The sequence below is a fragment of the Buchnera aphidicola (Artemisaphis artemisicola) genome (assembly GCF_005082365.1).
In the GTDB taxonomy this organism is placed as follows: Bacteria; Pseudomonadota; Gammaproteobacteria; order Enterobacterales; family Enterobacteriaceae; genus Buchnera; species Buchnera aphidicola_AR.
Window position 1 is genome coordinate 403,700 of record NZ_CP034900.1, and the last position, 57,671, is coordinate 461,370.

At 25.1% G+C, this 57,671-nt stretch carries 55 protein-coding genes, 6 tRNA genes and 2 pseudogenes (2 of these 63 running past the window's edge); 27 read left to right on the top strand and 36 right to left on the bottom strand.

Annotation, left to right across the window (positions count from 1 at the left end; all coding sequences use genetic code 11):
• The 3 genes in view from pyrB to D9V59_RS01875 are tightly spaced (at most 54 nt apart) and all read left to right on the top strand, a layout consistent with a single transcriptional unit that may run on beyond the window.
• On the top strand, nucleotides 1-32 hold the 3' end of the coding sequence (gene pyrB, locus D9V59_RS01865; protein ID WP_158364557.1) for an aspartate carbamoyltransferase. Its footprint begins 901 nt before the window's first position; the window shows 32 of its 933 coding nt (coding positions 902-933); its start codon lies off the left edge, out of view; its stop codon occupies nucleotides 30-32.
• A 7-nt stretch (nucleotides 33-39) separates the two neighbouring features.
• On the top strand, nucleotides 40-504 hold the full coding sequence (gene pyrI / locus D9V59_RS01870; protein WP_158364559.1) for an aspartate carbamoyltransferase regulatory subunit: 465 nt from the start codon (nucleotides 40-42) through the stop codon (nucleotides 502-504).
• Nucleotides 505-558: 54 nt separating this feature from the next.
• Nucleotides 559-948, top strand: a complete 390-nt coding sequence (locus tag D9V59_RS01875) for a Rid family detoxifying hydrolase (RefSeq protein WP_158364561.1) — start codon at nucleotides 559-561, stop codon at nucleotides 946-948.
• A gap of 71 nt (nucleotides 949-1,019) precedes the next feature.
• On the opposite strand, the gene D9V59_RS01880 is transcribed toward D9V59_RS01875, so the two are convergent.
• The 13 genes from D9V59_RS01880 to greA form a co-directional block, all read right to left on the bottom strand.
• A complete protein-coding gene (locus D9V59_RS01880) occupies nucleotides 1,020-2,825 on the bottom strand; it encodes a DEAD/DEAH family ATP-dependent RNA helicase (RefSeq protein ID WP_158364563.1) in 1,806 nt (601 codons plus the stop codon).
• Between the two features lie 408 nt (nucleotides 2,826-3,233).
• Nucleotides 3,234-5,357 carry a polyribonucleotide nucleotidyltransferase gene (gene pnp / locus D9V59_RS01885; protein WP_158364565.1) on the bottom strand — a complete coding sequence of 708 codons (2,124 nt, stop codon included), beginning with the start codon at nucleotides 5,355-5,357 and terminating at the stop codon, nucleotides 3,234-3,236.
• A 174-nt stretch (nucleotides 5,358-5,531) separates the two neighbouring features.
• Entirely contained in the window at nucleotides 5,532-5,801 is a 270-nt protein-coding gene (gene rpsO, locus D9V59_RS01890) for a 30S ribosomal protein S15 (RefSeq protein WP_158364567.1), read from the bottom strand.
• Between the two features lie 108 nt (nucleotides 5,802-5,909).
• On the bottom strand, nucleotides 5,910-6,848 hold the full coding sequence (truB, locus tag D9V59_RS01895) for a tRNA pseudouridine(55) synthase TruB (protein ID WP_158364569.1): 939 nt from the start codon (nucleotides 6,846-6,848) through the stop codon (nucleotides 5,910-5,912).
• Nucleotides 6,849-7,247, bottom strand: coding sequence for a 30S ribosome-binding factor RbfA (gene rbfA / locus D9V59_RS01900; RefSeq protein WP_158364571.1), 399 nt, complete (start codon nucleotides 7,245-7,247; stop codon nucleotides 6,849-6,851).
• Nucleotides 7,248-7,289: 42 nt separating this feature from the next.
• A complete protein-coding gene (gene infB / locus D9V59_RS01905; RefSeq protein WP_158364573.1) occupies nucleotides 7,290-9,857 on the bottom strand; it encodes a translation initiation factor IF-2 in 2,568 nt (855 codons plus the stop codon).
• An 18-nt stretch (nucleotides 9,858-9,875) separates the two neighbouring features.
• Nucleotides 9,876-11,363 carry a transcription termination factor NusA gene (gene nusA, locus D9V59_RS01910; RefSeq protein WP_158364575.1) on the bottom strand — a complete coding sequence of 496 codons (1,488 nt, stop codon included), beginning with the start codon at nucleotides 11,361-11,363 and terminating at the stop codon, nucleotides 9,876-9,878.
• 338 nt (nucleotides 11,364-11,701) lie between these two features.
• Nucleotides 11,702-11,784 (bottom strand) — tRNA-Leu (locus D9V59_RS01915).
• 45 nt (nucleotides 11,785-11,829) lie between these two features.
• Nucleotides 11,830-12,144, bottom strand: coding sequence for a preprotein translocase subunit SecG (gene secG, locus D9V59_RS01920; RefSeq protein ID WP_158364577.1), 315 nt, complete (start codon nucleotides 12,142-12,144; stop codon nucleotides 11,830-11,832).
• Nucleotides 12,145-12,366: 222 nt separating this feature from the next.
• Nucleotides 12,367-13,701: a phosphoglucosamine mutase gene (gene glmM / locus D9V59_RS01925; RefSeq protein WP_158364579.1), complete on the bottom strand. Its 1,335-nt coding sequence runs from the start codon at nucleotides 13,699-13,701 to the stop codon at nucleotides 12,367-12,369.
• Between the two features lie 205 nt (nucleotides 13,702-13,906).
• Nucleotides 13,907-15,742 (bottom strand): ATP-dependent zinc metalloprotease FtsH, encoded by a 1,836-nt coding sequence (gene ftsH / locus D9V59_RS01930; RefSeq protein WP_158364581.1) that lies wholly within the window; start codon nucleotides 15,740-15,742, stop codon nucleotides 13,907-13,909.
• Between the two features lie 67 nt (nucleotides 15,743-15,809).
• Nucleotides 15,810-16,427, bottom strand: coding sequence for an RlmE family RNA methyltransferase (locus tag D9V59_RS01935; RefSeq protein WP_158364583.1), 618 nt, complete (start codon nucleotides 16,425-16,427; stop codon nucleotides 15,810-15,812).
• A 57-nt stretch (nucleotides 16,428-16,484) separates the two neighbouring features.
• Nucleotides 16,485-16,964, bottom strand: coding sequence for a transcription elongation factor GreA (gene greA / locus D9V59_RS01940; protein WP_158364585.1), 480 nt, complete (start codon nucleotides 16,962-16,964; stop codon nucleotides 16,485-16,487).
• 499 nt (nucleotides 16,965-17,463) lie between these two features.
• Here greA and D9V59_RS01945 point away from each other — a divergent pair, with 499 nt between their 5' ends.
• The 5 genes from D9V59_RS01945 (at nucleotide 17,464) to cgtA (ending at nucleotide 20,855) form a co-directional block, all read left to right on the top strand.
• Nucleotides 17,464-17,721: a BolA family protein gene (locus tag D9V59_RS01945; protein ID WP_158364587.1), complete on the top strand. Its 258-nt coding sequence runs from the start codon at nucleotides 17,464-17,466 to the stop codon at nucleotides 17,719-17,721.
• Between the two features lie 36 nt (nucleotides 17,722-17,757).
• Nucleotides 17,758-19,011: a UDP-N-acetylglucosamine 1-carboxyvinyltransferase gene (murA, locus tag D9V59_RS01950; protein WP_158364589.1), complete on the top strand. Its 1,254-nt coding sequence runs from the start codon at nucleotides 17,758-17,760 to the stop codon at nucleotides 19,009-19,011.
• Nucleotides 19,012-19,108: 97 nt separating this feature from the next.
• A complete protein-coding gene (gene rplU / locus D9V59_RS01955) occupies nucleotides 19,109-19,435 on the top strand; it encodes a 50S ribosomal protein L21 (RefSeq protein WP_158364591.1) in 327 nt (108 codons plus the stop codon).
• Between the two features lie 4 nt (nucleotides 19,436-19,439).
• On the top strand, nucleotides 19,440-19,694 hold the full coding sequence (gene rpmA, locus D9V59_RS01960; RefSeq protein WP_158364593.1) for a 50S ribosomal protein L27: 255 nt from the start codon (nucleotides 19,440-19,442) through the stop codon (nucleotides 19,692-19,694).
• Between the two features lie 135 nt (nucleotides 19,695-19,829).
• Nucleotides 19,830-20,855 (top strand): Obg family GTPase CgtA, encoded by a 1,026-nt coding sequence (cgtA, locus tag D9V59_RS01965; protein ID WP_158364596.1) that lies wholly within the window; start codon nucleotides 19,830-19,832, stop codon nucleotides 20,853-20,855.
• A gap of 49 nt (nucleotides 20,856-20,904) precedes the next feature.
• On the opposite strand, the gene rpsI is transcribed toward cgtA, so the two are convergent.
• Both rpsI and rplM read right to left on the bottom strand, forming a co-directional pair.
• On the bottom strand, nucleotides 20,905-21,297 hold the full coding sequence (rpsI, locus tag D9V59_RS01970) for a 30S ribosomal protein S9 (RefSeq protein ID WP_158364598.1): 393 nt from the start codon (nucleotides 21,295-21,297) through the stop codon (nucleotides 20,905-20,907).
• An 18-nt stretch (nucleotides 21,298-21,315) separates the two neighbouring features.
• Nucleotides 21,316-21,744 carry a 50S ribosomal protein L13 gene (gene rplM, locus D9V59_RS01975; protein ID WP_158364600.1) on the bottom strand — a complete coding sequence of 143 codons (429 nt, stop codon included), beginning with the start codon at nucleotides 21,742-21,744 and terminating at the stop codon, nucleotides 21,316-21,318.
• A gap of 198 nt (nucleotides 21,745-21,942) precedes the next feature.
• Between rplM and D9V59_RS01980 the strand changes: the two genes are divergently transcribed.
• The 6 genes and pseudogenes from D9V59_RS01980 to rplS all read left to right on the top strand — a co-directional run bounded on the left by D9V59_RS01980 (nucleotide 21,943) and on the right by rplS (nucleotide 26,679).
• Nucleotides 21,943-23,100, top strand: coding sequence for a chorismate mutase (locus D9V59_RS01980; protein ID WP_158364602.1), 1,158 nt, complete (start codon nucleotides 21,943-21,945; stop codon nucleotides 23,098-23,100).
• A 165-nt stretch (nucleotides 23,101-23,265) separates the two neighbouring features.
• Entirely contained in the window at nucleotides 23,266-24,621 is a 1,356-nt protein-coding gene (gene ffh / locus D9V59_RS01985; protein WP_158364604.1) for a signal recognition particle protein, read from the top strand.
• Nucleotides 24,622-24,732: 111 nt separating this feature from the next.
• Nucleotides 24,733-24,990 (top strand): 30S ribosomal protein S16, encoded by a 258-nt coding sequence (rpsP, locus tag D9V59_RS01990; RefSeq protein ID WP_158364606.1) that lies wholly within the window; start codon nucleotides 24,733-24,735, stop codon nucleotides 24,988-24,990.
• Nucleotides 24,984-25,514: a ribosome maturation factor RimM gene (gene rimM, locus D9V59_RS01995; protein WP_158364608.1), complete on the top strand. Its 531-nt coding sequence runs from the start codon at nucleotides 24,984-24,986 to the stop codon at nucleotides 25,512-25,514. The genes rpsP and rimM overlap by 7 nt, the downstream gene beginning before the upstream one ends.
• A 42-nt stretch (nucleotides 25,515-25,556) precedes the next feature.
• A pseudogene (gene trmD / locus D9V59_RS02000) lies at nucleotides 25,557-26,289 on the top strand (tRNA (guanosine(37)-N1)-methyltransferase TrmD).
• Between the two features lie 42 nt (nucleotides 26,290-26,331).
• Nucleotides 26,332-26,679: a 50S ribosomal protein L19 gene (rplS, locus tag D9V59_RS02005; RefSeq protein ID WP_158364610.1), complete on the top strand. Its 348-nt coding sequence runs from the start codon at nucleotides 26,332-26,334 to the stop codon at nucleotides 26,677-26,679.
• Between the two features lie 99 nt (nucleotides 26,680-26,778).
• On the opposite strand, the gene tldD is transcribed toward rplS, so the two are convergent.
• Nucleotides 26,779-28,230, bottom strand: coding sequence for a metalloprotease TldD (gene tldD / locus D9V59_RS02010; RefSeq protein WP_158364612.1), 1,452 nt, complete (start codon nucleotides 28,228-28,230; stop codon nucleotides 26,779-26,781).
• Between the two features lie 150 nt (nucleotides 28,231-28,380).
• Between tldD and aroQ the strand changes: the two genes are divergently transcribed.
• A complete protein-coding gene (gene aroQ / locus D9V59_RS02015) occupies nucleotides 28,381-28,848 on the top strand; it encodes a type II 3-dehydroquinate dehydratase (RefSeq protein ID WP_158364614.1) in 468 nt (155 codons plus the stop codon).
• A 100-nt stretch (nucleotides 28,849-28,948) separates the two neighbouring features.
• On the opposite strand, the gene fis is transcribed toward aroQ, so the two are convergent.
• Together fis and rluD are read right to left on the bottom strand one after the other, a co-directional pair.
• Nucleotides 28,949-29,245 (bottom strand): DNA-binding transcriptional regulator Fis, encoded by a 297-nt coding sequence (fis, locus tag D9V59_RS02020; RefSeq protein ID WP_158364994.1) that lies wholly within the window; start codon nucleotides 29,243-29,245, stop codon nucleotides 28,949-28,951.
• A gap of 176 nt (nucleotides 29,246-29,421) precedes the next feature.
• Nucleotides 29,422-30,357 (bottom strand): 23S rRNA pseudouridine(1911/1915/1917) synthase RluD, encoded by a 936-nt coding sequence (gene rluD / locus D9V59_RS02025; protein ID WP_158364616.1) that lies wholly within the window; start codon nucleotides 30,355-30,357, stop codon nucleotides 29,422-29,424.
• 139 nt (nucleotides 30,358-30,496) lie between these two features.
• Here rluD and D9V59_RS02030 point away from each other — a divergent pair, with 139 nt between their 5' ends.
• The 6 genes from D9V59_RS02030 to gshA all read left to right on the top strand — a co-directional run bounded on the left by D9V59_RS02030 (nucleotide 30,497) and on the right by gshA (nucleotide 36,448).
• Nucleotides 30,497-31,231, top strand: a complete 735-nt coding sequence (locus D9V59_RS02030) for an outer membrane protein assembly factor BamD (RefSeq protein ID WP_158364618.1) — start codon at nucleotides 30,497-30,499, stop codon at nucleotides 31,229-31,231.
• 175 nt (nucleotides 31,232-31,406) lie between these two features.
• Nucleotides 31,407-34,061 carry an alanine--tRNA ligase gene (gene alaS, locus D9V59_RS02035; RefSeq protein WP_158364620.1) on the top strand — a complete coding sequence of 885 codons (2,655 nt, stop codon included), beginning with the start codon at nucleotides 31,407-31,409 and terminating at the stop codon, nucleotides 34,059-34,061.
• Between the two features lie 164 nt (nucleotides 34,062-34,225).
• Nucleotides 34,226-34,411: a carbon storage regulator CsrA gene (gene csrA, locus D9V59_RS02040; RefSeq protein ID WP_158364622.1), complete on the top strand. Its 186-nt coding sequence runs from the start codon at nucleotides 34,226-34,228 to the stop codon at nucleotides 34,409-34,411.
• A gap of 146 nt (nucleotides 34,412-34,557) precedes the next feature.
• A tRNA-Ser gene (locus D9V59_RS02045) sits at nucleotides 34,558-34,649 on the top strand.
• A gap of 19 nt (nucleotides 34,650-34,668) precedes the next feature.
• Nucleotides 34,669-34,742, top strand: a tRNA-Arg gene (locus D9V59_RS02050).
• 110 nt (nucleotides 34,743-34,852) lie between these two features.
• Nucleotides 34,853-36,448, top strand: coding sequence for a glutamate--cysteine ligase (gene gshA, locus D9V59_RS02055; protein ID WP_158364624.1), 1,596 nt, complete (start codon nucleotides 34,853-34,855; stop codon nucleotides 36,446-36,448).
• A gap of 96 nt (nucleotides 36,449-36,544) precedes the next feature.
• Here the strand turns inward: gshA and metK are convergent, their stop codons facing one another.
• Nucleotides 36,545-37,684, bottom strand: a complete 1,140-nt coding sequence (gene metK / locus D9V59_RS02060) for a methionine adenosyltransferase (RefSeq protein WP_158364627.1) — start codon at nucleotides 37,682-37,684, stop codon at nucleotides 36,545-36,547.
• Nucleotides 37,685-38,030: 346 nt separating this feature from the next.
• On the opposite strand from metK, the gene D9V59_RS02065 reads away from it, so the two are divergent.
• Both D9V59_RS02065 and D9V59_RS02070 read left to right on the top strand, forming a co-directional pair.
• A complete protein-coding gene (locus D9V59_RS02065; RefSeq protein ID WP_158364629.1) occupies nucleotides 38,031-38,660 on the top strand; it encodes an endonuclease in 630 nt (209 codons plus the stop codon).
• On the top strand, nucleotides 38,632-39,408 hold the full coding sequence (locus D9V59_RS02070) for a 16S rRNA (uracil(1498)-N(3))-methyltransferase (protein WP_410051780.1): 777 nt from the start codon (nucleotides 38,632-38,634) through the stop codon (nucleotides 39,406-39,408). Before D9V59_RS02065 ends, D9V59_RS02070 begins: the two co-directional genes overlap by 29 nt.
• A 28-nt stretch (nucleotides 39,409-39,436) precedes the next feature.
• Here the strand turns inward: D9V59_RS02070 and D9V59_RS02075 are convergent, their stop codons facing one another.
• From D9V59_RS02075 to D9V59_RS02095, 5 genes are all read right to left on the bottom strand, one after another.
• On the bottom strand, nucleotides 39,437-40,027 hold the full coding sequence (locus D9V59_RS02075) for a 5-formyltetrahydrofolate cyclo-ligase (protein ID WP_158364633.1): 591 nt from the start codon (nucleotides 40,025-40,027) through the stop codon (nucleotides 39,437-39,439).
• Nucleotides 40,028-40,047: 20 nt separating this feature from the next.
• Nucleotides 40,048-40,713, bottom strand: coding sequence for a ribose-5-phosphate isomerase RpiA (rpiA, locus tag D9V59_RS02080; protein ID WP_158364635.1), 666 nt, complete (start codon nucleotides 40,711-40,713; stop codon nucleotides 40,048-40,050).
• 182 nt (nucleotides 40,714-40,895) lie between these two features.
• Nucleotides 40,896-40,970, bottom strand: a tRNA-Gln gene (locus tag D9V59_RS02085).
• 35 nt (nucleotides 40,971-41,005) lie between these two features.
• Nucleotides 41,006-41,087: transfer RNA gene (locus D9V59_RS02090), tRNA-Leu, on the bottom strand.
• 5 nt (nucleotides 41,088-41,092) lie between these two features.
• Nucleotides 41,093-41,169, bottom strand: a tRNA-Met gene (locus tag D9V59_RS02095).
• 121 nt (nucleotides 41,170-41,290) lie between these two features.
• On the opposite strand from D9V59_RS02095, the gene glnS reads away from it, so the two are divergent.
• The 4 genes and pseudogenes from glnS (at nucleotide 41,291) to queE (ending at nucleotide 46,926) form a co-directional block, all read left to right on the top strand.
• Nucleotides 41,291-42,970 carry a glutamine--tRNA ligase gene (gene glnS, locus D9V59_RS02100; RefSeq protein WP_158364636.1) on the top strand — a complete coding sequence of 560 codons (1,680 nt, stop codon included), beginning with the start codon at nucleotides 41,291-41,293 and terminating at the stop codon, nucleotides 42,968-42,970.
• 193 nt (nucleotides 42,971-43,163) lie between these two features.
• Nucleotides 43,164-44,798 carry a CTP synthase gene (locus D9V59_RS02105; RefSeq protein WP_158364637.1) on the top strand — a complete coding sequence of 545 codons (1,635 nt, stop codon included), beginning with the start codon at nucleotides 43,164-43,166 and terminating at the stop codon, nucleotides 44,796-44,798.
• A 46-nt stretch (nucleotides 44,799-44,844) separates the two neighbouring features.
• Nucleotides 44,845-46,149, top strand: a complete 1,305-nt coding sequence (gene eno / locus D9V59_RS02110; protein ID WP_158364638.1) for a phosphopyruvate hydratase — start codon at nucleotides 44,845-44,847, stop codon at nucleotides 46,147-46,149.
• Nucleotides 46,150-46,267: 118 nt separating this feature from the next.
• Nucleotides 46,268-46,926, top strand: a pseudogene (gene queE / locus D9V59_RS02115) (7-carboxy-7-deazaguanine synthase QueE).
• A gap of 23 nt (nucleotides 46,927-46,949) precedes the next feature.
• Here the strand turns inward: queE and queD are convergent.
• The 12 genes from queD to D9V59_RS02175 all read right to left on the bottom strand — a co-directional run.
• Nucleotides 46,950-47,312, bottom strand: coding sequence for a 6-carboxytetrahydropterin synthase QueD (gene queD / locus D9V59_RS02120; protein ID WP_158364639.1), 363 nt, complete (start codon nucleotides 47,310-47,312; stop codon nucleotides 46,950-46,952).
• A gap of 48 nt (nucleotides 47,313-47,360) precedes the next feature.
• Nucleotides 47,361-48,338, bottom strand: coding sequence for a peptidoglycan DD-metalloendopeptidase family protein (locus tag D9V59_RS02125; RefSeq protein WP_158364640.1), 978 nt, complete (start codon nucleotides 48,336-48,338; stop codon nucleotides 47,361-47,363).
• 50 nt (nucleotides 48,339-48,388) lie between these two features.
• Nucleotides 48,389-48,874: a 2-C-methyl-D-erythritol 2,4-cyclodiphosphate synthase gene (gene ispF / locus D9V59_RS02130; RefSeq protein WP_158364641.1), complete on the bottom strand. Its 486-nt coding sequence runs from the start codon at nucleotides 48,872-48,874 to the stop codon at nucleotides 48,389-48,391.
• A gap of 13 nt (nucleotides 48,875-48,887) precedes the next feature.
• A complete protein-coding gene (gene ispD / locus D9V59_RS02135) occupies nucleotides 48,888-49,601 on the bottom strand; it encodes a 2-C-methyl-D-erythritol 4-phosphate cytidylyltransferase (protein WP_158364643.1) in 714 nt (237 codons plus the stop codon).
• Between the two features lie 35 nt (nucleotides 49,602-49,636).
• Nucleotides 49,637-49,870: a septum formation initiator family protein gene (locus tag D9V59_RS02140; RefSeq protein ID WP_158364645.1), complete on the bottom strand. Its 234-nt coding sequence runs from the start codon at nucleotides 49,868-49,870 to the stop codon at nucleotides 49,637-49,639.
• A gap of 47 nt (nucleotides 49,871-49,917) precedes the next feature.
• Nucleotides 49,918-50,535 carry an adenylyl-sulfate kinase gene (gene cysC, locus D9V59_RS02145; RefSeq protein ID WP_158364647.1) on the bottom strand — a complete coding sequence of 206 codons (618 nt, stop codon included), beginning with the start codon at nucleotides 50,533-50,535 and terminating at the stop codon, nucleotides 49,918-49,920.
• A 13-nt stretch (nucleotides 50,536-50,548) separates the two neighbouring features.
• On the bottom strand, nucleotides 50,549-51,955 hold the full coding sequence (gene cysN, locus D9V59_RS02150; RefSeq protein ID WP_158364649.1) for a sulfate adenylyltransferase subunit CysN: 1,407 nt from the start codon (nucleotides 51,953-51,955) through the stop codon (nucleotides 50,549-50,551).
• Nucleotides 51,956-51,976: 21 nt separating this feature from the next.
• Nucleotides 51,977-52,885 carry a sulfate adenylyltransferase subunit CysD gene (gene cysD, locus D9V59_RS02155; RefSeq protein WP_158364651.1) on the bottom strand — a complete coding sequence of 303 codons (909 nt, stop codon included), beginning with the start codon at nucleotides 52,883-52,885 and terminating at the stop codon, nucleotides 51,977-51,979.
• Nucleotides 52,886-52,927: 42 nt separating this feature from the next.
• Complete coding sequence (gene cysG / locus D9V59_RS02160) at nucleotides 52,928-54,313, bottom strand: siroheme synthase CysG (RefSeq protein ID WP_158364653.1); 1,386 nt, start codon at nucleotides 54,311-54,313, stop codon at nucleotides 52,928-52,930.
• Nucleotides 54,314-54,669: 356 nt separating this feature from the next.
• Nucleotides 54,670-55,404: a phosphoadenylyl-sulfate reductase gene (locus tag D9V59_RS02165; RefSeq protein ID WP_158364655.1), complete on the bottom strand. Its 735-nt coding sequence runs from the start codon at nucleotides 55,402-55,404 to the stop codon at nucleotides 54,670-54,672.
• Between the two features lie 15 nt (nucleotides 55,405-55,419).
• Entirely contained in the window at nucleotides 55,420-57,129 is a 1,710-nt protein-coding gene (gene cysI, locus D9V59_RS02170) for an assimilatory sulfite reductase (NADPH) hemoprotein subunit (RefSeq protein ID WP_158364657.1), read from the bottom strand.
• A protein-coding gene (locus D9V59_RS02175) for an assimilatory sulfite reductase (NADPH) flavoprotein subunit (protein WP_158364659.1) crosses the window boundary here: on the bottom strand, nucleotides 57,129-57,671 show its 3' portion. 1,257 nt of this gene lie beyond the right edge of the window; the window shows 543 of its 1,800 coding nt (coding positions 1,258-1,800); its start codon lies off the right edge, out of view; it ends in the stop codon at nucleotides 57,129-57,131. The genes cysI and D9V59_RS02175 overlap by 1 nt, the downstream gene beginning before the upstream one ends.

The following is a 57,671-nucleotide window of genomic DNA, read 5'->3' on the forward strand; positions in this document are numbered from 1 at the left end:
TATCTTTAGTATTAATAGAACAACACTCATGACAAAAAAATGCAAATAAATAAACTTCAAGTAGAAGCAATTAGATCTGGCAGTGTAATTGATCATATTCCTGCAAATATCGGTTTTAAACTACTATCTTTATTTAGATTTACTGAAACAGAAAAACGCATTACTATAGGTTTAAATTTACCTTCTAAAAAATTAGGGAAAAAAGATATCATAAAAATTGAAAATACTTTTTTAAGCGATGATCAAATTAATCAATTAGCAATTTATTCTCCATATGCTACTGTAAATTATATTAATGAATACAATCTAGTAGAAAAGATTTTTCCGACTTTGCCAGAAACAATTAATCGTATTTTAATTTGTCCAAATAGTAATTGTGTTAGTAATCATAATTTTATAACATCTAGTTTTATCTTTAAAAAAGATAAATTTGAAAATATACATTTAAAATGTCAGTATTGTGAAAAAGAATTTTCCAAAAATATAGTTTTGTCATATCAATAATATTGATATTATTATAATATATTTATATATTTACAATAAAAAAAATGGTATTTTATGAAGGATATAATTCAAACAGCAAATGCTCCTAAACCTATTGGACCTTATTCGCAAGCAATTAAAATTGATAATTTTATCATGTTATCAGGACAAATACCTATTGACGTTATATCTAATCATATACCTGAAAATATTGGCGAACAAACCTATCTAGTTCTTATGAACATTAAATCTATTTTAATACATCAACAATTCCAAATAAAAGATATTGTTAAAACAACAATTTTTACTACTGATTTAAAAAAAATTGATATTATTAATGAAATTTATAAAAAATTTTTTATACAAAATCAATCTGAATTTCCTGCTCGATCTTGTGTTGAAGTTCAAGCATTACCTAAAAACGTAAAAATAGAAATTGAAGCAATAGCATTTAAAAAATTATAATTAGTTAGTATTTTTATAATATTAACAAACATATTTTTAATATGCCGCAAAGCGGCATAAAAATTAAAATATTAAATACTTTTACGACGAAAAAAAGAAGCTTTAGATTCATTTTTTTTAGAGGTATTAGATTTATTCAAACTATTTTCAGAAAAACGACGATTATTATTTTTATCTCTATTTAATGAAGAACGATGAAATATTTTATTATCATATGATCTAGAATTTATTAATAATTGCATATTAATTGGTTTGTTTAAAATTCTAGTACGAGTAAAATTTTGTAATAAATCTTTCGAAAGTTCTTTAGGCAATTCAATTGTAGAATAAGAAGAAAACAATCGAATATTACCAATATTACGACTATTAATATTCCCTTCGTTAGCAATAGCTCCAACGATATGACGAACTTCTACTCCATCATTACGACCTACTTCAATACGATATAAATCTGTATCCTTATTTTCACGACGTTCATTGCGACGTAATCGATTGTTTCGATTACCTTCTCGTCGACGATCATCTTTGAAAAATGAATCACGAGATGAACGATTTATTACGTCTGGTTTTATAATTAAAGGTCGTTCACCTTGAGCCATTTTTAAAAGAGCAGCAGCTAAAGTCTTTATATCTAAATCATCTGTAGAATATAATTTATCTAATAACGCACTGTATTGATCTAAATCTCTACTTTCTAACTGCTGCTGTACTTTTTTTGCAAATTGTTCTAAACGTCTTTGACATAACAATTCTATTTTTGGCAATTGAACTTCTGGAATAGTTTGTTTTATAGTACGTTCTATATTACGCAATAAACGACGTTCTCTATTTTCAACAAAAAGTAATGCACGACCTGCACGACCTGCACGACCAGTTCGACCTATACGATGCACATAAGACTCTGAATCCATTGGAATGTCATAATTAATAACAAAACTAATACGATCAACATCTAAACCACGTGCAGCGACGTCAGTGGCAATTAAAATATCTAATCTACCATTTTTTAATCGTTCTAAAGTTTGTTCTCTTAATGCCTGATTCATATCTCCATTTAACGCGGCACTATTATATCCATTTCGTTCTAATGCTTCTGAGACTTCTAAAGTTGCATTTTTTGTTCTAACAAAAATAATTGTAGCAGAAAAATCTTCTGCTTCTAAAAAACGAATTAATGCATCAGTTTTACGACCGTATACCATCCAATAACTTTGTTTAATATCAGGACGTGTAGTAATGTTAGATTGTATCTTAATTTCTTTTGGATTTTTCATAAAACGTTTAGAAATACGACGTATGGCTTCAGGCATTGTAGCTGAAAATAATGCAGTTTGATGTTCTTTTGGGATTTTTGTCATAATAGTTTCTACATCTTCTATAAATCCCATACGTAACATTTCGTCTGCTTCGTCTAAAACTAATCCATGTAAATTTGAAAGATCTAATGTTCCTCTTTTTAAATGATCTAACAATCGTCCTGGAGTACCTACAACAATTTGAGGTCCTTGTCGTAATGCACGTAGCTGAAGTTCATATCTTTGTCCACCATATAAAGGTAAGACATGTATTCCAATCATATGCTTAGAAAAATCTGAAAACGCTTCAGCAACTTGAACTGCTAGTTCTCGTGTAGGAGCTAACACTAATATTTGAGGAGCCTTTAGATTAACTTTAAGATTATGTAATAAAGGCAGTGCAAAAGCAGCTGTTTTACCACTTCCAGTCTGCGCCATTCCTAATACGTCACGTCCCTCTAAAAGCAAGGGAATACAAGATAATTGAATAGGAGAAGGTTTAACGTATCCCATTTCTGTTAAAGATTGAATAATAAAAGGATTTAAACCAAGAAAAGAAAATGTGCTTTCAATATGAGTCATGCAGTAGATGTGCCTTTTAAGTTACAGTGGCCAGTCTACATAGCTCATTATGAAAATTTTTATTTGTTCTCATTGAAAGTTGTGAACCGGCTCAAATAAATGATATAAAAGTGAAAAATTGATTTTTTTAAAACCAATTATAATGTTTATTATTTATTGCTAATGATTTTTAAACATAAAATATCTGTATAAAAAAATAACATTAGCAATCAAGTAAAGTTTATTTTTTAAAAGATTAAATTGTTTTATCAAAAAAATAATCTTGAAAATAAGATAAATTAAATTTTATAATGTTTATATTTATATGGTACTATCTGAAAAGATATAAAGCTATATTTTATTAATAATGTTTTAAAATTTTTACTAAAAATAAAATAACATAAATAATATTAAGTAAAAATAATTATATCAGATAATAACATTATTTATTGATTTATTAGAAATAATAGAATTTTCTATTTCTTTAATACTTAATCTTAAACGTCCTTGACGATCTATTTCTAAAACTTTTACAGATATAATCTGATCAATTTTTAAATGATTAGATACTCTATCTACTCTTTTATCAGAAATTTGAGATATATGTACTAAACCTTCTTTTCCAATACCAATTGAAACAAAAGCTCCAAAGTCAACAATTCGAGTAACTTTTCCAGAATAAATACGACCTACTTCAATTTCAGCTGTAATTTCTTTAATTCTACGAATAGCATTTTTTGCTTTTTCTCTAACAGTAGCTGATATTTTTACTGTACCATCATCTTCAATTTCAATTATAGTACCCGTTTCTTCAGTTAGCATTCGAATTACAGACCCTCCTTTTCCTATTACATCTTTAATCTTTTCAGGATTTATTTTAATAGTATGAATTCGAGGTGCAAATTCAGAAATTTCATTTCTTGATTTACTTAATGCTTGATTCATAATATTTAAAATATGCAATCTAGCAGATTTTGCTTCATATAAAGCTGAACGAATAATTTCCTTATTAATTCCTTCAATTTTCATATCCATTTGCAATGCTGTAATTCCTTCTTTAGTACCCGAAACCTTAAAATCCATATCTCCTAAATGATCTTCATCACCTAAAATATCTGATAATAAAACATATTTATCTTTCTCTTTAACTAATCCCATAGCTATTCCAGCAACCGCTGATTTAATAGGAACTCCTGCATCCATTAAAGCTAAAGATGCACCACAAACAGAAGCCATAGAAGAAGAACCATTAGATTCAGTAATTTCAGATACTATTCTAATAGTATAAGGAAAATCATCTATTTTAGGCATTACAGCTAAAAGACTTCTTTTAGCAAGACGACCATGTCCGATTTCTCTTCTTTTAGGTGAGCCAACTATTCCTATTTCCCCTACAGAATAAGGAGGAAAATTATAATGAAATAAAAAATTATCTGTTCTATCACCTAATAGTTCATCTAAATTTTGCGCATCTCGAGATGTTCCTAGAGTTACAGAAACTAAAGATTGCGTTTCTCCTCGAGTAAACAATGCTGAGCCATGTGTACGAGGTAAAATACCAGTTCGTACATCTAAAGCTCTAATCATGTCTTTTTCACGTCCATCAATACGTATTTGATTATTTAATATACGTTTACGAACAATTTTTTTTTCAATTTTTTGGAGAATATTTTCTATTTCTAAAAGATCTACATTATTGTTCTCTTCAAAAAAGAATTTTATTATCTCTTCTTTAATAAAATTTAATTTTTCAAATCTTTCTTGCTTATTAAAAATAAAATAAGCATTACTTATATCTTTTTCAGATAATTCAATAATTTTTGATTCTAATTGTCTATTTATTTCTGGATAAGATACTGTCCAAGGTAATTTACTAGCTTCATTTGCTAATGAACGGATATTATTAATTACCACTTGTTGTTGTTGATGACCAAATATAATAGCTCCAAGAATCTGTTCTTCAGTAAGTATTTGAGATTCAGCTTCTACCATAAGTACGGCATTTTGAGTTCCTGAGATAACCAAATCTAAAGAACTATTTTTTATATCATCACTAATAGGATTTAGTATATACTGATTATTAATATAACCGACTCGAGCAGCTCCAACTGGTCCGTAAAACGGAATACCTGATAAGCTAAGAGCTGCAGATGCACCTATAATAGAAATTATATCAGGATTGATTTGTGGATTAACGGATACTACTGTTGCAATTATTTGCACTTCATTTAGAAAATTTTTTGGAAATAATGGACGAATAGGTCGATCTATTAATCGAGCTATTAATATTTCATTTTCACTGGGACGACCTTCTCTTCTAAAAAAACCACCAGGTATACGACCTGCAGCATATGTGCGTTCTTGATAATTAACAGTAAGTGGAAAAAACTTTTGTCCTATATTTATGTTTTTTTGTCCAACAACAGTAACAAAAACTGCCGTATCATCCATACTAGCCATAACAGCAGCTGTAGCCTGTCGAGCCATTATGCCTGTTTCTAAAGTAATAGTATGTTGACCATATTGAAATTTACGTACAATTGGATTTAGCAAAATAATATCCTTAAGATAAAACAAATTTTTTAATAAAAATAAATTGTATTTTAAAAATTTTATTATTCATTAACATTTAATTTAAAATTGTAAAAAAAGGGCTCATAAAGCCCTTTACAAAAAAATATATATATATTTATTAAAATAAAATTTTATATGTTTTAAATACACTATTTATCGTCTGATATTTAAATCTTCAATTAAAACAGTATAACGAGATATATTTTTTTTCTTTAAATAATCTAATAATTTACGACGTTTTGAAACCATATTTAAAAGACCTCTACGACTACAATGATCTTTTTTATGTTGAGAAAAATGCGTTTGAAGATGATTAATTTGATTCGTTAAAAGTGCAATTTGAACTTCTGTCATGCCACTATCTTTTTTGGACTTACCATACTGCAAAATAATTTTTTTTGTATCTGTTGAAGATAAAGACATATAATAATACTCCATATATATATAAAATCTTTTGAGTTGTTACCTATTAAACAATAAATTATTTAAAAAAATAATATCATGCTAATATAAAATTGAATAGTTAACAACTTAATTGCTAGATGTAGAAACTAGTCGATATGGAATTAACATGCTCTCATTATTAATTTTTCCTAATCCAATAAATTTTTTATTTTCAATTTCTATTACACGTACTAGACTATTTTTAATATGAGAATTTAAATATATTGATTGTCCCAGTTTAAAAGTATACAATTTTTTATAAGAAATAAATACTTGAGGTAAAAAAGATATAGGACTATCTATAGGCATTAATAAATTATCTATTTTTTTAAAAAAATTGATATTCTGAGAATCTAATTCATTTAATAATTGATCTAAATAAGAGATTTTAACTAATTTGGTATATGGATAATATCCTACTTGTAAACGACGCAAAAAAATTACATGTGCTCCACATTCTAATTTTTCTCCTAAATCTTCAACTAATGTTCGAATATAAGTGCCTTTTGAACAAAAAACTTTAAACTCAATTAGATTATCTTTTTGATTTATTGAATATATTTTATATATTGAAACTTTTCTTGAATTACGTAGAATACTTATGCCTTGACGTGCATATTTATATAATGGTATACCATTATGTTTAATGGCTGAATACATAGAAGGAATTTGATCAATTAAACCAGTTAATTCTTTTATAGAAGCATAAAGCTTATCAGGAGTAAAAAATATGGAACGTTTTTTTATAATTATACCATCAGAATCAGATGTAGACGTATTTTCACCTAATTTAGCAATAACATGATATCGTTTATTAGATTCTGTTAAATAAGAAGAAAATTTTGTAGATTCTCCAAAGCAAATAGGCAACATTCCTGTTGCTAAAGGATCCAAAGTACCAATATATCCTGCTTTTTTTGCATTGAAAATCGATTTGACTTTTTGTAAAGCATTATTAGAAGACATTCCTTGAGGTTTATCTAATAATAACAATCCATGAACATGGCGTTTTTTACAAAAAAACATCTATTTATCCTTTATTTTATTTTGAAAATAACTTGTTTTTTTATTTTTTACTAAATCTTTTAAAATTAAAGAAATTTTATTACCTTTTAAAAATGAGTCATCATAATAAAAAATAATATTAGGTATAATTCTTAATCTCATTTTTTGACATAATAATTTACGAATATAACCAGAAGCTTTATTTAATAAAATTAAAATTTTTTTTATATTTAATTGATCGTCGTTTTTTAAAAAACTAATAAATATTCGAGCATGAGATAAATCTTTTGAAACTTGAACTTCTGAAACAGTTATTATTGTGTTAATACGAGGATCTTTAATTGAATGCTGTATAATCATAGCTATTTTTTTTTGTAATTCTTGAGCAATACGAGCAGATCGATTAAATAGTTTTTCCATAATTACATCACCAAATAAAATTTCTTATAAAAATATTATTATTTATAATATTCTTTTAACTTCATTTACTTCAAATACTTCTATAATATCCCCAACACGTATGTCATTGTAATTTTTTATACCAATTCCACATTCTAATCCATTCCGTATTTCATTTATATCTTCTTTAAAACGACGTAATGATTCTAACTCACCTTCATATATAACTACATTATCTCTTAATATATGAATAGGATTGTTTCTTTTAATAATACCTTCTGTAACCATACATCCAGCAATTAAACCAAATTTAGGAGATTTAAATGTATTTCTTACTTCAGCTAATCCAATTATATTTTCTTTATATTCAGGAGATAAAAGACCAGTCATAGCAGACTTTACTTCATCAAGTAAATCATAAATAACTGAATAATATCTAAGATCTAAATGTTCAGAATTAATAATTTTTTTAGCAGAAGAATCTGCACGAACATTAAATCCCAATATAATAGCGTTAGACGCTACAGCTAAAGAAGCATCTGTTTCTGTAATACCTCCAATACCTAAACCTATTATTTTAATTTTTACTTCATTAGTAGATAGTTTTAATAAAGCTCCAGAAATAGCTTCTAAAGAACCTTGTATATCAGATTTAAGAATAATTTTTAATTCAGAAATATTATTTTTATTAATATTTTTAAACATATTATCTAAATTTATTTTATTTTGATTTAATAGTTTTATCTCACGAGATTTTTCCTTTCGATAAGATGCAACTTCTCTAGCTTTTTTTTCATCACGTACTACAGTAACAACATCTCCTGAAAAAGGTACTTTAGATAATCCTAAAATTTCTACTGGAATAGATGGTCCTGCATTTAATATTTCTTTTCCAACTTCATTGCGTAACATTTTAATACGACCATATTCAAATCCACATAAAATAATATCACCTTTTTTTAGATTACCTTTCTGAACTAATACAGTAGCTATTGGTCCTCGACCTTTGTCAAGAGAAGATTCTATAACAACACCTTCGGCCATACCTGTAGATACTGCTTTTAATTCTAGCATTTCTGCTTGCAATAAAATTGTATGTAATAATTGATCGATACCCTGTCCTGTTTTTGCTGAAACAGGTACAAATATATTTTCACCACCCCATTCTTCTGAAACAATATTATATTTCATTAAATCATTTTTTATTTTATCAATATCAGTATCTATTTTATCAATTTTATTAATAGCAACTATTAATGGAACATTCGCATCTTTTGCATGCTGAATAGCTTCAATTGTTTGTGGCATAACCCCGTCATCTATAGATACGACTAACACTACAATATCAGTTATTTGAACTCCACGAGATCTCATTGAAGTAAACGCTGAATGTCCAGGTGTATCTAAAAAAGTAATAGAACCTAAATCAGTATGTACATGATAAGCACCAATTTTTTGTGTAATTCCCCCGGCTTCATAAAATGCTGTTTTTGTAGAACGAATATAATCTAATAAAGACGTTTTTCCATGATCTACATGTCCCATTATAGTGACAACTGGAGCTCTAATTAAAGCCGTACTATCGCCTATATCACGATCTTTCATGATTAATTCTTCTAATTCATTTTCTCTATGTATAATAACTTTATGACCCATTTCTTCTGCAATTAATTGAGCTGTATCCTGATCTAAAACATGATTAATATTTCCTATAATACCCATATTCATCATAATTTTAATTACTTCTGAACTTTTTACAGCCATTTTGTTTGCCAAATCAGATACAGAAATCGCATCGCTAATGATAACATCTCGATTAATCACAGATTCAGGTTTTTGAAAAATTTGCTGTAATAAAATAGGTTTATTTTTTTTCTTAATATTCCTTTTAGTACGACTAGATAGACGAATTTCTTCTTTATAATATTTCCCATTATAATTATTTTTATTACTTTTCTTTTGACGAGAATTTTTTACAATTCTATTATTTCTTTTTTCTGTTTCTATTTCTCGATCATTATCATCTTCAGCTTCATGAACATGTAAAAAAGTACTTAAATGATAATCTTTTTTATCTTCTTTATGAAATTGCCAATTATTTATATTTTCTTTTGTTTTTTTCTTCTTATTTAAATCAGAAAAATTAGATTCCATATTTTTTTTTAATTTTTTATTTTTTTCATCTTGATTAAGATTATTTGTTTTTTTTAAGCTGTTTAGTTTTTTTGTCTTTGAATCATTTTTATATTTTTTTTCTATTGGTTTTTTAAATACATTTATATCTTTATTTATTTCAGATTTATTTTTTTTTACAGCATTTAATAATACTTCAGTATCAGATTTGTTGTTTTTTAAATAAGTTCTTTTTTTTCTAACTTCTATTTGAACAGATTTATTTTTTCCTCCAATAGTCGAAACACTTAAAGTACTACGTGTTTTTCTTTGTAAAATAAAGGTTTTTAAAGAAGCTTTATTTTTAGATTCTAAATGTTTTAATAAAATTTTTTTTTGTATTTTAGAAATACTATTTTGTTTATTGACCATTATACCAATGTGAGATAATTCTTTTATTAATTCGTTAATAGATATTTTTATTTCATTAGATAATATTGTTAAACTTATATCTGTCATTCTATTTCTTCCTATTTATCAGACTTCACTACCAAACCAACAGATATTACGAGCAGTCATAATTAATAAACCAGCTTGTTCAGAATTTAAATTCTTAATATCAGTCAAATCATCTATTCCTTGATCAGCTAATTCTTCTAAAGTAAATATATTTTTTTCAGCTAACTGCAAAGCTAAAACTTTATTCATACCAGTAATTTTTAATAAATCTTCTGCTATTTTTTTTTCCTGTATACTATTTTTCTTATCTGATTCTATTGACAATAATTTGGTTTTTGCATTTTCACGTACTGATAAAATTTCTTCTTTAGTTAAATTCTTAATTTCTAATAATTCATTAAATGGAATATAAGCTAATTCTTCAAGAGAAGAAAAACCTTCTTTTACTAAAATTTTAATAATTTTTTCATTGATGTTCAAATTTTTTTTAAAAGTATCAAAAGCAGCATGAGCTTCTTCTTGATGTTTGGAATGCAAATCTTCTGTAGTCATAACATTTAATTCCCAACCACTAATTTGAGAAGCTAAACGGACATTTTGACCATTTCTACCAATAGCTTGTGCTAAATTGTTAGAATCTACAGCTATATCCATAGTATGATGATCTTCATCTACTATAATAGAAACAACATCAGCTGGAGCCATAGCATTAATGACAAATTGTGCAGGATTATCGTCCCATAAAATAATATCAATACGTTCTCCACATAATTCGCTAGACACTGCTTGTACACGAGCTCCTCTCATTCCTACACAAGCTCCTATAGGATCTATTCGCTTATCATTAGTTTTAACTGCAATTTTCGCACGAGAACCTGGATCGCGTGCAGCTGCTTTTATTTCAATAACTTGTTCACCAATTTCAGGAACTTCTATTCTGAACAATTCAATAAGCATTTCAATTTTTGAACGACTAATAAACAATTGAGCACCACGAGATTCAGGATATACACCATATAAAACTCCACGAATACGATCACCTGGACGAAAATTTTCTCGAGGTAACATGCCTTCACGCAAAATTAATGCTTCAGCATTATTTCCTAAATCTAAAATTAAATTGTCTCGATTAATTTTTTTTACTATGCCAGTAATAATTTGACCAGTATATTTTCGAAATTGGTCTACTAGCATTGCTCGTTCAGCTTCACGAACTTTTTGAACAATTACTTGTTTAGCAGTTTGAGTAGTTATTCTATCAAAATTGACAGATTTGATTTTATCTTCAATATAATCATTTATCTTAACTTTTTCACCTTCAAAACAAGCTGCTTCTAAAGTAATTTCTCTAGTAGGTTGAGTTACTATATCTACTACCATCCAACGTCGAAAAGTAGTAAAATTTCCATTTTTACGATTTATACTAACTCTAACATCAATTTCTTGTTCATGTTTTTTTTTAGTAGCGGTTGCTAATGCAATTTCTAAAGCTTCAAAAATTTTTTCACGAGGGAGAGATTTTTCGTTAGAAACAGCCTCTACAACAGCTAAGATTTCTTTATTCATCTTAGAGAACCTCAAAATAAAAATTTTTAAATGAATAATATGAACTTATTTGACATGTATTAATTGCAAACAAATTTAATTATAAAATTAGATGATTAATACACTAATTTTTATTAATCAAGAGTTTATATAATTAATTATTAGCTAATATTTAAAAATTTATTAAAATGATATGACTTAGAATAAATATTCTAATAAAAAACCCCGAATTTTCGGGGTTACAGGTAATATCGCCCTATATATTAAATTATATTAACAAGATTAAGCATGTTTAAATTTTTTTTTTAATAAAAATTTCATTATTTAAGTTCAAAAATTTTTAATCAAATAGAATTTAATACCGAGAAAGGGATTTGAACCCATACGCCTATTCGGCACTATCCCCTCAAGATAGCGTGTCTACCATTTCCACCACCTCGGTAAAATATATTATAATTTATTATGTATATTTATACATATAAAATTGTTAATGAGGTATATCAGAATTCAATGTTGTTTTATTTCTTAAAGATTTTTGCAAAACAGTGCTTTTTGAAATATCCGTCAAAATAAAATCTGAATCTATTTTCTTGTTATTAATATTACATAAAATAATACTGACAAATAAAAACAAACAAGAAAATACCGCGATAATATTTACTCCAATATTATTGGAAAATTTTATATTATTTTTTGAATTTAAATTAGTAGCACTATTTAGTGCTTTTCCTGGCTGCAATAAAATCAAAACAATTAAAGAAATAGAAATAAAAACAAAAAACATTAAAAAAAACACATACATAAAAAATTTTTTCCTTTTGTATAAACAATTGTTTATTAGTTGCACTAAAATTATTTTTTATAATAATATATTGCTTTTAATAAAAAATTTATATATATAAAGCTTATATATAAATTATCTATAAATAAAAATTTAATGAAATATATATAATTATATCATTTATATTTTTTTCCTACTTATCTAATTTTAAATAAATAACAAATAATTTTATAAATATATAATTTAAAGTAATTTAACAGAATCTGCAATATCATAAGCGATTTTATGAACTTTTATATAGTTTTCACCTTCAACCATAATTCGAATATACGGTTCTGTTCCAGATTTACGAAGTAATATACGGCTGTTTTTACCTAAAATATTTTTAGATTTAAAAATAATTTTTTTTATAATAGAACTCTTTTCTAAATTTGTATCTCTTTTTAAAAAAACATTTAAAACTACTTGAGGAAATAACTTTATTTGATTCGATAAATAATATAAACTCATATTATTATTAAGCATAATTAATAAAATTTCTAAACTTGCTATAATTCCATCACCAGTAGAATGTTTGTCTAATAAAATAATATGTCCTGATTGTTCAGCTCCAATGATAGATTTTTTTTTTATCATTTTTTTATATACATTACGATCTCCTATTTCTGCTGCATAGAACGGAATACCAAGATTTTTAAGACCTATAATTACACCCATATTAGTCATTGATGTGCCTACTACACCGCCTTTTAACTTATTTAAGTTTTCATATTCTTTTGCGATGATGTAAATTATTTGATCTCCATTTATTTCATTTCCTAAATGGTCAATCATAATAACGCGATCTCCATCACCATCGAATGCTAAACCAATATCTGCTTTTTCTAATAATACTAATTTTTTTAATGTCAATGTATTTGTTGAACCTGAATTTTTATTAATATTCACTCCATTTGGAGTAATAGAAACAGTTATTACTTTTGCTCCTAAATCTTGAAAAATTTTAGGTGCAACATTAAAAGTCGAACCATTAGCACAATCTAAAACAATAGTAAAATTTGATAAATTTAAATGTTTAGGAAAAGTATTCTTACAAAATTCAATATATTTATGTTCAGGATCTAAAATTTTATTAGAAGAACCAAAATTAATAGAATCAGAATATGAAAAATTTTTTTTTATTTCTTTTTCAATAGAAAACTCTATTTTTTTTGTTAGTTTAATTCCATTTTTATAAAAAATTTTAATTCCATTGTCATAAAAAAGATTGTGAGAACCGGAAATTACAATACCTGCAGAAGCATTTAAAAACTTTGTAAAAAATGACACAGCAGAAGTAGGGATGCAATCAGCTAACAAAGTGGATGATCCAGTAGATAAAATACCAAATTCTAAAATAGACTGCAACATACATCCAGAAATACGTGTATCTCTTCCTAAAATAATTTTTTTTGTTTTATTTTTACCTAAAACAGTTCCAATAGCCCATCCTAATTTTAATAAAAAATTTGGTGTAATTGGATTTTTTCCTAATTTTCCACGTATACCATCAGTTTTAAAATATTGCAAAAAAGTCATAATAAATTTAATCCTGTACTGTTAAAGTATATATTTGCAATAAATCACAATGAAATTTTTTATTAAAAAATAAGATGAAGCCATGATAATTTTATCACTTCATCTTATTTTAATATATATATTAAATTAAAGAATTCTAAACAATATAAAATAAATATATTTAAAAAAAGCTTTTAGTTTTATATTGCCGATTTAAATAAAATTATTAATTATTAATATCTGTTTTTGTCCATCCTTTTGGTTCACGCACTTCTCTTCTTTCCATTAAATCATCAATTTGTAATGCATCAATAGTTTCATATTTTATTAAAGCATCTTTCATCGAATGTAATATATCAATATTTTCATTTAAAATGTTTTGAGCCCTTTTATAATTAATTTCAATTAACAACTTCACTTCTTCATCAATAATTCTAGCTGTTTCATTAGAAACATGTTTTGCTTTAGCTACCGAGCGTCCTAAAAAAACTTCTTCTTCTTCTTCAGCATACAATAAAGGTCCTAACTTTTCTGAAAATCCCCATTGAGTTACCATATTTCTTGCTAAATTAGTAGCTACTTTAATATCATTACAAGCACCAGTTGAAACATTTTTAGTACCATAAATTATTTCTTCTGCTAAACGACCACCATACAAAGTAGATATTTGACTTTCTAATTTTTGACGACTAATACTAAGGGCATCTGATTCTGGTAAAAAAAATGTCACTCCTAAAGCTCGTCCTCTAGGAATAATAGTAACTTTATGTGCAGGATCATGATCAGGTACTAATCTTCCAATAATAACATGACCAGCTTCATGATATGCAGTAGATTCTTTTTGAAAATCACTCATAACCATTGATCTTCGTTCAGAACCCATCATCATTTTATCTTTCGCTTTCTCAAATTCCAACATAGAGACAACACGACAATCAAATCTAGCTGCAAAAAGAGCTGCTTCATTAACTAAATTCGCTAAATCAGCACCGGAAAAACCTGGTGTACCACGTGCAATAATCATAGGATCAACATCTTTAGATAACGGTACTTTTCTCATATGTACTTTTAAAATTTGTTCTCGTCCGCGAATATCTGGAAGTGGCACAATAACTTGACGATCAAAACGACCTGGACGTAACAAAGCGGGATCCAAAACGTCAGGTCTATTAGTCGCAGCTATTAAAATTACACCTTCGTTTCCATCAAAACCATCCATTTCTACTAACATTTGATTCAGCGTTTGTTCTCTTTCATCATGACCACCGCCTAGACCAGTTCCTCTTTGACGTCCTACAGCATCAATTTCATCAATAAAAATTATACATGGTGCAGATTTTCTTGAATTTTCGAACATGTCTCTTACTCGAGAAGCTCCAACCCCGACAAACATTTCAACAAAATCAGATCCAGAAATCGTAAAAAAAGGAACTTTTGCTTCTCCAGCTATTGCTTTTGCAAGTAATGTTTTACCAGTACCAGGAGGACCAACCATTAATATGCCTCTTGGAATTTTTCCTCCTAATTTTTGAAAACGGCTAGGTTCCTTAAGATATTCAACTAATTCACTAACTTCTTCTTTAGCTTCATCGCATCCAGCAACATCTGCAAAAGTAGTTTGAATTTGATTTTCCGATAGCATACGTGCCTTACTTTTGCCAAATAACATTGCACCTTTTCCGCCACCCATTTGCATTTGTCTCATAAAAAAAATCCATACACCAATCAGTAATAACATTGGAAACCAAGAAATAAATATTGAAATTAGGAGACTTGGTTCTTCAGGAACTGATCCAACAATTTTAACATTTTTTGTTAAAAGATTATCTAATAGTTTAGGATCATTAATAGGAATATAGGTAGTGTATTTACTGCTATCTTTCTTAGTAACACTAATCATACGTCCGTTAATATATGCTTCGCGAACTTGATCTTGATTAACTTCTGATAAAAAAGTCGAATAATCAACTTTATGATTATTTGCATCATTAGTATTAAAATTTTGAAAAATAGACATTAATACAACTGTAATAACTAACCAGAAGATAAGGTTTTTGACCATGTCACTCAAAGGAACAACCTCTCATTGAATCTATATGTAACAAACAACACAGATTTCTATAATATTTTTATCTGGTTGCTAGGATGAATATTTCTCGAGATCTTGTTCGAGAAGTTTTAGGTTTACAAATTTTAATGTGTTTAAAAAATATTTTAATTTCTTTATACAACTCATTAAACCCTTCTCCTTGAAATGATTTTAATAAAAAAATACCCTTTTTAGATAAAACATAATTTGATATTTTTAATGCTAATTTAGCTAAATTGATAATTCGAGGCATATCAATAGAAAAGTGTCCTGTTATATTAGGAGTCATGTCTGACATGACTAAATGAAACTTAATATGACTAAAAGAATTTAACATAAAGTTTAATGTTTTCTTATTACTAAAATCTCCTTGAAAAATATCTACACCTGTTATTGGTTTTATAGGCAATATATCACAGGCTATAATACGACCTTTTTTCCCAATTTTACTCACAGCATATTGTGACCAGCTTCCAGGAGCGGCGCCTAAGTCAATTACGTTCATATTAGTTTTAAATATTCTGTTACTTTTATCTAATTGTTCTAATTTAAACCAAGCTCTTGAACGTATTTTATTATTTTTTGCTTTCTTGACATATAGATCTTTAAAATGTTCTAATAACCAACGATTAGAACTGTTTTTTTTTTTATAAATCATATTTCTAATATTATTTTAAAAAATTTTAATTATCAGTTTAACTTATATACAATCTAATTATATATAATCTATTTTTAAAATCTTATATTCCACATCACCTCCTGGTGTATGTATAGTAACAATTGTATTATTTTTTTTTCCAACTAAACCTCTTGCTATAGGCGAATTTATAGAAATTAAATTTTTTTTAAAATCTGATTCATCATCACCTACAATTTTGTATCTAAATGTTTCGTTTTTTTTTATATTTAAAATACTGACAGTAGAACCAAAAATGACTCGTCCTTTATTGGATATTTTTTTTATATCTATAATTTGAGAATTAGATAACTTTAATTCAATTTCTTTAATACGACCTTCACAAAAACTTTGTTCTTCACGAGCTGAATGATATTCAGCATTTTCTTTTAAATCGCCATGTTCTCTAGCTTCTGCTATTGCAGTAATAATACGAGGACGTTTAATATTTTTTAATTTTTTAAGTTCTTGACGAAGTTTTTCTGCACCTCTTATAGTCATTGGAATTAAATTAATCATATTGACACTCCATTATTTCTTTATCTAATATCGTAAAAAAATTTTTATAATTATAGAAAATATTTTTAAACTTTTAAAAAAATTAAATTATATTTTTAATGCATGTACTTTTTATATTATAAGATATGCGATATTTATATAAAACTTTAAAAGATTAAAATATTTTCTATTTTTTTATAGTATTCATAAAAAAAATCATAAAATTTTATTTCTTATAAAATCAAATGAACTTATAAAATAACTCGAATAAATTAGAAATATATAAAAACATGATAATCTATTTAATATCATTTTGATGCATTTTAAAAAATAAATATTTAAAATATTTCCTATTATTTTAAAGTAAAAAATACAATTTATCAAAAATTTAAAAAATTAATGACATTTTTATATATTTTTAAGTAAATAAATTATTAATATATTTTAAATGTTAAATAAATTTAATAATTTTTTAAACTATTACAAAACATTAAAAATTTAATCAAAAGTACATTCAAAAATGGATAATCAAGAAATAAAAAAACTAATTATTAAAGAATTAAATTTAACAGAAACTTACATTACAGGAGATGAAAATCATATTAAAATTGTTGCTATAGGAGAGGTATTTAGAGGAGTTAGTCAGGTAAAAAGACAACAAATGGTTTATATACCTTTAATAAATATGATTACAGAAAAACATATTCATGCTGTATCTATTATAACACATACTCCTGAAGAATGGAAAAAAAACAAAAAGAATTCAAATCTTTTATAATTAAAAAATCTATTAACAATAGAGACTCATTAATATATGAATAAATTATGTATAGAAGGTGATAAAAATTTAAGTGGTAGTGTTACTATTTCTGGAGCTAAGAATGCCGCTTTACCAATTTTATTCATGAGTATATTAACGGAGGGGAAAATACAAATTAAAAATGTTCCAAAAAATTTAACAGATATTAATATAGCACTTAAATTGCTTGTATATGTAGGAGTAAAAATAACATATAAAAAGATATTATTTATAGATCCAAGTTCAATAAATGTTTTTTGTGCTCCATATCATTTAATAAAAAAAATTAGAGCATCTATATGGATGCTGGCTCCTCTTCTAGCACGTTTTGGAAAAGCTAAAATATTTTTACCAGGAGGATGTAAAATAGGGAGTAGACCTATAGATTTACATTTAAATGGTTTGATAAAATTAGGAGCAAAAATTAATTTTAAAAATGACTGTATTATTGCATCTGTTCAAGGACGTTTAAAAGGAAAATATATTTTAATGGAAAAAATTAGTGTTGGTGCTACTATTACTATCATGAGTGCCGCCACTCTAGCTCAAGGAATAACAATAATTGATAATGCAGCTTGTGAACCAGAAATTGTCGATATAGCTAAATTTTTAAATACGTTAGGTGCTAATATTATTGGTGCAGGTAGCAAAAAAATATATATCAAAGGTGTGATAAAATTAACTGGAGGAACTCATCAAATAATACCAGATAGAATTGAAACAGGTACTTTTTTAGTTGCTGCTGCAATTTCTAAAGGTTGTATTATTTGTCATAATACTGAACCGAAACACTTAACAAACGTTTTATTAAAATTAATTGATGCTGGTGCTAAAATTCAAATAGGAAAAAATTGGATTAAATTAGATATGAGAGATAAAAGACCTAAAGCTTTAAATATTCGAACTGCTCCTTATCCTGGTTTTCCAACAGATTTACAAGCTCAATTTGCTTTATTAAATACAATTTCTTTAGGCATAGGAACTATCACGGAAACAGTATTTGAAAATCGTTTTATTTATATTTCAGAACTCATTAATATGGGCGCTAAAATCATATTAAAAAATAATACTATTATTTCCTATGGAACTCCTAAATTATTATCTTCAAACGTTTTTTGTAGTGATTTACGAGCATCGGCTACATTAGTATTAGCTGGATGTATTGCTTTAGGTGTTACAATAGTTAATAAAACTTATCATCTTATTAGAGGATATGAATCATTTCCTAAAAAATTAAATAAATTAGGTGCTGATATTAAAATTTTATAAAGATAGTTTATTTTATCTAAGACAAAATTAAATAGAAATATCAATTATTGATAAAAACATTAGAAAAAATAAATTATTAATGATTGGAGATTTTTTTATGTATGCAGTTTTTATAAGTGGTGGAAAACAATATAAAGTAATTAAAAATCAAATTATTAGATTAGAAAAACTAAAAGATCCAATTGGCAAAATTATAAATCTGGATCAAGTTTTAATGATTTCTAGTGAAAATTCTACACAAGTTGGAAATCCTTTTATAAAAGGAGCAAAAATTACAGCTAATATTGAAAAACACGGTCGATTAAAAAAAATAAAAATTATTAAATTTAACCGACGCAAACATTATAAGAAACAACAAGGTCATCGTCAAAGTTTTACTGATGTAAAAATTATAAATATTAATTATATTTCAGGAGAAAGTTAAATAAATGGCACATAAAAAAGCTGGAGGTTCAACTAGAAATGGACGAGATTCTAACGCTCAAAGACTAGGTGTGAAGTGTTTTGGAGGAGAGTTGATTTCATCAGGTAGTATTATTGTTAAACAACGAGGTACTAAATTTCATCCAGGTAAAAATGTAGGTTGTGGAAAAGATCATACAATTTTTGCTACTAAAAAAGGAAAAGTAGAATTTAAAAAAAAAGGATTAAAAAAAAGAACATATATAAATATAATAAACTAAACATTTTTAAAACCCCTACTACAGGGGTTATATTGTTTTAATATAAAATTATATAATTTTGAAAAAATAATTAATTTTTAATAAAAAATAAATATTAAAATATTTTTTTGAAAAATCATCATAAATGGAAAAAAAATGAAATTTATTGATCAAACTGTCATACAAGTTATTGCTGGAAACGGTGGCAATGGTTGTATTAATTTTAGAAGAGAAAAATATATTCCTAAAGGCGGTCCAGATGGTGGAGATGGTGGAGATGGTGGAAGTGTATGGCTAGAAGCAAATAGTAATCTCAATACTCTTATTGATCTTCGATTCAAAAAAATTTTTAAAGCAGATAATGGAGAAAACGGACTAGGTAGGAATTGTTCTGGTAAAAAAGGAAAAGATATTAAAATATACGTTCCTATTGGAACAAAAATAATAAATCATCAAACACGTGAAATTATAGGTGATTTAATTAATCATAAACAAAAAATATTAATTGCTAAAGGAGGTTGGCATGGATTAGGAAATACTAGATTTAAATCTTCTACAAATCAAACTCCTAGAAAAAGAACATTAGGAACTATAGGAGAAAAAAGAGATATACAATTAGAATTAAGGTTAATTGCTGATGTAGGAACTTTAGGAATGCCTAATGTTGGTAAATCTACATTAGTCACAAATATATCTGGTGCTAAAACAAAAATTGCAGATTATCCATTTACTACTTTATATCCAATTTTAGGAAGTGTAACAACTGGAAGTAACAATAAATTTATTATTGCAGATATTCCCGGTATAATTCAAGGAGCATCTGAAGGTGCTGGATTAGGAATTCGTTTTTTAAAACATTTAGAAAGATGTAAATTATTACTTCATATTATTGATTTAACTCCTCAAAATAATTATAATATTATTGATAATATAAATCTAGTTTTAAACGAATTAAAAAAATATAGCATTGAATTATACGATAAACCAAGATGGTTAGTTTTCAATAAAATAGACTTATTAAGCAGAAAAAAAATTGATCAGATTATCAATGAAATAAAACATACATTCAAAATAAGAGGAAAACATTATTTGATTTCTTCTAAAAAGCAAATTGGTACAAAACAATTATGCAATGATATTCATCAATATTTAAAAAAACACAAAAAGAACTCGGTTTGTTGAAAAAACCAAGTTCTTATAAAAAAATATAAATAATATTTTATATAAAATATTAACGCTTAGAAAATTGAGGGCGTTTTCTAGCTTTTCGAAAACCTACTTTTTTACGTTCGACCTGACGTGAATCACGTGTAACAAATCCAGATTTTCTTAATTCAAAACGTAATGATTGATCATATTTAATTAAAGCACGAGTTATTCCTTGACGAATAGCCCCGGCTTGTCCAGAAATACCACCTCCTTTAACAGTTATGTAAATATTAAATTTATTCATCAAATCAACTAATTCTAGAGGTTGACGAACAATCATGCAAGAGGTTTCACGACCAAAATATTCATTTAAAGAACGTTTATTTACAATAATCTCTCCATTGCCAGATCTAAGAAAAACTCTAGCAGAAGAACTTTTACGACGACCAGTACCATAATTTTGATTTTTCATTATTTATTATATACCTCTTTATTAAATATTTAATAATTTTGGACATTGTGCTATATGACTATGATGTTCATTTGGAAATATTTTTAATTTTTTAAACATAGCACGACCTAAAGGGCCTTTTGGAAGCATTCCTTTTACTGCAATTTCTATAACTCTTTCTGGGTGACGAGAGAATATCTCTTCAAATCTAAATTGTTTTATTCCACCTACATAGCCTGTATGATGATAATAAATTTTGTTAATCTTTTTTTTTCCTGTCACTAATATTTTATTAGCATTTAAAACAATAATATAATCTCCTGTATCAAGATGAGGGGTGTACTCAACTTTATGCTTTCCTCTTAGATATGAAGATAAAACACTTGCTAATCTTCCTAAGATTTTATTAGTTGCGTCTACGTAATACCAATTTCTTTTAATATTATCTAATTTAGCTGAAAAAGTTTTCATATAAAAACTCACTTAAATATAATTATTTATATAGAAAATAATACTATGATTGGAATTAATAAGATATATTAAATGTATTTTAATAAAAAAATTTTTAAGGCCTTTTTATATATAATTTGTTATTATTTCTTTAATAAAAATATTTTTCAAATATCTATTTAAATTTAAATATATTATATATTTTATAGGTAACAAATTATGCCTAATAATAATTATTTATTGGCTTTTCGTGATGAAATAAATAACATTGATGAAAATATAGTACAGTTATTAGCGAAAAGAAAAAATTTAGTATTAAAAATAGCGAAATCTAAAATAAAAAATAATCAAGCTATACGAGATAAAGAAAGAGAAAAAAAAATATTAGAAAAATTAATACTCTTAGGAAAAAAATATTATTTAGAACCTGAATATATTACTCGATTATTTAAACTAATAATTGAAGAATCAGTATTGACTCAAAAAGAAATGTTAAAAAAATTTTATAAAGCTAATAAATCGATTCTTAATAGAGTTTCTTTCCTTGGTCCTAAAGGTTCTTATTCTCATATTGCTGCATGTAAATATGCAGATAAAAATTTTCAAACATATATTAAAAACGAATGTTCAACATTTGAAGAAGTAATTTTATCAGTTGAAGGAAATCAATCAGATTATGCTATTCTCCCAATAGAAAACACTTGTTCTGGATTTATTTATGAAGTTATTCATCTATTAAAAAAAACTCAATTGTTTATTATTGGAGAAATTAATATGATTATAAATCATTGTTTATTGGGAGTTGAAAAAATTCAATTAGAAAAAATTAAAACAGTATATAGTCATCCTCAACCATTTCAACAATGTAGCAATTTTATTGAAAAATTTCCAGGATGGAAAATTAAACATACTAAAAGTACAGCAGATGCAATGAAAATAATTGATAAATATAATGATGCAACTAAAGTAGCATTAGGAAGTGAAATTGGTAGTAAAATTTACGGATTGAAAATTTTATCAAAAAATTTATCTAACATAAATAAAAATATTACCAAATTTATTGTATTAGGCAGAAATCCTATTAAATTTTATGAAAATTCACAGAATAAAACAATATTAATGTGTAGTATAGAAAATAAATCAGAAATCCTTGAACAAGTAAGATTTTTATTAAAAAAAAGAAAAATAATTATGAATAAATTAATTCATCTAAAAGATAAAAAAAATTTATCGAAAGAAATTATTTACATTGACATTGAAGAAAATTTATCATCACCTATCATGAAAAATGCTATTCAAAAAATCAAAAAAATTACTAATTATATGAAAATTTTAGGATGTTATCCTATTAGCAATACAAATTCAATAATAAAATAATATTTTTGACACTATATTAGTAATAATAGTAGTAATAGTAATAATTAATATTTTTTAAAAAACACAATTAATTTTTAATAAAACATCTAATGTTCAATACAACATGTTTTTTAAGATCATAAAAATCTTAATAAGACATTAAAATCTCAATATGAGTAATCAACAATGTTTAAAAACTTGACTCAACGTCTTTCACAAAGCTTCCAAAAAATCATAAGAAAAGGGAGACTTACAGAAGAAAATATCAAAAAAAGTATACGTGAAGTACGTAAAGCATTATTAGAAGCTGATGTAACATTGTCAGTAGTAAAAAAATTTATAGAAAATGTAAAAAATAAATCTATTGGAAATGAAATAAATAAAAGTTTAACTCCTGGACAAGAATTTTTAAAAATAGTAAAAAATGAATTAATACATACAATTGGCGAAAAAAATAACTCTTTAAACTTATCTATAGCACCACCAGCAGTTATATTGCTAATTGGTTTACAAGGAGCAGGAAAAACAACTAGTTTAGCAAAACTAGGAAAATGGATCAAAGATAAACATAAGAAAAAAATACTAATTGTATCTACTGATATTTATCGTGCAGCAGCTATTAAACAGCTACAGATATTATGCAAACAAATAGAAATAGATTTTTTCCCATCCAACGAAAATCAAACACCTATAGAAATCACGATACAAGCAAAAGAATATGCAAAACTAAAATTATATGATGTTTTACTAATTGACACAGCTGGTCGTTTGCATATTGATAAAAAAATGATGAATGAAATTCAGCAAATACAAAATTTATCAAAACCAATTGAAACGTTATTAATAGTAGATTCTATGATGGGTCAAGATGCCATAAATATGGCAAAAATATTTAATAATGATTTATCGATATCTGGTATAATATTAACTAAAACAGATGGTGATTCTAGAAATGGAATAGCTTTATCTATGCGTTATATTACTGGTAAACCTATTAAATTTATTGGAACAGGAGAAAAGATAACAGAGTTAGAACTATTTCATCCTAATAAAATCGCTGAAAGAATTTTAGGAATGAATGATGTTATGTCTCTGATTGAAGACATAGAAGCAAAAGTTGATCAATCTCAAATTCAAAAGCTAACAAAAAAATTAAAAAAAGGACATGATTTTAACCTAAATGATTTTTTAATACAAATTAAAGAAATGAAAAAAATAGGAGGTTTAAATTATTTTATAGATAAACTACCTAAAAATAATCAATTACTAAACAATGCATCATTATTAAATACAGATCAAAATACACTTAATAAAGCAGAAGCAATGATATTTTCTATGACACCGAAAGAAAGAAAAAACCCAATAATCATAAAAGGTTCAAGAAAACGTAGAATAGCTTTAGGTTCTGGAACAGAAATACAAGATATAAATAAATTATTAAAAAATTTTGATAGTATAAAAAGAATTATGAAAAAAATAAAAACTAGTGGAATATCAAAGGTCATCCGTGAAATAAAAAATATAATACCTAAAAATTTTTAAAAAATACATTATATATAAAAAATTTTTATATAAATTTTATAAAAATTAACATTTTATTTAGAGTTAAAAATTAATTTTCTTCATTGAATAAATATTTAAGGAGCAATTGATATGGTAAAAATTCGTTTATCTCGATATGGCACAAAAAAACGTCCTTTTTATAAAATGATAGTCGCTGATAGTCGTTGTTCTCGAGATGGTCGTTTTATTGAAAAAGTCGGTTATTTTAACCCTATTGCTAGAAGCAAGTCTGATATACTTCAATTGAATTTAATTCGCATTAAATATTGGATAAATCAAGGAGCACAAATATCAGAAAGAAGTAAGAAATTAATAAAATTATTTAATAAAAAAGAGGAAAAATTATAAATATTAAAATTAAAAAACCAATTGAACCAATATTAATAGGAAAAGTTGGAAAATCTTATGGAATATTAGGCTGGATGAATGTTTTTTCTTTTACGGAAAAAGAAGAAAATATATTCACATATATCCCATGGTTTTTTTTAAAAGAAAAGATTTTTACACAAGTACAAGTAAAAAATTGGAAAAGATACAAAAAGAATTTTATTATTTATATTGATACAATTTCTGATCGTTCAACAGCTAAAAAATTTACTAATTCAAATATCATTATCAGCAGGCATCAACTACCTTTATTACAAAATAATGAATATTATTGGAATGATATTATCAGTTATAAAGTATTTAATATAAATAAAATTTATTTAGGCATAGTAATTGATTTAATAAGAACAAAAGATAATGATATACTTGTAGTAAGACATGTATTCAAAAAACTAAAAAAAAATATTTTTATTCCCTTTATTGAACAAACAATAATACAAAAAATAGATTCAAAATATAAATACATAATAGTTCGATGGAATTAATAATGTAATATATATATGAAAAAAAAACACAATGAAACGTTAATATGGTTCAACATAATTACTATTTTCCCGGAAATGTTTCGTGCTATTACTAATTATGGTATTACTGGCAAAGCTATAAAAAAAAAATCATTAATATAAATTTTTTAAATCCTAGAGATTTTATAAAAAATAAACATAAGTCTATTGATGATCGTCCTTATGGAGGAGGACCGGGTATGTTAATGAGTGTCAAACCGTTGTATTTAGCTATTCAATATGCAAAATCTATATTAAAAAATGCAACTGTTATTTATTTATCTCCTCAAGGAAAAAAACTAGAACAAAATCACATACCAAAATTAATAAAAAAAAAGGAAATTATTTTTATATGTGGTCGATATGAAGGAATAGATGAAAGAATTATTGATCATCAAGTAGATGAAGAATGGTCTATTGGCAATTATATTATTAGTGGAGGGGAATTAGCTGCTATGATTATGATTGATTCTATTTCTAGATTTATTCCTGGTGTTATTAAAAAAAAACAATCGATAGAAGATGATTCTTTTTCTAATAATTTACTAGATTATCCAAATTATACTCGACCAAGAATAATACATGATATGTCAGTTCCTGAAATATTATTATCTGGAAACCATGAAAAAATTCGTCTTTGGCGTTTAAAACAATCTCTTGGAAAAACATGGATAAAACGTCCTGATCTTTTAAAAAAAAAAAATTAACACGCGAAGAAGAAAAACTTTTAGATGAATTTAAAAAAGATAAAAAATAATAAAATGTTTATTTTTTAGTTATTTTATTCTACAGGGGAAATATGCTAAATATAATAAAATCAATAGAAAAAGAACAAATGAAAAAAAATATACCTATTTTTCGACCTGGAGATACTATAGAAGTCAAAGTTTGGGTGATAGAAGGTTCTAAAAAACGTCTTCAATCTTTTGAAGGAATAGTAATAGCAATAAAAAATCGTTGTTTAAATTCATCTTTTACTGTACGTAAAATTTCTAATGGAGAAGGCATTGAACGTGTTTTTCAAACACACTCTTATAGTATAAACGATATTATCGTTAAAAGAAAAGGATTGGTTAGAAAAGCAAAATTATATTATTTAAGAAATCTTACTGGCAAAGCTGCTCGCATTAAAGAAAGAATTAACTAATTTTCAAAATATTTCAATAACATGCAGTCATGACATAATTCTTGACTGCATTATTGTTATAGAAAATAATACATAAAAAGAGTTTGTTTATTTAAAAAATTAATTTGTTCCACCTATTGTTAAACTTTCCAATTTAATAGAAGGCTGTCCTATTCCAACTGGAATATTTTGACCTTCTTTACCACAAACACCTGTTCCTTCATCCATTTTAAAATCATTTCCAACCATTGATACTTTTTGCATAACTTCTAAACCAGATCCTATTAATGTTGTATTTTTAATTGGTGTTATAATTTTACCTTTTTTAATTAAATATGCTTCAGCAGTAGAAAAGACAAAATTTCCAGAAGTAATATCAACTTGACCTCCAGAAAAATTTATAGCATATATACCATAGTCGACACTTTTAATAATATCTTCTATTTTAGAAACACCAGATAACATATAAGTATTAGTCATACGAGGCATAGGTAAAGATGCATAAGATTCACGACGTCCATTACCAGTAGATGCTGTTCCCATTAAACGTGCATTAAGCTTATCTTGCATGTACTGTTTAAGTATTCCATTTTTAATTAAAACGTTATGCTGACTAGGAGTTCCTTCATCATCAATACTTAATGAACCTCTTTGATTCTTAATAGTACCATCATCAATAATAGTACATAGTTCTGATGCAACTTTTTTGCCGATCATATTAGTAAATCTTGAAGTTTTTTTTCTATTGAAATCACCTTCTAAACCATGACCTACTGCTTCATGTAATAAAACTCCTGGCCATCCAGGACCTAATACCACGGGAAACATTCCTGAAGGAGCTTCTTCAGAAGATAAATTTAAAAGTGCTATGCGAACAGCTTCTTTAGACCAATAATCAATTCTTCTTTCTTTTGCATAATCGTCATTTTTTAAAAAAAAGCTATAGTCAGTACGATTACCTCCACCACTACGACCACGTTCTCTTTTTCCATGATCTTCAACTAAAACACTAATTGAAAATTGTACTAGTGGTCTTATATCCGAAGTTAAATTTCCATCAGTAGAAGCAATTAAAATATGTTCATATAATCCTGTTAAAGTTGCATTTACTTCTACAACTCGATGATCGAAATTGCGCGCTATATAATCTGCTCTATAAAGAAGATCGATTTTTTCTCTAGAAGACAAATTTTGTAAAGGATTCAAATCATTATAAATAGGCTGTGCTTTTTTTATTAATAATTTTTTACAACTACCCTTGTCTTTTTGCAAAATAATACTACGAGCTTTATTAACACTTGTTCTTAAGGAATCTTTTGATATTTGATCTGCATATGCAAATCCAGTAGTTTCACCGCTAATAGCTCTAACACCAATACCTTGATCAGAATGATAAACTCCTTCTTTTATAATTCCATTTTCAAGAAACCAAGATTCATGCAGACGAGATTGAAAATAAAAATCTCCATAATCCAAATTACTTGTACAAAGATCTTCTAAAGCAATAAATAAATCTTCATGATTTATTTTATTTTCAGTTAATAAAGATTCAGTCACTAATTCAAATGTCATTTAAACTCACTTAATTTATAATAAAATTACAAAATATATTATAAAATATATTATAAAATATAAAATAAAAAATAAAATAAAAAAAAATATTATATAATATTTTTTAAAAAAAATATGGCATAATAAAATTATTATTAAAAGAGATTAAATATGAAGAAAATTATAAATGTATTATTGATAAATGGACCTAATTTAAACCTTTTAGGTACAAGAGAAATTGAAATTTATGGCAATCTAACTTTAACTGATTTAATTAATGATTTACATAAAAAATCTAAAAAACTTAATATATCTTTACAAGATATACAATCTAATGCAGAAAATATTTTAATCGATGCTATTCATTCTTCAAAAAATAAAAATATTCATTATATTATCATAAATCCAGCAGCATTTACACATACTAGTATAGCAATAAGAGATGCGTTAATAGGAGTTGAAATTCCTTTTATTGAAGTTCATATCTCAAATATTTATGCTAGAGAGCATTTTCGTTCTCATTCATGGTTGTCTGATATTTCTAGCGGTGTGATCTGTGGATTAGGTCTAGATGGATATTATTGGGCATTAAAAACAATATATAATAGATTGATTAAATCTAATAATAAGAAAACTTAAAAAAATAATATATCTTTAAAAATTTAAGATTTAAAAATATTTTTTTGCACTCTCTTTATTTTATATATAGTAGAAAGTGCAATCAAAAAAAATTATAAAATTAATTCATACCATATTTTTTTAATTTTTTTCGTAATGTACTGCGATTTATACCCATCATTAAAGCTGCTCGTGTTTGATTTCCTCTCGTATGTTGCATAACCATATCTAAAAGTGGTTGTTCTAATTCAGATAGTACTAATTCATATAAATTATTTACACGTTTATCATCTAAATGTAATAAATAATTTTTTAAAGATTTTTTAATTAACTGACGTAAAGGTGTTTTTATAATTTTATCTTGTGAATCTATAGTACATGCAACTAAAAATTCTGTATTTATTATTTTTTCGAACATCATAAGGTTAACTCTTCATATATTTGTATTGTATGTATTTTTTAAAAATGTATACAAAAATATAAACATTTTAATATATTAAACAATATTGTTTGATTTTTTAATAAAATAAATAATATGTTTTATTAAACGTAAATACAATAAAATAAAAAATAACTTGTTCTTTTTTAAATTATCTATAATAAAAGCAAAAGATTTTGGATATCGTCAGGAAGAGGTATTGTCCAAGACATTAAATTATGAGTAATAGGGTGTTTTAAAGAAAGATGACTAGCATGTAAAGCTTGACGAGAAAATCTAGAAATCTTATCGTTATCTTTTTGGTAATTTATTTGATGATTGATATTTCCATAAATAGGATCTCCAACTAAAGGATGTCTGATAGATAACATATGAACACGAATTTGATGTGTTCGTCCTGTTTCTAATCGGACTACTATATGTGTATGAAATTTAAAGCGTTTGATTATTTTATAATGTGTAACTGATTTTTTTCCTAAAGAATGAATCATCATAGATGTTCGTTTACGATAATGACGCATTATAGGTTCGTTTATAGTTCCACCTGAAATCATTTTACCTTTAACAATACCTTGATATTCTCGAATAATTTTTCTTTTTTTTAATAATGCAAACAAATAATTATAAGAAACAATAGTTTTTGCAATTACCATTAATCCACTAGTATCTTTATCTAAACGATGAACTATTCCTGCACGAGGTAAATCTTTAATATTTTTATAATGATATAATAAAGAATTAAAAATTGTTCCTGAATGATTACCAGAACCAGGATGAACAACTAATCCGGCTGGTTTATTGATTACTAATATATGATGATCTTCATAAACAATATTTAAACTAATATTTTCAGGAATATCATATATTATATTTTCATTAATAGGATAAATAATAATAATTTCATTACCTAATATTTTTTTATCAGGTTGATTTGTGATTTTCTTATTAACTAATACGTTATTAGTAATAATTAATTTTTTTAAATAAGAACGAGAATATTGTGTAAATAATTTAGGTAATACTTGATCCAGTCTTTTTCCTAACAAAGTCAAAGAAGATGCAATTGCAGTTAATTCTATTTTTTTTAACATTATTATCCTTATATAAAAAATAAATATTTTTATTATTTTAAAACTAAATCACGAATTTTTATAAATATGATATTCTATATAGATCTAAAATAAAAAATCGCAATAAACATAATTATTAATTTAAGTTGAATATATTCTAATGAAAATAAAAAAAAATATTATATTTATTTTTATGATTTTATGCTTGCAGTCAATAGTACATTGTGAATCTTTATATGAAAAAATTTTTATAAAAAAATATATTGACTATCAAAAAGCCAGAATAGAATTAAGAGAAAAACACTTTAATAAGGCAATAAACATACTAGAAAAAATAAAAAACAATAATGTAAATTATATTAGAAATGATAAAATTCAAATGAATTTAATTTATGCTTATTATAAAAATTTAGATTTAAATTTAGCTCAAAAAAATATAGAAGAATTTATACATAATTATCCTAATCATATAAATATGGATTATATTATATATATAAAATGTTTAGTTAATATGGCTTTAGATCAAAATATATTTTTTAGTCTTGTGCCAGTAAGTCATCAAAAAAATGATCCTCAATATGCAGAAAATGCATTTTTTCAATTAAAAAAATTTATATATCAATATCCTAATAGTCGCTATGTTATCAACGCAAAAAAAAACTTAATATATCTAAAAAATCGTTTAGCAGAACATGATTTAAAAATTTTAAAATTTTATTTTTTAAATAAAAAATATATAGCTGTTATTAATAGAGGTGAAGAAATACTACAAAAATATTCAGAGACATTATCTGCGCGCAAGGCTCTTATATATATGAAAAAATCTTATTTTGAATTAAAAATTTTTGATACATCTAAAATAATATCAAACATAATTCTATTAAATAAAATTTAATAAATTTAATTTTCAATATAAAAGACTTAATTATAAAATGCAAAAATTACTTTGTCATAATATTTTTATAAACTATATTTACCGGTTTTTATAAAAATTTAAATATGCAAAAATTTTTTTAAAAATATTTTATATATGATTAAGATTCATTTTTAAAATTAAATTAAGAATAATTATGAACAAGACAACAAATCAAATACGTCAAGATTTTTTAAATTTCTTTAAAGAAAAAGGACATATAATTATTCCAAGCAGTTCTTTAGTTCCATATAATGATACTACATTATTATTTACTAATGCAGGAATGAATCAATTTAAAGAAATTTTTTTAGGTGAAAAACAAAGAGACTATCCTCGAGTTGTAACCGTTCAAAGATGTTTAAGAACTGGAGGAAAACATAACGATTTAGAAAATGTAGGATACACTTCAAAACATCATACATTTTTTGAAATGCTTGGTAATTTTAGTTTTAATGATTATTTTAAAAAAGAAGCAATTGAATACGCTTGGGAATTATTAACATCAAAAAAATGGTTTAATATTCCAAAAAATAAATTATGGATTTCAGTTTATGAAAATGATACTGAAACATATAGAATATGGCATAATATTATCAAAATACCTGCTGAACGTATCATCAAAATAGGTGATAAAAATAATTCTCAATATGATTCAGAAAACTTTTGGCAAATGGGTGATAGTGGTCCATGTGGACCATGTACTGAAATATTTTATGATTATGGTAGTACAGATATAAAAAGTTCAATAGATTTTTTAAAGAACGAAAACAATCGTTTTGTTGAAATTTGGAATATTGTTTTTATAGAATTTAACCGTATTTCACAAACAAAAATAATTTCTTTAAAAAACAAATCCATTGATACAGGAATGGGATTAGAAAGAATATCTGCTGTTTTACAAAACGTTTACTCTAATTATGATATTGATATATTTCAAGAGTTAATAAAATCTATATTTGCATCTAGTACTATCAAAAATTTAAATCATATTTCTTTGAAAGTTATAGCTGATCATATTAGATCTTGTGTATATATTATTGCTGATAACATTTTTCCATCAAATGAACATCGAGGTTATGTTTTAAGAAGAATAATTAGAAGAGCATTGAGACACGGTCATAAAATTGGTATTAAAGAGAATTTTTTATATAAATTAGTACCTAATGTTATTAAAATAATGGGAAAAAGTGCTGATATTTTAAAATTAAAAAAAGATAAAATAGAAGAAATTTTAAAAGCAGAAGAAATACAATTTTCTAATACTCTTAATAAAGGTCTTAAAATATTAAATTCTGAAATTCAAAAAACATATAATAATGTACTTTCTGGAAAAACTGTATTTTATCTATATGATACTTTTGGATTTCCAGTCGATTTAACAGAAGATGTTTGCCGTGAAAAAAAAATAAAAATAGACTACACTGGATACAAAGTAGCTAAAGAAGAACAAAAAAAAAGATCTAATCTTAAAAATAAATTTTATAAGAATTATAATAATAATATTTTTATTAATGATGAATGTATATTTCAAGGTTATAAAAAAAATAAAACAAAAGCATTGGTAAAATATATTTTTATAAATAATCAATTTGTTTCAAAAATTTCCAAAAATGAAAATGGCATCATTTTTCTTAATACTACACCATTTTATGGAGAATCAGGAGGACAAAAAGGAGATATAGGGAAACTATATTATAAAAAATCATGTTTTATAGTAGAAGATACAAAAAAATATAAAAAAACAACTGGACATATTGGAAAACTAATTTCAGGAGAAATTAAGATCAATGATTATGTTTTCAGTGAAATTGATGAAAATTATAGACATTCTATTGAATTAAATCATTCAGCTACACATTTACTACACGCTGCATTACGAAATGTTTTAGGTAATAATGTTTATCAAAAAGGATCATTAGTAACAAATGCATACTTAAGATTTGATTTTTCTTGTTCTAAGTTTATTACAATGTCTGAAATACAAAAAATTGAACATATTGTTAATATTCAGATTCGTAAAAATATTTTAATCAAGATTGAAAACTTAGATTTAGAAAAAGCTAAATTAAAAAATGCAATAGCTTTATTTGATCATCAATATAGTTCTATTGTTCGAGTTGTATCTATGAATAATTTTTCGATAGAACTTTGTGGAGGCACACATACTAAAAGAACTGGTGATATTGGATTTTTTAAAATTATTTCTCAATCTAGTATATCATCAGGAATTAAAAGAATTGAAGCTGTAACTGGAGAAAACGCGATAAATTATTTACATAAAAAAGATAGTGATATACAAAATATCTCTTTTATATTGAATTGCAATCAGTCTAATATTAAAGAAAAAATAAATCAAATATTAATAAAAACAAAAAATTTAGAAAAAAAAATAAAGCAATTACAAAAACAAGAAAAAAAATACTATATAAAACAATTATTGGAAAATATTAAAAATATACAAGAAATAAAATTTCTATCACATATATTTTACAATTATGAACATATATTGTTAAAAACAATAGTTGATGAATTAAAAACTCAAATAGATAATACTATTATTATACTAGTAAATGTTATTGATAATCGTTTTACTATTCTTGTTCAAGTTTCAAAAAAAGTAACTAATTGGATTGCAGCAAAAAAAATTATGGAAATTATTATAGATCAAACAAATGGAAAAGGAGGAGGAAAAAAAGAAATGGCTGAAGGAGGAGGAGTTTATACAATAAAATTGCCTATAATTTTAAAAAACATTCAATCATGGATTAATATAGAGTTAGAAAAAAAGAAAAATAATAAATGTATATAATACATATTATTTAATTAATTTTATATTAAAAATATATTATCTTTAATTAAAATTAATTTCTAAAAATATAATAAAATATTTTATGGTCTACTTTTAACCCTGTATTATTCATAACGCCAGGAACTGAAAAGGCCGAACTCTTTTAATCTTTCAAGGAGCAAAGAATGCTAATTCTAACTCGTCGAGTTGGCGAAACATTAATAATTGGCGATGAGATAACTGTTACAGTACTAGGAGTTAAAGGTAATCAAGTACGTATTGGTGTAAATGCCCCTAAAGAAGTTTCGGTACATCGTGAAGAAATATATCAACGTATTCAAGCTGAAAAAAAACAACAAAAAAGTCTTTGAACAATACTGCGTCTTACTAAAATTGAGTAAGATGCAGTTTTATATTCAATATTGTATACTATAAAACATTAAAACATTAATATACAAAATATGTTTGACTTATCAAAAAAAAAAAGTAAAATAAAAAAACATTTACAATATAGCTAGGTGAGATGGCCGAGAGGATTAAGGCGCTCCCCTGCTAAGGGAGTATGTAGAAATATCTGCATCGAGGGTTCGAATCCCTCTCTCACCGCCACTATTTAATTTTTTAAACTGCATCCGTAGCTCAGTTGGATAGAGTACTCGGCTACGAACCGAGCGGTCGGAGGTTCGAATCCTTCCGGATGCAAAATAAAAATTAATAATCAAAAATTTCTAAATTATACAAATAAAATCATAATATATAATATCTTTAGAATGTTTAAAAAATAGTTAAGTATTTTACAGTAGGAGATAAAATTGATAGAAGATATCTCAGAAAAAATTGCTTTTTTAGAAAAAAATCCAAAAATTTTAAATAATATTTTTAGAGGAATAGAACGAGAAACCTTAAGAATCAAAAAAAATGGAAGTTTTTCTGAAAAAAAACATCCATATTTGCTCGGTTCTCCTTTAACACATAAATGGATTACAACTGATTTTTCTGAAAATTTATTAGAATTCATCACTCCAACTAGTAATAATATAGATTATTTATTATCTTTTTTAAAAGATCTTCATTGTTTTACCGCTTCTAAAACACAAAACGAACTTATTTGGCCTTTTAGCATGCCTTATGATGATAATAAAACTGATATTCAAATAGCTCAATATGGAAATTCTAATCTTGGAAAAATGAAAACGACTTATCGAATAGGTCTAAAACATCGTTATGGTGATTTAGTTAACACTGTTTCAGGCGTGCATTATAATTTTTCTCTACCTTTAATTTTTTGGAAAAATTGTAAAAAAAACATATCAAAAAAAAATAAGAATACTGACTATGTGTCATCAGGATATTTAGATTTAATAAGAAATTATTATCGATTTGGTTGGATTATTCCGTATTTATTTGGTGCTTCTCCAGCAATATCATCTTCTTTTTTAAAAAATACAAAAAAAAAATATCGATTTAAAAAAACTAAAGAAAATATTTTGTATTTACCTTGGTCCACTTCATTAAGACTTAGTGATATAGGATATACCAATAGTAAAGTTATAGACTTGAACATCATGTTTAATGATTTGAATTCATATATTCAATCGTTAAAAAAATCTATAGAAACACCATCAAAAAAATTCATGAATATAGGACTAAAAGATATTTATGGCAATTTTAAACAATTAAATACCAATATTCTTCAAATGGAAAGTGAATTATATACACAAATCAGACCTAAAAGAAAAATTAATTATGGTGAAACACTTATAGAATCTTTAACAAATAAAGGTATTGAATATGTAGAAATACGTTCTTTAGATATTAATCCATTTTCACCAATAGGAATAAGCAAAAAACAAATACTTTTTTTAGATTTATTTTTAATTTGGTGCGCTTTAATCGATTCACCTCAAATTAATACAATAGATGTTTATTTAATAAATAAAAATTGGAAAAAGATTATTTTTGAAGGGAGAAAACCAAATCAAAAAATTTATCTTAATAATAAATATGAAAAAAAAACACTAGTAGAAATCAGTGATATTATATTTAAAGATTTACATCAAATTGCATTAATATTAGATTACAATTCAAAAAATTTTACATATCAAAAAATATGTAAAGAAACTAAATTATTATTTTATAATCCAGAATTAACTTATTCTGCAAAATTTTTAAAAATAATAATAGAAACAGGAATTAAAAAAGCAGGATTATACTTTGCTAATAAGTATCATCGTAATTTTACTAATAAAAATTATTTAAATTTAAATAAAAACATTCTAGAACAAGAAGTTATTCGTTCTCATGAAGAAACAGTAGAAATAGAAAAAACAGATATGTTATCTTTTGAAGAATATATAAAACAATTAAATTCTTCCCATGCTAGTAAACATGGGATTATTAAAAGATAAAGATATTTATTCATATTCAATACACGCTAGAATATTTTAGAAAATATTTTTTAAAAGATATAAAATCTTCAAAACTTTTATAGTCGTTTTAATATTTTATTGAGATAATTCATCTACTTTATCAAGTTTTTCCCATGAAAATTCTTCTCTTCCAAAATGTCCATAAACTGCTGTATTAAGATAAATAGGATTTAAAAGATCCAGCATTTTTATTAATCCATATGGTCTCAAATCAAAAATATTACGAATTAAAGTAATTAAAGAACTATTACTTATTTTTCCAGTTCTAAAAGTATCTATCATAATAGAAGTTGGTTCAGCTATGCCAATAGCGTATGAAAGTTGAATTTCACAACGTTCAGCTAAACCAGAAGCAACAATGTTTTTAGCGACATATCTAGCCGCATATGCTGCAGAACGATCTACCTTAGAAGGATCTTTTCCTGAAAAAGCACCTCCTCCATGTCTAGACATTCCTCCATAAGTATCAACAATAATTTTACGTCCAGTTAAACCGCAATCTCCCATAGGACCTCCAATAACAAATCTTCCTGTAGGATTAATAAAAAATTTTGTATTTTTTGTTAACCATTGATTTGGTAAAACAGGTTTTATAATTTCTTCCATAACAGCTTCTTTTAAAATATTTTGACTAATGTTTTCTCGATGCTGTGTAGAAAAAACTACAGTGTCTATTTCAATAACTTTGCCATTTTTATATTTAAATGTTACTTGACTTTTAGCATCAGGTCTAAGCCAAGGTAAAATATTTTTTTTTCTTAATTCAGATTGTTTTTTCATTAAAAGATGAGCATAAGTAATAGGTGCTGGCATTAATACTTTAGTTTCATTTGTAGCATAACCAAATATGATTCCTTGATCTCCAGCTCCTTGTTCTAAAGGATTAGAATGATTTATACCTTGAGTGATATCTAATGACTGTTTTCCAATAGCACTTAATACTGCACAAGAATTAGCATCAAATCCTGAATCAGAATCTATATAACCAATATTATTAATAGTATTACGAGTAATTTCTTCAACATCAACCCATGCAGTTGTAGTAATTTCCCCGCCAATTAAAACCATTCCTGTTTTAACATAAGTTTCACAAGCAACACGTGCTTTTAAATCTTGCTTTAATATTTCATCTAATAAAGCATCAGAAATTTGATCAGCAATTTTATCTGGATGACCTTCTGAAACTGATTCAGATGTAAAAAGATATTCAGTCATATTTTTTTATCCTATTTTAAAAGTTTTTTTATAGATATATTTACAAAAAATTATAAATGTTATAAATACATAAAATGTATTAAAATTGATATTTATTATAATTTTTAATAGAATACAGTTTTATTTTATATAAAATATATAATATGATATGTATCATATACGCATAAAATATAATATATTGTAATTATATAAAACGATATATTTTGTTTCCAATGAAATATATCATATATAAAGTGATATTCTAAAACGAATAAAAAAATCAAATGATAAAAAAAATATTAATTATTGTCATTAGTATGTTTTTTTTTTATTCCCAACAAAAAAAAAACATTTTAAAAAAAATGTAATAAACAGTTTTTATCAAACAAAACTTATTGCAGTAAAAATACACCAAAACGCACCAGGTTCATTTTATTGTGGATGTAAAATTTTTTGGAAACAAAAAAAAGGAATACCAAATTTATCTTCTTGTGGATATAAAATTAGAAAAAATGAAAATCGTGCAAAAAGAATTGAATGGGAACATGTAGTCCCAGCATGGCAATTTGGACATCAAAAACAATGCTGGAAACAAGGAGGTCGTAAAAAATGCATTGAAGATAAAAGATATAGATATATTGAATCTGATCTTCATAATTTACAACCAGCTATTGGAGAAATAAATAGTGATCGATCTAATTTTATGTATACTCAGTTAAATTATAATATTTCACCATACGGACAATGTAATATGAAAATCGATTTCAAAAATAAACTAGTAGAACCACCTATTAGAGCTCGAGGAGCTATAGCTAGAACTTATTTGTATATGATTACAAAATATAATATTTTTTTACCTAAAGCGCAAAAAGACTTATTCAAAAATTGGGATAAAATTTTTCCAGTAACTAAATGGGAATGTGAAAGAGAAAAAATGATATTTAACATACAAGGCAATCGTAATAATTATATATATAAAAAATGTAATAAAAAATAAAAATATGACAAAACATATTCCGCGTATTTACATAAACAATACTTTTATGCTTAATAAAGTTTATTCTTTATCACAAAATTATACACAATATATTAAAAAAGTATTAAGAATGAAAGTAAAAGATATAATAGAAATATTCAATAATACTAATCATATTTTTCTTGCTGAAATTATATATATTTCTAAAAAAATTCAATTTAAGATAATTATGATAAAACTTAAAAATGTTGAATCTCCACTTCATATCCATTTAGGACAAGTGATTTCTAAAAATGACAAAATGGAATTTACCATTCAAAAATCAATTGAAATGGGTGTTAATATTATTAGTCCATTATTCTCTGAATATTGTTCTATTCAAAAAAGATTCATAAATTTTTCTAACAAGATAAAAAGATGGGAAAATATAGCTATTGCTTCATGTCAGCAATGCAATCGAAACATTATTCCACAAATTAAAAATCCCCAAGATATTTTTTTATGGTGTAAAAAAAAAAATAATGATTTTAAAATCGTTTTAGATCCAAATTCATCATTAACACTAAATCAAATACCACAATCTATCAAATATATTCGCATACTTATTGGACCTGAAGGAGGTTTTTCAGATAAAGAAATAAAAAAAATTATTCAATACGGATTTGTTTCAATTAGATTAGGACCAAGAATTTTGAGAACAGAAACAGCTTCTATTGCAGCAATTACTGCATTACAAATGAAATTTGGCGATCTAAATTTTACTGAATAATATATATCCACAATATTTATTGTATTTTTTAAAAAATCCAAATTTTATTTGGAGTTAAAATAATAGGTAAAGATATATCCCAATGCCTCTTAGGTATATTATCCACTAACTGAAAATTATAAGCAAAACCTACTGGAATCAAATTTTTTATTTGCCAATTTTGCAAACAAATATCATAAAAACCACCACCCATTCCCAATCTTGAACCTGTTTTATCAAATGCTACTAATGGTACTATTACCATATCTAAATCATGTATTGAAATAATGTCCGTATATTGAAAGAATGGTTCTAATATTTTATATTTATTTCGATATAATCTAGAATGAGAATAAAATTGAACAAAAATCATTTGTTTTTTATTAAAAGAACTTATAACAGGAAGAAAAATATTTTTTTTATTTTTCCATAATTTAAATATTAAAGGATATGTGTTAATTTCTCCATCAAATGGTAAAAATAGAGCAATTTTGTTGCAATTATTGAGATAATTAAAATTTATTGCAGTATTAGAAATTTTTATAGATTCATTATACTTTTCTGAAGATGTTAATAACTTTCTTGTAATACGCATATATTTACGAATATTTTCTCTTTTTTCTAAAATTTTTATAATCATAACTCTAATTTTAATAAAAATTATTTACTATTTTTAATAGTTTTTATTCCATTTTTTGTACCAATTAAAAGCACATCAGCACTTCTAGAAGCAAATAAACCTACTGTAACAACTCCAGGTAATGAATTGATTTTTTTTTCCATAGAAATAGGATCTGTTATATATAAATCATGTACATCTATAATAATATTTCCATTATCTGTAATAACATTTTTTCGATATCTTGGATTTCCTCCAATTTTAATGATTTCTTTTGAAACATAAGATAATGCCATTGGAATAATTTCAATAGGGAGTGGAAAATTTCCTAAAACATCTACACTTTTAGAGTTATCTATAATACAAATAAATTTTTTTGACATTGTTGCAATAATTTTTTCTCTTGTTAAAGCAGCTCCACCTCCTTTAATCATTTGCATATGATTATTAATTTCATCAGCGCTATCAACATAAACTCTAAGAGAGCTAAAATTTTTTAAATCAAAAACTTCTATACCTTGTTTTTGCAATAGTAAAGTAGAAGAATTTGAACTAGATACCGCACCATATATTAAATGTTTTATCGTGCTTAAAGCTTCAATAAAATAAAAAATAGTTGTACCAGTTCCTACTCCAATAACAGTATCTGGATGAATGTAATCTAGCGCAGCCCATGCTGCTTTTTTTTTTAATTCATTTAAATTCATGACATAAAAACCTATTTTATTTTAAATATAATTTCTAAAATAGAAAAAATAATAGATTTTTGATCGGATTCAATTACAATTTAATATAATATGAAATTGATAGTTTCATATAACAGATTGGTATTTTTATTGAAATATTATTTATATCGAGAAGTTTAAAAGTTGCAAGATAGTTTTTAGAATGGCTGGGGTACCTGGATTCGAACCAGGGATGCCGGTATCAAAAACCGGTGCCTTAACCACTTGGCTATACCCCATTATTATTAATTTCTAATAAAAATATTAAACGTAATACGGGAGGCGAGATTTGAACTCGCATACCTTTCGGCGCCAGAACCTAAATCTGGTGCGTCTACCGATTTCGCCACTCCCGCTAAAATGGTAGCTACGACGGGAATTGAACCCATGACCCCAGCGTTATGAGTGCTGTGCTCTAACCAACTGAGCTACGTAGCCTATTAAAAAGTATGATATAAATTATACATATTTTATAATATATAAATTAAATAAGCAACAAAATTATTTTAATTTAAAAAAATCAAAAAATACAATACTAAAAATTTAAAAAAGGAAGATAATGAATACTAAAGTAGAAAAAAATAGTAATTTTATTTGTCAAATAATTAATAAAGATTTTAAAAAAAATAAAGAATTATCTTTTCGTACAAGATTTCCTCCTGAACCTAATGGATATCTTCATATTGGTCATGCTAAATCTATATGTTTAAACTTTGAACTTGCAAATATATATAAAGGAAAATGCAATCTTAGATTTGATGATACTAATCCAACAAAAGAAAATATCAAATATATAAAATCTATTAAAAATGATATAAATTGGTTAGGTTATAAATGGCATGGTAAAACTCACTATACTTCTGAATATTTTTCACAATTATATCAATATGCAAAAGAATTAATTAAAAAAAATTTAGCCTATATAGATCAATTAACAAAAGAAGAAATACGTATTTTTCGAGGAACTTTAACAACTCCTGGAAAAAATAGCCCTTATAGAAATAGAACAATAAAAGAAAATATAGAACTTTTCAAAAAGATGAAAAGAGGAGAATTTTCTGAAGGAGAAGCATGTTTACGTGCAAAAATAGATATGAGTTCTTCCTTTATTATAATGCGCGATCCTGTTTTGTATAGAATTATCTCAACTGAACATCATCAAACTCAAAAAAAATGGTGTATATATCCTATGTATGATTTTGCTCATTGTCTTTCTGATTCTATTGAAGGAATTACTCATTCATTATGTACGTTAGAATTTCAAGATAATAAATCTTTATATAACTGGATATTACAAAACACTAGTGTTAAAAAATACCCTAAACAATATGAATTTTCTCGATTAAACTTAGAATTTTCAATTCTATCTAAAAGAAAATTAAAAATATTAATTAAACAAAATATAATAAAAAAATGGGATGATCCTCGTATACCAACTATTTCTGGTTTAAGAAGAAAAGGATATACTTCATCTTCAATTAGAGAATTTTGTCAAAAAATTGGTGTAACTAAACAAAATCATTTAATACAATTTTCTATTCTAGAACATTGTATTCGAAAAGAACTAAATCAAACAGCCATACGTACTATGGCAGTATTAGAACCAATTAAAATATCATTATATAACTTAGATGAAAATCATAAAGAAATATTTATAGTTCCTAATCACCCTAAAAATCCAGAATTAGGAACTCATGAAGTGATTTTTAGTAAAACTATATATATTGAACGTTCAGACTTTAAAGAAAAATATGATAAACAATATAAAAGATTAAAACTTGGAGAAGAAATACGTCTAAGATATGCATATATAATAAAAGCAGAAAAAATAGAAAAAGATAAACACAATAACATTACTAGCATAATATGCTATTGTGATTTAAATACTTTAGGGAAAAAACCTAAAAATAAAAAAAATCCTGCAGTAATACACTGGATTTCAGTAAAAAATATATTTCCAGCAGAATTTAGATTGTATAATCAATTATTTACTACAAAAAATCCAGATCAAAAAAAAGATTTTTTATCTTATATAAATCCAGAATCACTTATTAAAAAAAAAGGTTTTATTGAAAAAACAATAGCAATTAAAATAAACAAAAATATTACTGACAAAAATGAAAAATTATATTTTCAATTTGAAAGAATTGGTTATTTTTGTATAGATAATTTAGATTCTAAAAAAAATCAGTTAATATTTAATCGTACTGTAAGCTTGCGTGATTCATACAAAATTTGAAATAAATAACAATAAAAAACATTACTAATAATTAGTATCAGTATATAATCTAAAAAATACATTTAAATATACTTATAAAAAATTTGTTTTTTCAATATTTTTTTATTAAATATATGTATTGTACGATTAAATATCGTAATACAAATTCATCAATTAAATACTTATTCATTTTAACTAATATGTTACATTTAGCATGACTAAAAATTATATTTTTATTACTGGCGGAGTAGTTTCATCTTTAGGGAAAGGCATTGCTGCTGCTTCATTAGGAGCAATACTAAAAGCTCGAAATTTAAAAATTACAATTATCAAACTAGATCCATATATCAATGTAGATCCAGGTACTATTAGTCCTATTCAACACGGAGAAGTATTCGTTACTGAAGATGGAACTGAAACAGATCTAGATTTAGGTCACTATGAACGTTTTATTAATACAAGAATGACACATTTAAATAATTTTACTACAGGAAGCATTTATTCTCAAGTTTTAAAAAAAGAAAGAAGAGGTGATTATTTAGGAGCTACTATTCAAGTTATACCTCATATTACCAATGCTATCAAAGAAAGAATTATTTTATGTTCAAAAAATAGTAATATTATTCTTGTAGAAATAGGCGGAACAGTTGGAGATATTGAATCTCTTCCATTTTTAGAAGCTATTCGTCAAATGGCCGTAGATATTGGTCGTAAAAATATTATATACATACATCTAACATTAGTACCCTATATTTCTACAGCAGGTGAAATAAAAACTAAACCTACTCAACATTCAGTAAAGCAATTACTTTCAATAGGAATACAACCAGATATTTTAATTTGTCGTTCTGAAAAAACTATACCTCTTCAAGAAAGAAAAAAAATTGCATTATTTTGTAATGTACCAGTAAATGCTGTAATTTCTTTAAAAAATGTTAATTCAATTTATAAAATTCCACAATTATTAAAAAATCAAAAACTAGATGATTATATTTGTGAATATTTTACATTAAATGTTCCCGAAGCTAATTTAAAAGAATGGGAAAAAGTTATTTATGCAGAAAAAAATTCTAAAAAAACTATCATTATTGGTATTATTGGAAAATACGTTAAATTACCTGATGCGTATAAATCAGTTATAGAAGCTCTTAAACATGCAGGTTTAAAAAACAAAATAAAAGTAAATATAAAATTGATTAATTCTCAAGAAATAGAAAATAAAAACTTTAATTTATTAAAAAATCTTAACGGTATTTTAATACCCGGTGGTTTTGGTGATCGGGGTATTATAGGTAAATTATTATCTATACAATATGCACGAGAAAATAATATTCCATATTTCGGTATTTGTTTAGGAATGCAAATAGCTATTATAGAATTTGCTCAAAATGTAATTGGAATAAAAGAAGCTAATTCAACAGAGTTTGATCCTCAATGTAAATATCCTGTTATTGATTTAATAAAAAATTCAAACAGTCAGTCATATAGAAATTATAATAAAAAAATAGATGATAATATTAATTTAGGTGGTACTATGAGATTAGGAAGCCAAACTTGTAAATTAAGCATGAATAGCTTGTCCAGAAAACTATACAATAAAGATATAATTATTGAAAGACATAGACATAGATACGAAGTAAATAATTTTTTATTAAAAAAAATAGAATTAAAAGGACTAAAAGTAACAGGACGTTCTCAAAATAATAACATAGTAGAAATTATAGAAATATCTAATCATCCATGGTTTGTAGCTTGTCAATTTCATCCTGAGTTTACTTCTACACCACGCGATGGACACCCACTTTTTATAGATTTTATAAAATCAGCAGGAAAACATAAAATAAAATAGAAAAAATTTTTTTAATATAATTTTAAAAAACATAATAAGGTGAAAAATGTCAAAAATTATTAAAATTATAGCTCGTGAAATAATAGACTCTAGAGGAAATCCTACTGTAGAATCTGAAGTACATTTAGAAGGAGGTTTTGTTGGACTAGCTTCTTCTCCTTCCGGAGCTTCTACAGGTTCTTTAGAAGCCATAGAATTACGAGATAATGATCAAAAAAGATTTATGGGTAAAGGAGTACAAAAATCTGTTTTATTAATAAATCAAGAAATATCACAAGCTTTAAAAAATAAAAATGCTATAAATCAAAGTGAAATTGATAATATTATGATTGATTTAGATAGTACATTTAATAAATCTAAACTAGGTGCAAATTCAATTTTATCTGTATCTTTAGCAGTTGCAAAAGCAGCTGCTTTATCTAAAAGAATGCCCTTATATCAACATATTTCAGAAATCAATAATACACCAGGTGTTTTTTCTATGCCACTTCCTATGATTAATATTATTAATGGAGGAAAACATGCTAATAATAATATTGATATTCAAGAATTTATGATTCAACCTGTGAGTGCAAAAACAATAAAACAAGCTATTCAAATGGGATGTGAAATTTTTCATTCATTAGGTGCACTATTAAAAGAAAATAATATAAGCACAACAGTAGGAGATGAAGGAGGATATGCTCCAAATTTAAAATCTAATGAAGAAGCCCTGAATCTTATTCAAGAAGCTGTACAAAAAACTAACTACAAACTAGGAAAAGATATAAGATTAGCAATAGATTGTGCTGCTTCAGAATTATACAATAAAAATACAAAAAAATATGAGTTAAAAGGAGAAAAAATTCGATTTTCTTCAAAAGAATTTACACATTATTTAGAATCTTTATCAAATAAATATCCTATTTGTTCAATAGAAGATGGACAAGATGAATCTGATTGGAAAGGGTTTTTATATCAAACAAATATACTAGGTCATAAAATGCAACTAGTAGGTGATGATTTATTCGTTACAAATAAAAGCATTTTAAAAAAAGGCATTCAAAAAGGAATTGCTAATTCTATATTAATTAAATTAAACCAAATTGGAACTTTAACTGAAACTATTGAAACAATAAAAATTGCAAAAAAAGCAAATTATTCCATTATTATTTCTCATCGTTCTGGTGAAACAGAAGATACTACCATAGCTGATTTAGCTGTTGGAACATCATCAGGGCAAATTAAAACTGGTTCTATGAGTCGTTCTGATAGAACTGCAAAATATAACCAATTAATTAGAATTGAAGAGATTTTAGGTAAAAAAAATGCACCTTTTAAAGGTTTAAAAGAAATTAAATCAGCAGTCTAATTATATATATAAAATATAGTTAATATATTAAAAAGAATCAGGTATTTTAAATACATGCCTGTTTCTTATTAAAAAAATGTTTTAAAAAAATAAAATTTTATAATTAATCAGGAAAATTATGTATTATCCAATTAACGAAATGTTTCAAACAATACAAGGTGAAGGATATTATACTGGAACTCCAGCAATCTTTGTTCGATTACAAGGCTGTCCTGTTCATTGTCAATGGTGTGATACTAAATATACATGGCAATGCTTAAATATAAACCAAATTTCTTATGAGGAATTAATAAATAAAAAAATATCAAATCAAAAATGGAGTTCTATTCATATTACAAAAATAATTTCAAATATAAAAAAAAAAAATGGACTGCTAGACATGTAGTAATTACAGGAGGAGAGCCATGTATGCATGATTTATCATGTCTTACTAAAGAATTAGAAAAACAAGGATATCAATGTCAAATAGAAACAAGTGGCACACAATCAATTAAGTGCTCTTTAAAAACTTGGGTGACTGTGTCTCCTAAAAAAAATCAAAATACATTACATCAAGCAATATTGCGTTCTAATGAAATTAAATATCCAGTTTTAAATAAAGAAGATTTATTGTATTTAGAAGAAATTTTGATGACTGTAAAAGATAAAAAAAAACATCTTATTTCTTTACAACCTATAAGTCAAGATGAAAAATCTTTAAAAATTTGTATAGAAACATGTACAATAAAAAATTGGCGTCTTTCAATACAACTTCATAAATATCTTTCAATAAAATAACATTTTATATGATAAAAACTTTTTTAATTCCCTTTATAAACACAACCAGATGTACAAGTTTCTTTAATCATTATAGCACTTAATATAGTTAGACGAGGCTTTAATTTTTCCCAAATCCATCGAGCAATATTTTCACTAGTTGGATTTTCTAAACCAGGTATTGCATTTAAAAAATGATGATCTAATTGATCATAAATAGGCTTGAATATTAATTTAAGATCAGCATAATCTATTATCCATCCATTTTTTTGATCAATTTTATCTTCTATTTCTAATCGAACTAAAAAAGAATGACCATGCAATCGTCTACATTTATGTTTTTTAGGAACATATGGTAAATAGTGCGCAGCCTCGAAATAAAAATCTTTAAATATAACAGTTTTCATGTGTTTTAAAAAAATATAATTTTTATAGTAAAAAATAAGAAATAATTTCTATTTTTTAACATTAGGTAAAATATCTAATGGATTTATAGAATTCCCTTTATAACGTATTTCAAAATATAATTGTGGTATTTTTTTTTCAGGAGATAATCCCATAGTAGCAATTTGTTGTTTTGCATATACTTTTTCTTTTGGTTTTACTAAAACTAAATCATTGAAACCATAAATACTAAAATAATTTTCATTATGTTTGATAATAATCAAGCGACCATATTTTTCAAATGATTCTATAACACATAAAACCTCTCCTGCAGCTGCAGAAAAAACTGGTTGTCCTTTAAAACCAAAAATTTCTATTTTTACATTACCTTCTAATGAATCTTCATAAAAATATTTAATTTGTTCGCTTTGAATAGGCCAATTCCAATGATTATCAAAAATAAAAGATTTTAATCTTACAAGATTATTATTTTTTTGCAAATCTTTATTGCAAAAAAAACATATTTTAGTATTATAAAATATACTTTTATTTAAAAAATTTAAAACACTTAATGGCGTTTTAAAAAAATCACAAAAATGATAAGATTTTATAGAATTAAGTTCTGAAGTAATAATAGAACAATTATCTATATTTTTATTGATAAATACATCTCCTACCCAAATTTTTTGACCTATAATTATTTTATAAGGTTTTTTGATAAAATTAGCTTCAGCTAATTCATGATAATTATTTCCAGATTTTTTACTGATAGAATATAAAGTATCTTTTGATTTTACTATATAAAATATCTTAAATTTATTTTGTTCAAAAAAACCAATAAAATTATTATTACTAATAATGATTTTTTGTTTTTTAAAAGAAAATATTTTTGTTAATTGTAAAAATGAAAAACACTCATTTTTTTTAGAAAAAATTAAAGTTTTTACATTTTTTTTTTGTGAATAAATATTTAAATTATTTTTATTTAAAATAGGTGAACTAAATGAAAAATTATTAAAAAAAAATAAAAGAAATATTAAAAAAAACATTTTTATAAAAAAAAATTTAATTTCATTAATCTTTCCATTAAAATTTATTATTACTTGATTTTTTTAGTTCTTTTAAGTATCAAAACAGTTTGGCAAGCAATTCCTTCCTGTCGTCCAATGCATCCTATTGTTTTGGAAGTCGTAGATTTAATACTAATTTGATCTATTTTAGTATTAAGATCTAATGATAAATTTGATCTCATAAAATAAATATAAGGCGATATTTTAGGACTTTCTGCAATAATTGTAATATCAATATTAGAAATAATATAACTTAACAAGTTAATTTTTTTCCAAATTTTTTTAAGTAATATTCTACTATCAATATTTTCATACGTTTTAATATTACTTGGGAAAAAACTTCCAATATCGCCCATCGCTGTTGCACCTAATAAAGCATCTATTACGGAATGAATCAATAAATCACCATTAGAATGAGCTATTAATCCTTTATTATAAGGAATTAAAACACCACCGATAATTAATGGTTTGATACTTCCGAAAGCATGAAGATCAAAACCATAACCAATTCTCATGAATATATCCTTTTTATTTATTTATATTAAAATCTTGTAAATAAAATTTTGCGAGCAGCAAATCTTCAGGCCAAGTAATTTTAATATTTCTACAGCTTCCTATAATCAATAATGGATGATAGCCATAATATTCTAATGCTGACGCTTCATCTGTTATGCTAATATTATTACTAACTATTTTTTTTAAACAGTTTCTTAACAAATTAATTCGAAATAATTGAGGAGTAAAAGCATGCCATAAATTTTTTCTATGTATTGTATAAAGTATTTTTTTTTGACTAGAATTACTATATTTTATAGTATCTGATACAGGTTTACCTAAAATTGCACCTACTGGATTTTTTTTAATAACAGATATTAATTTTTCTAAATCTTCATAAGTCAAACATGGACGAACAGCATCATGAATTATAACCCAATCTGCGTCTGTTTCTATTATTAATCCTGATAAAACTGAATTAATTCTTTTTTCGCCACCTATAACAGAAATAATACGAAAATCAGAAGATATAGATAATTGATGAAAATAACTATCTTTTTTATGTAAACTTACAATTATACGAATTATATTAGGATGTAATAGTAATGTTTTTAAAGTATATTCAAGAATAGTATAGTTTTTTATTTTTATATATTGTTTTGGCACGTTTGTCTGCATTCTACTTCCTATTCCTGCAGCTGGTACAATAGCTATAATTTTTGGTTGAAAAACATTAACCAAGATCATTTTATATCCTAAATAATACTAAAAAATTTTTTTGTTTAAAATGATTTGTTTGTATCATCATATTGTTTGTTACTTTGAATATGATTATTTAAATTTTCAATATCTTTCATAATTTGATTGTTACGGATATCAAGATCATCATTATTTTTTTTTTGTATTTTTACTTTTTTATATATCTTTATATAATCTAAAATACCGTTTTTTCCAAACCATAAAGAATATTGCAGCCAGATTAATAAACATAACAAAAACATTTTCAATGTTTTCATATTTTCTCTAATTTTATTAAAAATAGATATTTTAAAAATCAATATGTTTAATTTAAAAAAGATATTATTTTGATATTATATAACATATTAATTATTTTTTTTGAATTTTCTTCTAAAGAATTTGTTCCATCTATATGGATATCAGGTTTATCTGGAACTTCATACATAGATTGAACACCTGTAAAATCATATATCTCTCCAAGATGTGCTTTTTTATATAATTTTTTAGGATCCCGCTTTTCACAAATATGAATTGGAGTATCAATGAATATTTCTATAAAGTTTTTTTTTCCTAACATGTTACAAATCATTTCTCTTTGATCTCTATAAGGTGAAATTACTGATACTAATATTATCATGCCAGTATCTAGCATTAATTTAACTACTTCTCCAAGACGTCTAATATTTTCTTTTCGATCAACTATACTAAAACCTAAATCAGAACATAGTCCTGATCTGATATTGTCACCATCTAATAAATAAGTATAAATTCCATTTTTAAATAATATTTCTTCTAAAAAATTAGCAATAGTTGATTTTCCTGAACCTGATAATCCAGTAAACCATAATACTATTGATTTATGACCATTTTTTTTTTCACGTTTTGTTCGTGTAATAGAATATTTTTGCCAGAAAATATTTTTTTGAAAATTTTTATTCGTCATTATTAGATTCCTTTTATACACATAATTTAGATAACTTCCAATGTGGAAAATATTTTGAAATTAAGTCATGCAAATCTGATTCGAAATTATTTTTATTAGTTGATGATATTATTTGTTTTTCTTTTAGATTATTTTTAACCATTCCCGCTCCTACTGTAATATTTGTTAAAATATCAATAAAAATCATACTTCCTGTCATTCTATTATCAATATAACTATCAAAAAAAACAGCTTCATTAAATACAACTTTAATTTGACCAATACTATTTAAAGAAAGAGAAGTACTTTGTTTTTTTATTAAAGTATTAATATCTATTTTAAATAATATTTCTTTTATATAAACACGTACTTTCTTGCAAGATAACTTTACATCATATGATTGTCCTATTAATAATTTATTATTTGTCATCCAAACAACGTCGAGAATAGCTTCTTGAGAAGGTTTTAAACTAGAATTAATATTTACAAGAAAATCTCCTCGATTAATATCTATTTCATTTTTTAAAACAATTGTAATTGCTTGACCAACAGTCGCTTTTTTTAAATCTCCATCAAAAGTTACAATACGAGAAACATGTGAATTGATATTAGAAGGCAATATTTTAATAGGCTGTCCGATTTTAATTTCACCAGAAACTAACATTCCAGAATATCCACGAAAATTAGAATCAGGACGATTTACATATTGTATTGGAAATCTTATTTCTTTTGAATTAACATGATCTTGAATTTTAATTGTTTCTAAAATATTTAATAATGTATAACCATCATACCAAGGCATTAATTTTTTTTTAAAAACAATATTTTCACCAATTAAAGCAGATATAGGAATAAAAATAATATTTATATTATCAGGAAGTTTTTTTGAAAAAAGTAAAAAATTTTTTTTTATTTTTATAAATATTTCTTCTTTATAATCTACTAAATCCATTTTATTAACAGCAACGATTAAATATTTAATACCTAACAAAGTAGAAATAAAACTATGTCTATATGTTTGTTCGGACAATCCTTTTGTAGCATCTACTAATAAAATAGATAAATCACATGTTGATGCTCCTGTAACCATATTACGAGTATATTGTTTATGACCAGGAGTATCTGCAATAATAAATTTTCTTTTATAAGTTGAAAAATAACGATAAGCCACATCAATTGTAATGCCTTGTTCTCTTTCAGATTGAAGACCATCCACTATAAGTGCAAGATCAATTTTGTCTCCTTGTGTTCCATGACGTTTACTATCAATATATAAAGAAGATAATTGATCGTTATAAATTTGTTTAGTATCATGTAATAAACGACCAATTAATGTACTTTTTCCATCATCTACACTTCCACATGTTAAAAATTTTAATAAAGTTTTCTTTTGATTGATATCAAACCATTTTTGAAAATTATCTTTTATATTAATATTCATCTTGTATATTCATCCTATATATTAAAAATAACCTTGTCTTTTTTTAAGTTCCATAGAGCTTTTTTGATCATAGTCAATAGCTCTTCCAGTTCTTTCACTAGTTTTCACTGTAACAGTTTCTTTGATTATATCTTCAAGATTTGTAGCTTCTGATTCAATTGCGCTAGTTAAAGGCCAGCATCCTAATGTACGAAATCTAATCATTTTGTTTTTAATAACTTCATTAGAACGAATATTGATACGTTTATCATCAACCATAATTAATAATCCATCTCTTTCTAATACAGGACGAACAGCAGCAAAATAAAGAGGAACAATTTCAATTTTTTCTAAAAAAATATATTGCCAAATATCTAATTCAGTCCAATTAGAAAGGGGAAAAACACGAATATTTTCTCCTTTATTAATTTTTCCATTGTAATTCCACCATAATTCAGGACGTTGTTTTTTTGGATCCCATTGATGATATGAATCACGAAAAGAATAAATGCGTTCTTTTGATCTAGATTGTTCTTCATCTCGTCTAGCTCCACCAAAAGCTGCATCAAAATGATATTTATTTATAGCTTCTTTCAATCCTTCTGTTTTCATTATATCAGTATACTTACTTCCTCCATGCTGGAAAGGATTTAAATCTAATAATTTACCTTTTTCATTTAGATGAACTATTAATTCTATTTTGGAAGTATTAGCAATATAATCTCTAAACATATACATTTCTTTAAATTTCCATCCTGTGTCTATGTGAAGTAAAGGAAATGGAACTCTTCCAGGATAAAAAGATTTTTTTGCTAAATGCAACATTACTGATGAATCTTTTCCAATAGAATATAACATGACAGGATTTCGAAAATCTGCCATTACTTCTCTCATAATATAAATACTTTCTGACTCTAATTGACGTAAATAAGTAGTATTATTTTTAAACATTATTTGTCCTTGCATTAATTTTATTAATAAAAAGATGTAATCTTATAACATATGTTTTTCATTTTGAAACCATGATAATTTTTTATGCAAACTAACAACATCTCCGATAATCAATAAAGAAGGAGTTATAAAAGATTTAATTATTTTATCTATTTGATCTAAAGAACTAATAATTACTTTTTGATTAAAAGTTGTTCCTTGACTAATAATAGCGACAGGAGTTGATTTTAAACGACCAAAAAAAATCAATTTTTTAGAAATCTCTAATGCTTGTAAAGTCCCCATATATATTACTAAAGTATAAGAAGAATCAGATAAAATTGACCAATTATTTAAAAAACCATCATTAGATTTGTGACCTGTAATAAATATAACACCTTGAGAATATTTTCTATGTGTCAATGGTATTCCTGCATAAGCTGCAACTCCTATTCCAGAAGTAATGCCTGGAACAACTTGAAAATTAATACCAGCCTTTTTTATAGCTTCTATTTCTTCACCACCCCGTCCAAAAATAAAAGGATCTCCTCCTTTTAAACGTACGACTTTTTTCCCTTTTCGAGCTAATAATATTAATAATTGAATAATTTTATCTTGAGTTATTGTTTTAAAACCACAACGTTTTCCTACACAAATGCGTTTAGCATCACGACGAATTAAATCTAAAACATCTTGAGAGATTAAATAATCGTGTAAAACTACATCTGCTTCTTGCAGGATTTGTAATCCTCTTAAAGTTAGCAAACCGCTATCCCCAGGACCTGCTCCAACTAAAATAATTTCACCTATTAATATATTATTTGAATTGATATTTTTTTTTAAAATGCCAATAGCTTCTTTCTTCTTTCCATTAAGTATATGTTGCACAAAAATACTTTTAAATAATCTTTCCCAAAAATTTCGTCTTGCTATAGGATGAACAATTTTTTTTTTAACAATTACTCTCCATTTTCCTGCAAGTTTAGCAACATTACCTATTTTCATAGGTAGTATAGACTCTATTTTTTCTCTTAAAAAACGTAATAATACTGGAGCAGTACCTCCAGAAGAACAAGCTACAACTATAGGAGAACGATCAATAATAGAAGGAAAAATAAAAGAACATTTTGTTTTATCATCTACTGTATTTACGAATAAATAACGTTTATTGCATGATTTAAATATATACTTATTCAAGTTTTTATCATTAGTAGCTGCAATTACTAAAAATATTCTATTTAAATATGATAAATCAAATTCTTTTGCTATCCAGTTTACTTTTTTTTTATTAATAAGATATTTTATTTCTGAACTTACTTCTCTGGCAATAATATTAACTATAGCTTTTGCACGAAGCAGCAAAATAATTTTATTAAAAGCAACTTCTCCAGCACCAACAACTAAAATAGGTTTAGATTGTAAATCTAAAAAAAGAGGAAGATAATTCACAGTTGCCTTATTGTAAAATACAAGAATATTAATAGATTAAAACCATTCTAAATTTAAAAAGTGTCTATAATATATATACATAGAAAATTATAATAAATATTATTTAAAAAAATTTTAGTAATTATTAATATAATAACAATTTGTTTTATTTAATTAATAAAAAATTTATCTAAAACAATATGTATTTTTATTAGAAACTTTTAAGTTGATAAAATAGTGTATTATTAAAAATATAAATTATGCGTTTCATTATTTTAAATAAATATCTATAGTATAGTAAAAGATATAGTAAAAAAATAAATATTTTATTTAATAAGTCTATACAAAAAAAATTATTACAACTATTTTTAAAAAAATTAATTTTCATGTAAACCACATTCACGTTTTAAACCAAAAAAGCGAGTATCTTCTTCTAACATTCCGGGCATATGTTTTGTACTCATATGCACATCTCCTACAGAAGAATATCCTTTTTTAAATAAAGGATGAATGTCTAAATTATTTATTTTTAAATAATTATTTACTTGATTATTAGACCAATCTAGTATAGGTAATATTTTAAAAATGTTTTTTTTAATAGCAAGATACGGTAATGAATTACGACTTTTTGACTGTACGTGACGTAAACCAGAAAACCATGTTTTTGCTGATAACTTCTTTAAAGCATAATTCATGGGCTTTACTTTATTCATATTATTATAAAAATCGATACCCTTAATTCCTTGTTCCCATAACTTTCCATATCGTGCTTCTTGCCATGCTGGAGATATTTTTGATCTGAAAATTTTTAAATTAAGATTAAACTTTTTGGTTAATTTATCAATAAATTTATATGTTTCAGAAAATAAATAACCTGTGTCAATTAATACAACAGGAATATTTGGGTTTTGCTGTATTATAAGATGTAGTAACACAATTGATTGAATTCCAAAACTAGATGTTACAATATGGGTAATAGGTAAATTTTTTAATGCCCAAGAAATACGATCCTCTGCTGAATAATTTGCTATTAAAGCATTAGATTCATTCAAAATTTTTTCTTTTTCTTCAATATTTAATAAATTAAAATTTTTATTATTAAATATATACATAAAATCGTCTCCATACTAATTCCAAAAATCAAGAATAGGATTAATAATTTCTTTAACAATACCTTTTCTAATAACAAAATCTCCAAAATCTTCTTTTTCTTTTCTTTGAGTAGACCACAACTCAATTAAATGTTCTAAATGAGTAAATATTTCATTCTCAGTAATATTTTCTTTATAAATTTTTGGAATTCTACTGCCTATTCTATTTCCTCCTATATATAAATTATATCGACCTATAGATTTCCCAATTAAACCAATTTCAGCTAATAAAGATCGTCCGCAACCATTTGGACATCCAGAAATACGAAAAATTATCGTTTCGTTTTCTACATGATATTTTAACATGATATTTTCTAATTTAGTGATAAAAGAAGACAGAACACGTTCCGCTTCAGACATCGCCAAAGGACAAGTTGGAAAGGAAACACATGCCATTGCATATTTACGTAAATTAGTTATTTTATTTATTAATCCATAAGATAAAGCGATTTTTTCTATTTTACTTTTATTTTTTTCAGATACTTCAGAAACAATTATATTTTGATTAGAAGTTAATCTGAAATTACCTTCATGAATTTTTGCTATTTTTGATAATCCAGATTTTAACAATTGATTATTATTATCATATATACGTCCATTAGGAATAAATAATGTTAGATTCCAATTATTATTAATATCTTTAATCCAACCAAATCTATCGCCTCTACTTATAAAATTATAAGTACGAATTGGTTCAAGATTTACATTTGATCGTTTTTCTACTTCTCTTTTAAAAGCACTTAAACTAAAGTTATGTATAGTATATCTAGTTTTTGCATTAGAGCGATCAGTACGATTACCCCAATCTCTTTGTGTGGTAACTATAGCTTTGGCTACAGATAAAGTGTCTTTTATAGAAATATAACCTATTTCTCTAGCAAGAAAAGGCCATGTGTTTTTGTTTCCATGAATAAAAGATAAACCTCCTCCTATTAAAACGTTAAAACCAATAATTTTTTTATTTTTAGTAATAGCAATAAAATTCATATCATTTGCATACAAATCTACATCATTGTAAGGTGGAACTACTACTGTTGTTTTGAATTTTCTTGGTAAATAAGTTTTTCCTAAAATTGGTTCTTTATCTGTTGTAGCAATTTTTTTTTGATCAAGCCAAATTTCTGCGTAAGCTTTAGTTTGAGGTAATAAAAAATTTGAAATTTTTTTAGCCCATTCATAAGCTTCCTGATGAATTAAAGATTCCATAGGATTAGAAGTACAAAGAACGTTTCTATTTACATCATTAGCAGTCCCTAATGAATCTAATTCTATATCTTGTAACATTTTATGTGCATCTTTTAATTTTTTCTTTAAAATACCATGAAATTGAAAAGTTTGACGATTCGTCAGTCTAATCGTGCCATATAATGTGTATTGACTAGCAAAATTGTCAATTTTTAACCATTTTTTTGCTTTAATAATTCCACCTGGTAATCGGCAACGCAACATCATAGCATAACGTGGTTCCAATTTTTGTTCATTACGTTCTAATCTTAAATCACGATCGTCTTGCTGATACATGCCATGAAATCGAATTAATGAAAAATTATCTCCACTAAAACCATTAGTTATTTCATTTTTTAAATCATCAATAATTGTACCTCTAAGATAATTACTATTATATTTAATACGTTCTGCATCAGTCATTGTTTTTTCTAAAACTATTTTTGAATTATTTTTTTTCATTAATATACATCTCTTTTATAACGTTGATTTAAACGTAAATTATTTAAATATTCATCAGAATCTTCAAGATTCATTCCACCATGAATACTAATGATATCTAATAATGCTTTTTCAACATCTTTTGCCATTTTAGAAGCGTTTCCACAAACATAAATTGCAGCTCCTTCTTCTATCCAAGACCATATTTCCTTACCATTTTCTCTAATTTTATGTTGTATATATATTTTATAGTCTTGATCTTGAGACCAAGCTAAGCTCATTTTAGTAAGAAGTCCTTTCTTTATGTATTGTTGCCATTCTATTTGATATAAAAAATCTTCAGTAAAAGTAGGATTTCCAAAAAAAATCCAATTTTTTCCATTAGATCCATCATTATCTCGTTGCTGCATGAAAGCACGAAATGGAGCAATTCCTGTTCCTGAACCAATCATTATAATTGAAGTTTTTTTATTGTTAGGTAATCGAAAACGCTCATTAGGTTCAATAAAACATTTAATTGTATCATCAGATTTTAAATATTGAGAAAGATAACCAGATGCTCC

Excerpts from the sequence above, each read along its gene's own strand:
- pyrI (WP_158364559.1), top strand. The coding sequence starts at position 40 with ATGCAAATAAATAAACTTCAAGTAGAAGCAATTAGATCTGGCAGTGTA.
- D9V59_RS01875 (WP_158364561.1), top strand. The coding sequence starts at position 559 with ATGAAGGATATAATTCAAACAGCAAATGCTCCTAAACCTATTGGACCT.
- D9V59_RS01880 (WP_158364563.1), bottom strand. The coding sequence starts at position 2,825 with ATGACTCATATTGAAAGCACATTTTCTTTTCTTGGTTTAAATCCTTTT.
- rpsO (WP_158364567.1), bottom strand. The coding sequence starts at position 5,801 with ATGTCTTTATCTTCAACAGATACAAAAAAAATTATTTTGCAGTATGGT.
- truB (WP_158364569.1), bottom strand. The coding sequence starts at position 6,848 with ATGTTTTTTTGTAAAAAACGCCATGTTCATGGATTGTTATTATTAGAT.
- rbfA (WP_158364571.1), bottom strand. The coding sequence starts at position 7,247 with ATGGAAAAACTATTTAATCGATCTGCTCGTATTGCTCAAGAATTACAA.
- infB (WP_158364573.1), bottom strand. The coding sequence starts at position 9,857 with ATGACAGATATAAGTTTAACAATATTATCTAATGAAATAAAAATATCT.
- nusA (WP_158364575.1), bottom strand. The coding sequence starts at position 11,363 with ATGAATAAAGAAATCTTAGCTGTTGTAGAGGCTGTTTCTAACGAAAAA.
- secG (WP_158364577.1), bottom strand. The coding sequence starts at position 12,144 with ATGTATGTGTTTTTTTTAATGTTTTTTGTTTTTATTTCTATTTCTTTA.
- glmM (WP_158364579.1), bottom strand. The coding sequence starts at position 13,701 with ATGACTTTTTTGCAATATTTTAAAACTGATGGTATACGTGGAAAATTA.
- ftsH (WP_158364581.1), bottom strand. The coding sequence starts at position 15,742 with ATGGTCAAAAACCTTATCTTCTGGTTAGTTATTACAGTTGTATTAATG.
- D9V59_RS01935 (WP_158364583.1), bottom strand. The coding sequence starts at position 16,427 with ATGATTTATAAAAAAAAAAACAGTTCTAATCGTTGGTTATTAGAACAT.
- greA (WP_158364585.1), bottom strand. The coding sequence starts at position 16,964 with ATGATTAATTTAATTCCAATGACTATAAGAGGTGCAGAAAAACTTCGT.
- D9V59_RS01945 (WP_158364587.1), top strand. The coding sequence starts at position 17,464 with ATGGATAATCAAGAAATAAAAAAACTAATTATTAAAGAATTAAATTTA.
- murA (WP_158364589.1), top strand. The coding sequence starts at position 17,758 with ATGAATAAATTATGTATAGAAGGTGATAAAAATTTAAGTGGTAGTGTT.
- rplU (WP_158364591.1), top strand. The coding sequence starts at position 19,109 with ATGTATGCAGTTTTTATAAGTGGTGGAAAACAATATAAAGTAATTAAA.
- rpmA (WP_158364593.1), top strand. The coding sequence starts at position 19,440 with ATGGCACATAAAAAAGCTGGAGGTTCAACTAGAAATGGACGAGATTCT.
- cgtA (WP_158364596.1), top strand. The coding sequence starts at position 19,830 with ATGAAATTTATTGATCAAACTGTCATACAAGTTATTGCTGGAAACGGT.
- rplM (WP_158364600.1), bottom strand. The coding sequence starts at position 21,744 with ATGAAAACTTTTTCAGCTAAATTAGATAATATTAAAAGAAATTGGTAT.
- D9V59_RS01980 (WP_158364602.1), top strand. The coding sequence starts at position 21,943 with ATGCCTAATAATAATTATTTATTGGCTTTTCGTGATGAAATAAATAAC.
- ffh (WP_158364604.1), top strand. The coding sequence starts at position 23,266 with ATGTTTAAAAACTTGACTCAACGTCTTTCACAAAGCTTCCAAAAAATC.
- rpsP (WP_158364606.1), top strand. The coding sequence starts at position 24,733 with ATGGTAAAAATTCGTTTATCTCGATATGGCACAAAAAAACGTCCTTTT.
- rplS (WP_158364610.1), top strand. The coding sequence starts at position 26,332 with ATGCTAAATATAATAAAATCAATAGAAAAAGAACAAATGAAAAAAAAT.
- tldD (WP_158364612.1), bottom strand. The coding sequence starts at position 28,230 with ATGACATTTGAATTAGTGACTGAATCTTTATTAACTGAAAATAAAATA.
- aroQ (WP_158364614.1), top strand. The coding sequence starts at position 28,381 with ATGAAGAAAATTATAAATGTATTATTGATAAATGGACCTAATTTAAAC.
- fis (WP_158364994.1), bottom strand. The coding sequence starts at position 29,245 with ATGTTCGAAAAAATAATAAATACAGAATTTTTAGTTGCATGTACTATA.
- rluD (WP_158364616.1), bottom strand. The coding sequence starts at position 30,357 with ATGTTAAAAAAAATAGAATTAACTGCAATTGCATCTTCTTTGACTTTG.
- D9V59_RS02030 (WP_158364618.1), top strand. The coding sequence starts at position 30,497 with ATGAAAATAAAAAAAAATATTATATTTATTTTTATGATTTTATGCTTG.
- alaS (WP_158364620.1), top strand. The coding sequence starts at position 31,407 with ATGAACAAGACAACAAATCAAATACGTCAAGATTTTTTAAATTTCTTT.
- csrA (WP_158364622.1), top strand. The coding sequence starts at position 34,226 with ATGCTAATTCTAACTCGTCGAGTTGGCGAAACATTAATAATTGGCGAT.
- metK (WP_158364627.1), bottom strand. The coding sequence starts at position 37,684 with ATGACTGAATATCTTTTTACATCTGAATCAGTTTCAGAAGGTCATCCA.
- D9V59_RS02075 (WP_158364633.1), bottom strand. The coding sequence starts at position 40,027 with ATGATTATAAAAATTTTAGAAAAAAGAGAAAATATTCGTAAATATATG.
- rpiA (WP_158364635.1), bottom strand. The coding sequence starts at position 40,713 with ATGAATTTAAATGAATTAAAAAAAAAAGCAGCATGGGCTGCGCTAGAT.
- glnS (WP_158364636.1), top strand. The coding sequence starts at position 41,291 with ATGAATACTAAAGTAGAAAAAAATAGTAATTTTATTTGTCAAATAATT.
- D9V59_RS02105 (WP_158364637.1), top strand. The coding sequence starts at position 43,164 with ATGACTAAAAATTATATTTTTATTACTGGCGGAGTAGTTTCATCTTTA.
- eno (WP_158364638.1), top strand. The coding sequence starts at position 44,845 with ATGTCAAAAATTATTAAAATTATAGCTCGTGAAATAATAGACTCTAGA.
- queD (WP_158364639.1), bottom strand. The coding sequence starts at position 47,312 with ATGAAAACTGTTATATTTAAAGATTTTTATTTCGAGGCTGCGCACTAT.
- D9V59_RS02125 (WP_158364640.1), bottom strand. The coding sequence starts at position 48,338 with ATGTTTTTTTTAATATTTCTTTTATTTTTTTTTAATAATTTTTCATTT.
- ispF (WP_158364641.1), bottom strand. The coding sequence starts at position 48,874 with ATGAGAATTGGTTATGGTTTTGATCTTCATGCTTTCGGAAGTATCAAA.
- ispD (WP_158364643.1), bottom strand. The coding sequence starts at position 49,601 with ATGATCTTGGTTAATGTTTTTCAACCAAAAATTATAGCTATTGTACCA.
- D9V59_RS02140 (WP_158364645.1), bottom strand. The coding sequence starts at position 49,870 with ATGAAAACATTGAAAATGTTTTTGTTATGTTTATTAATCTGGCTGCAA.
- cysC (WP_158364647.1), bottom strand. The coding sequence starts at position 50,535 with ATGACGAATAAAAATTTTCAAAAAAATATTTTCTGGCAAAAATATTCT.
- cysN (WP_158364649.1), bottom strand. The coding sequence starts at position 51,955 with ATGAATATTAATATAAAAGATAATTTTCAAAAATGGTTTGATATCAAT.
- cysD (WP_158364651.1), bottom strand. The coding sequence starts at position 52,885 with ATGTTTAAAAATAATACTACTTATTTACGTCAATTAGAGTCAGAAAGT.
- D9V59_RS02165 (WP_158364655.1), bottom strand. The coding sequence starts at position 55,404 with ATGTATATATTTAATAATAAAAATTTTAATTTATTAAATATTGAAGAA.
- cysI (WP_158364657.1), bottom strand. The coding sequence starts at position 57,129 with ATGAAAAAAAATAATTCAAAAATAGTTTTAGAAAAAACAATGACTGAT.